The sequence below is a fragment of the Rhodococcus sp. B10 genome (assembly GCF_011770055.1).
Taxonomy (GTDB): Bacteria; Actinomycetota; Actinomycetes; order Mycobacteriales; family Mycobacteriaceae; genus Rhodococcoides; species Rhodococcoides kyotonensis_B.
The window spans coordinates 1-56,426 of sequence record NZ_JAAFYV010000040.1 but is presented as its reverse complement, the minus strand read 5'-3'; the positions used below and the strand labels follow the sequence as shown (position 1 = coordinate 56,426).

Genomic DNA, 56,426 nt, shown 5'->3' with positions numbered 1-56,426 from the left:
GAGGAGCGATTTCTCGTCCACGACGTCCGCGATCGACCGACGTGACCCCTCGTCGCCGTACGCGCCGGCGGCCGTGCGCCAGCCGTCGGGAGTGACGCCCATCTGCTTGCCGAGAAGTGCCAGGAAGATCCGCGCCTTCTGATCGCCGTAGCCGGGTAGCGCCTTCAGTCGCTTCAGCACCTCGGCGCCGTCGGGATTCTCGCGTCGCCAGATCTCGTCGGGCTTGCCGTCGTAGTTCTCCACGATGTACTCCGCCAACCCTTGGATCCGCTTGGCCATCGAGCCCGGAAACCTGTGCACGGCAGGCGTTTCCGCGCACACCGCCGCGAACTCGTCGGGATCGGCGGCAGCGATGGAATCGACCTTCAGATCACCGAGACGGTCGACGAGCTTCTTCGGACCGGCGAAGGCGGACTCCATCGGCACCTGCTGGTCGAGAAGCATGCCGATGAGCAACGCGAACGGATCCTCGGCCAGCAATGCGTCGGCTTCGACATCGCCGGTCAGGTGCAACGTGGGAGACATGGCCCCGATCTTCTCACGCAGCGCTAGGTGATCGAGACCATCTGCGTGATGTCGTCGAACGGCAACGGACCGTCGACGACCGCTCCGACGATCGTGTTGTTCAACGTGATCGCGCCGCCATGGTTGTCGAGGAACGCCGTGTCGGCGGCGTCGCGCCCCGTCGCGATCCGGACCAGCGTCGACCTCGGTGCCAGGCAGGTGGCGTCGACCACCCGCCATGTGCCGTCGACGAACGCTTCCGCGACAGCGTGGAAGTCCATCGGATCACATCCCGGCGCGTAGACCGCGACGAGCCGCGCGGGCACGCCCACCGCGCGCAGCAACGCCACGACGAGATGCGTGTAGTCGCGGCAGACGCCTGCACCCGCCAGCAGCGTGTCGACGGCACCGTCGATCGGGTCACTGCTGCCCGGTACGTAGTTCAGGCGGGCACCGACCCACGACGACACTTCGGCGAGAAGCTTCTCCGACGGCTCGTAGTTACCGAATTCCGTTGCGGCGAAGCCGAAGAACTTGTCGGTCTCGGCATAGCGACTGGGTCGGAGGTAGAGCGACAGATCGTAGTCGGACACCGGCGCCGGCTCGGCGTGGCCGAGAACCGTCGCCGAATACGACACCTCGAGCTTCCCGACGCCCGCGCGCAGCGTGTGGATGCGGGTGCCGTGCGCACCTTCGATCTCGCGGACCCGAACGGGAGCGCCGTCGAGCGTGAAAGACAACTCCTCGGTGACGTCGGCGCCGGGGTGCGGCGCGACGGCGATCTGGAACTCGAGAACGCTGGCCTCGGTGACATCCACGTCGAGGTAGGCGGACACGTCACGTTTCATCGTGCCGATCCTGCCACTGCCGACGGAATTCCGCTGTTCAAGCGTCGTCGGGACGAAGTTCACCGGTGACGAGGAAGGTGACTCGCCTGGCCACTTCGACGGTGTGGTCGGAGTACCGCTCGTAGAACCGGCCCAACAAAGTGATGTCGACGGCAGCAGGGACGCCGTGCGGCCACTCGGGCGACGACGTCAGCTCGAACAGGCTGCGGTGCAGATCGTCCATCGCCTCGTCCTTGACGCGAAGCTGTTTCGCCAGGTCGGCATCACGGGTCAGCAACACCTCACGTGCCGCGTCTGCCTGCTCGACGGCGACGCGTCCCATGTCGGCGAACACGGCCTCCACCTCGTCGGGCAGCACGTGAGCCGGGTGGCGCCTGCGCACGAGTTCCGCGATGTGAATCGCGAGCCCACCCATCCGCTGGAGGTCCGCGACAATGTGGATGCCACTGACCATGATTCGAAGGTCGAGGGCCACCGGCGACTGCAACGCGAGCACCGAGAACGCATCCTGTTCCCACTGCGCGGCGAGCACGTCGATCTGTTCTTTGCTGCTGATGGTCGTCTCGGCCAACCCGAGATCCGCCGTCAGGAGAGCCTTCGTCGCCGACGCCATCGCGTCTTCCGCGAGCGTGCACATCTCGGCGAGATCAGCCGAGAGCGCGTCGAGCCGGCTGTTGTAGTTCTCACGCACCGCGGACCACCGTCCTGTGCCCCGAAATCGAATTCATGCCCCATGTCCTCACCGTCGCGCCGCCGATTACGCCCTCTTCTGGACGGAACGATCCGCCTACAGACTGGCACATCATGGTAAGCGCCGGTTGCGCGACGGTGAGTTCGGCGTCAGCAGTTGGTCGGAGCAGGCACGCCGTAGAAGCGGTCCTTCATCCAGTTCTGCGCTTCGCCGAGGCCCAGGATGTCCGGAATCAGATGTCCCGCACCGGATCCCGGAACGATGGCGGGAAGCTGCGCGCTGCTGAGCTGAACCGTCGCGCCCTTGCCGCACCACGCACCGCCGAGTTCGACGGCCTGGCCATGAGGCACGATGTCGTCGGACGTGCCGGACTGGATGAGAACGGGCGCGTTCGGTGTCCGTTCGCCGATCTTGTTCTTGGCCAGGATCTCCTGCGCGACGGGAAGACGGTCGAGCACCACGGACATCGGTTCACCGGTCGTCGTGTACTCCTGAGTCCGATGCAACCCCACGGTCAGAATCGTCTCTCCGACACATTGATTCGCAACGAGGTTCAGCATCGCCTTGCCCGCGTCGTTGATGTTCTCGTCGATGATCGGACGCAGCCCGGGATCCGATTCGAGCAAGCCGTTCAAGGTGTAGCCGATGACGCCGGTGAGAATCGTGCCGTCGACCTGGTCGAGCGTCTGCTTCAGATCCGCCGGGGGTGCACCCGCGTACGTTCCGGCGATCTCGAGTTCGGGAGCATATTCACCGGCCAGTTCCGCTGCAGCCGCCGTCGCGCCACCTCCCTGCGAGTAGCCGTACAGACCGAGGGGTCCGCCACCGGACACCTTGGTGCCCTGGATCTTTCGCGCCGCGCGCGCCGCGTCGAGCACCGCATGAGCCTCGGCCGCCCTGTTGACGTACGTGTGTGCACCGGGAGTACCGAGGCCTTCGTAGTCGGTGATGACGACGCCGTAGCCCTGCGACAACATCGAGTACGCCGCGAGCACCTCGTACTCGACCATGAAGCCGAGCGGCGGCGTGTACGTGATGACGTTGTTGAGCATCTTCGACGGCGCGCACTGATCACCCTGTCCCTGGGTGCCGGGGGCCAGTACGACGAGCGGACGTTCGCCGGGCCCGGTCCAGTTCGCGGCCGGGTCGATGTAGGTGCCCGTCACCACATTGGCATCGCCGTTGGAATCGGTGCTGCGGTACATGATTCGCGTGGCCTCGCCGGGAAGGGTGCCGCCGATACCCGGGACCGACAACGCGAGGTGCGACGGTTCGGTGCGGATCAGGTCACCCGGGGACCCCGCGGGAAGCGGGTTGGGCGGAACGTAGAAATCGGATTCGACGGTCGACCCGGTCGAGGGCGCCGCCGTCGCCATCGGCGTCAACGCCGTGGCGGCGATGACCGCGAGGCCCACAGCCGATCCGAACACCCGTGACACACGCATGCAACAACCCCCGTCGTCTTCGAGACTCCGCTTTCTTACTCAGCGGTAGCAACACTCTCGACGGACCCTACGTGATGGGAGCCACAAATCGGAAGCGTGTGTTTCACCCACCACGACGACTAGTGAGATCTCACAAGACCCACACGGTTCGACGTCGAGCTCCATCCGACGCTTCTCGTGCCACCTGACAATCAGCGCTTGCGACGGTGCAAAGCCGTCTTGGCGACGAGAATTTCCTCGGACGTGAAAGCGCGGCCAGGAAGGTCGCTCGCAGCTCCCGGTTCGGCGCGCAGGCCGTCGAGCACGAGAGTGAAGTATCGCTTCCAATTCGCCGGCTCGACACTGCACGTGAATTCCGATGCTGCCCCGACCATTCCGATCAACGGAAAGAAATCGTTGACCTCGACGTCGGCGCGGAGCTGACCCGACTCGCGTGCCCGTCGGACGATCTTCTCGACGAACGGATCGATCTTCTCGCGCACCTGGGCGATGCCGTGACACCCCTCGTCGGTACCCATGACGACGTCGTTCAGCCCTCGGTCCGCCGAGATCCCCTGACACAGACTCTCGAGGAACATCACAAGACCGTCCCAGGCGTCGTCGGCCTGCAGGGCCTTCTCCGCGTGGGCGAGCATCTCCTCCAGCCGCTGCTCGAAGACGCCGTCGATCAACTCTTCCTTACAGGAGAACCGTCGATAGACAGTGCCGACTCCGACCTTCGCATGGGCTGCCACGTCGTCGAGGGTGATGTCGATACCGCGCGACGCGAACAGTTCGCGCGCCGCATCCACGATGCGTCTGCGGTTGCGCTCCGCGTCGGCGCGCAACGGCTTTCGGCCTGCGCCTGCGCCGGCTGTGTCGGCTCTCACACTCATTCGATGTCCGTTTCACCCGATAAGCGGAGGAAAGTCCTCCGCTTAGCTGCTACCTTGTCCACTAACCGGAGGATACACCTCCGCATAGTCGATCAGAGGAAACCATGACCGCACTGTCTTCGGACGACGTCACGTCGTCAGGGCCGGCAACGGAGGAACTCGCCGATGCCAGAGCCCATCGCAATCGCTGGCTGATTCTGGCCACGCTGGGGCTTGCCCAGCTCATGGTGGTGCTCGACGCCACCGTCGTGAACATCGCGCTTCCCGCCGCCCAGCTCGACCTCGGCTTCGACAACGCGGATCGCTCGTGGGTCGTCACGTCGTACGCTCTCGCCTTCGGCAGTCTGTTGCTGCTCGGCGGTCGCCTCAGTGACTTGTTCGGACGACGCAACACGTTCCTGATCGGGCTCGTCGGATTCGCCGTCATGTCGGCCGTCGGAGGGGCTGCTGTCAACTTCGGCATGCTGGTCGCCGCACGCGCCGGCCAGGGTGTGTTCGGCGCTCTGCTCGCACCCGCCGCTCTGTCGCTGCTCGCGACCACCTTCACCGACGCGAAGGAACGGGCCAAGGCATTCGGCATCTTCGGTGCGATCGCCGGTGGCGGCGGTGCACTCGGCCTGCTGCTCGGCGGTGTGTTGACCGAGTGGGCAAACTGGCGATGGAGCCTCTACATCAACCTCGTGTTCGCCGCGCTGGCCTTCGTCGCCGGTTTCGTCCTGCTGGCGAAGCACAAGTCCGACCACCGTCCTCGCCTCGACATCCCCGGCACGCTGACTGTGTCGGCTGCGCTGTTCGCCATCGTCTACGGCTTCGCCCACGCCGAGTCCGACGGCTGGGGTAACACCGTCACCATCGCGTTCCTGGTGACAGGCGTCGGCCTGCTCGGTGTGTTCTTCAGCATTCAGCAGCGCGTCGCGCACCCGTTGCTGCCGCTGCGCATCATCCTCGACCGCACACGTGCCGGATCGTTCCTCGCAGTGTTCGTCACCGGTGCCGGCATGTTCGCGGTGTTCCTGTTCCTCACCTACTACCTGCAGAACACGCTGGGATTCACCCCGATCACCACCGGCTTCGCGTTCATGCCGATGATCTTCTCGCTCATCGTCACCGCAACGCTGTCGACGGCCATCGTGCTGCCGCGCTTCGGTCCGCGCGTCCTGATGACGACCGGCCTGTTCGTCGCCGCGCTCGGCATGGGACTGCTGACGCAGATCGACGTCGACTCCAGCTACGTGACGCACATCCTGCCCGGCTTGATCGTCATGGGTCTCGGCCTGGGCGCGACGATGGCTCCGGCGATGCAGGGTGCGATCTCGGGCGTCGACCCCGACGACTCGGGTGTCGCGTCGGCGACGGTCAACACGATGCAGCAGGTCGGCGGTTCGATCGGTACCGCTCTGCTGAGCACCATCGCAGCCAGCGCGGTGACCGCATACGTCACCGACAACATGGCAACCGCGACGGATCCGCTCGCGCTGCAGGCACACGCGGAGATCGCCAGCTACACCACGACGTTCTGGTGGGCCACCGGCATTTTCCTGCTCGGCGCGGTCATCTCGGCGATCGTCGTCAAGCCGGGCCTGCTACCCGCCGCGCCCGAGGGTGCGGTCGTCGTAGGCCACTGACCGGCCCGTGAGTGCGAATACGTAGCGGGCTATGTATTCGCACTCACGAGGTGTGCAGCAGCTTCTCGGCCGCAGCCAACAGAACACAGGTCGCGACGCCGTCCATGGCCTTCTCGAGTTCGTCCAACGACGGGAAACTCGGGGCGAGACGGATGTTGCGGTCCTCGGGATCCTTCTTGTACGGGAACGCGGAGCCGGCCGCGGTCAACGCGATACCGGCGTCCTTCGCCAGCGCGATCGCCCGAGCAGCCGTTCCTTCCAGCACGTCGAGCGAGATGAAGTACCCGCCCTTCGGCTCGGTCCAGGACGCGATCTTCGACGCACCGAGACGGTCCTCGAGAATCCGAAGAACGAGCGCGAACTTCGGCGCCAGGATGTCGCGATGCTTGGCCATGTGCGCCTTGACGCCCTCGGCGTCACCGAAGAAACGCAGATGGCGCAGCTGATTCAGCTTGTCCGGTCCGATGCTCTTGATACCGAGATACTTCTGGTACCACGCGAGGTTCTCGTCGGAGCTGCCGAAGAAGCTGACGCCTGCCCCGGCGAACGTGATCTTCGACGTCGACGCGAACACGAACGGTCGATTCGGGTTGCCGGCTTCCGCTGCCCAGCCGAGGACGTCGTACGCAGGCGCGAATTCTTCCGCGATCGGGTGGACGGCGTACGCGTTGTCCCAGAACAACCGGAAGTCGGGTGCGGCCGTCGGCATCGACGCCAGCGTCCGGACGACTTCCTCGGAGTAGACCGCACCGGTCGGGTTGGCGTAGTTCGGAACGACCCACATGCCCTTGATCTGCGGGTCCGACGCGACCAGCCGTGAGATCTCGGCGACGTCCGGGCCGTCGTGCAGCATCGGAATCGGGATCATGTCGATGCCGAGCGATTCGGTGATCGCGAAGTGGCGGTCGTAGCCCGGAGCCGGGCACAGGAACCGGATGTTCGGCTCGGCGGACCAGGGCCGCGGCGAGTCGGGAAGACCGTGCAGCAGGGACCACACGACGAGGTCCTGCATGATTTCCAGGCTGGCGTTGTTGCCGGCCAGGAGGTTCCCGACGGGGATGTTCAGCAGTTCACCGAAGATCGCACGCAGCTCGGGCAGTCCGGTGAGGCCGCCGTAGTTGCGGCAGTCGGTTCCGTTGCAGTCACGAAAGTCGTCTCCGGGAAGCGTCAGCAATTCCGCGGACAGATCCAGCTGCTCGGGCGACGGCTTTCCGCGGGTCAGATCCAGGACGAGCTTCTCTGCCTTCAGCTGCTCGTACCTGGCGCTCTGCCGGTCGTGCTCGGAAACGAGCTCCTCATGGTTCATCAACCCGTACTGGGTCTGCGCTGACATGCGGAGCGGCCTTTCGCAGAAGCTGGTCCTCGAACAAAGGGGACCCCGCGCACCCGGCAGAGCCCGTTGACCCTTGCTGCCTTCCGGCCCTGGGGGAGTTCACAGGATGCGCGCCGCGCGGGATCCACCAGAGAGTGTAGCTGTCCCCGTCGCGGGGACGCATCACCGCCCCGATTTGGGATCTGGAGGGGGTGACCCGGTATGCTTCCCCACGGAGGATTCGCCTAGTGGCCTATGGCGCTCGCCTGGAACGCGGGTTGGGTTAACGCCCTCAGGGGTTCAAATCCCCTATCCTCCGCCAACGGGCAAAGCCCCCTTGCATCACGCAAGGGGGCTTTTCTCGTCTTCAGCTGTTCGCCAGCATCACCACTCCGAGTGGGCCGCTTCCGATGCACACCTCACCGGTGGTCGACGCCGTCACCGCACTTCCGGCGCCGGTCAGCCGCACGTACACGGTGTTCAACCCGCTCCGCAGCGGCACCGACACCGCGTCCCCGGTATCGAGTTCCAGGTCGACGACGCTGTCACCGTCGGAGAAGTAGTTGAGCTGTACCGTCCAGTCCCAGTTCGGAACTGCCGCGTCGAGCGGCATCCGGGTGCGATTCCCGACGCGATATCCGCACCCCGCCTCCGGACCCTGCGTGATGCTGCGCGACGGGCTCACGACAGCAGGCACGACGTGACCGGAGTCGTCCAGATACTGCAGCACGGGCGTCGACGACGCGAAGTTCGGGTCGAGACTGCCGAAAATCCTCGCTGCGGAGTTCTCGGGATACGCCAGCGGCGTCAGCACCCACGGTGACACGGCCTGGTCCAGCAAGGGAATGTCTCGATGGTCCGCGAGCGAGTGCTTCGCGGTGGCCAGGTAGTCGCCTGCGGGATCGTCCTGCCACTTCGATACGAAGGTGTACGACGACACGAGACTGCTGATCACGAAGACTGCGGCGACGACGATCCATCCGCGGCGCACCGGCCCGCCGGCTCGCGACCTGAGCATCAACGCGGCGCCGACGGTGATGACGACGGAACTGTCGGCGACATATCGAAGCGTCTGCGCCAGTTCGTTCGCGGTGTCGGGGCCGGAGCGCGACAGCACCATCACCGCGACGGACACGGCGACATAACCCACCACGGCCGCCCAGACCGACCAATGACGTCGAAGCGAAAAGACCACTGCGACAACGACTGCCACCCACGCCGCCACGACGAGCACGAGCGGCGGCGACGCCCACGGCCCCGCGGGTGGCCAGCGCTCCCACATCCAGGGCCCACCCACCAGTGTCGGCACCAATCCGAGCGATGTTCCGTGATGCACGAGTTCGGCTGTCGTTCGCCACCCGTGGAACGCGAGGCCGGCCCGGACGACGATCAGAAACAGAACGGCCCACACGGCCACGACGACACCGCACGAACACCACAGCGGTGCAGCACGTTTCCACGCCGCCCTCACTCCGAACACGAACGCGACGACACCGAACGCGAACAGCGGCACCACCACCGACTTCTCGAAGAACAGCAGCGACACCGCCGTGACGACCGCACCCGTCACCACATATCGCCGACGCCTCGTCCTCACGTAGTCGAGCGCGTCACCTGCGACCCAGGCCAGCGCGAACTGCAGAGGGAGCGCGTTGAGCGCCGCAGCCCACCACGCGAACGACGGTAGCGTCAGCGGGGCGAACAGGTAGAACGTCAACGGCAACAACAGAATCGGAGTATCACCGAGGATCTTGCGCAGCAATCGAAGAACCGCGTACGACGCGGCCGCCTGCATGATCAGCGACGTCGCAGCGGGCAGGAACCAGTCGAGCGGAGCGATTCTCGCCTGCAGGCCGGCGACGACGAATGCCGCGGGCATGAAGTGTCCGTCGTGGCCGTACAGCAGCAGGTCGGTCGAGAAGAGCGGGAAGGCGCTCCCGCGTCCGGTCAGGATCAGGTCGTCCCAGTAGAAATTTCCCGACGCCACCACGTACGCCCGGACGACCAGTTGGGCGGCGATCAGCACCAGCGCGATCGTCATCACTCGGTGCGTCGTCGTACGGACGGGCGGCGCCTCGCGCGCCGCCGTGCTCACGGTCATGGTGGCCCTCCCCCGCCGGACAGTACGACGCCCGAGCGTAGACGACGAGCCGTTTTCGAACTCGATCACTCGATGTCGGGAATTTCCAATCCGTCGGCAACCTCGATGTCGGAGAATCGGCACCATGACTTCCACCGAAACGGTTGCCGACCGCTACCGTCGCCTCGCCGACATCCTCACCCGCCGCATCGACGCCGTGCCGTCGGAGAAGTGGGACACGCCGTCGACCTGCGAGGGGTGGACGGTCCGCGACGTCGTCCAACACATCGTCGACACCGAGAAGGGTGCGCTCGAACCCGTCGGCCTGTCCATTGCCGACGGCCCGTCCGCAGGCGACGATCCCGTCGCGGCCTGGGTTCACACGCGTGACGCCATGCAGGAGATTCTCGACGACCCGTCCCGCGCGAACCGAGAGTACGAGGGCCACTTCGGCAAGACCGACCTCGCGTCGTCGATCGGCTCGTTCTACAGCCTCGACCTGATCGTGCATGCGTGGGACATCGCGCATTCCGTCGGCGTCGAGGACTCCATCGCCGACGAGGATCTCGATTTCGTCGAGGCGTTCATCGCGCAGATGGGCGACAACATCCGCATGGACGGGGTGTGCGGGCCTGCCGTGGACGTGCCGGAGTCGGCCGATCGACAGACGAAGGTGCTCGGGCAGCTCGGTCGCGACGTGCGCTGACGCACCCGTGCGTGCGTGGTTGCCCTATGGTCCGACCATGCACGCACGGGCGCGGAGCGCATTACCGCGCCGACCACCCACCATCCATCGTGTAGGACGCACCGGTGACCATGCCTGCGTCCTCGGACGCCAGCCACCCGACGAGCGATCCGACCTCCGCAGGTTCGACGAGCCGCTTGATCGCGCTCTCGGTCAACATGACCTTCTCGAGCACCTCGTCCTCGGCGATTCCGTGCGCTGCCGCCTGGTCCGCGATCTGCTTCTCCACCAACGGGGTTCGCACGTAACCGGGGTTCACGCAGTTGCTCGTGACGCCGTGCGCACCGCCCTCGAGTGCCGTCACCTTCGACATGCCTTCGAGTGCATGCTTGGCGGTGACGTAGGCGACCTTGTACTCCGATGCCCGCAGACCGTGCACCGACGAGACGTTCACGATACGACCGAACTCGCGAGAGTACATGCCGGGCAACGCAGCTCGAATCAGCAGGAACGGCGCCTCCACCATCAGCGTCTGAATCCGCCGGAACGCAGCGGGGTCGAACTCGACGATGGGAGCGACGGTTTGGATTCCCGCGTTGTTGACGAGGATGTCGACGTCGAGCTTCAGGGTCTCGAGCGCGGCGACGTCGAGCAGATCGACGGTCCACGCGTCGCCCTGCAGTTCCGACGCCAACTCCTTCGCAGCGACCTCGTCGACGTCGGCGATCGTGACTTTTGCACCGCGCGTTGCCAATTCACGCGCACACGCGGCGCCGATCCCGGACGCACCACCCGTGACGAGGGCGGTGCGACCGGTCAAGTCAATCACTTCAGACCCGCCTTGGAAAGCTCCGCCTCCGTCGCGAGGTTCTTCGCGTCGGCGATGTCGATGGACTCGAGAGCGAGGCCCTTCGTCTCGCGAGCCGCGATCACGGCGACGAGCGTCACGGCACAGGCCGCGGCGAGGTACCACGCGATCGGGACACCGGAGCCGAAGCGGTCCAGCAGCGCGACGGCGATGATCGGCGCGAGCGAGCCGGCGACGATCGACGTGACCTGGTAGCCGAGCGACACACCGGAGTAGCGCATACGCGTCGGGAACATCTCTGCCATGATCGCCGGCTGCGTCGCGTACATGAAGGCGTGGAACACGAGACCGATGATGATCGCCAACATGATCACGGCGTTGTGGCCGCTGTTGAACATAGGGAAGGCGAAGAAGCCCCATGTGCCCGCGGTGACGGCGCCGATCAGGTAGACCGGTCGACGGCCGATGCGGTCGGCGAGCTTGCCCACCAGCGGGATGACGCAGAAGTGCACGGCGTGCGCTGCGAGCATCCACCACAGGATGGTCTGGGTGTCGGTGCCGACCTCGACCTTGAGGTACGTGATGGTGAACGTGACGACGAGGTAGTACATGACGTTCTCACCGAAGCGCAGGCCCATGGCGGTGAAGACGCCACGCGGGTAACGCTTGAGGACCTCGAACACGCCGTACGATGCTGCCTTGATGACCTCGGCCTGCTTCTGCGCCTCGACGAAGATCGGGGCGTCGGTGACCTTGGTACGGATGTAGTAGCCGACGAACACGATCACGGCGGAGAGCCAGAAGGCGACACGCCAGCCCCAGCTCAGGAACGCATCCTCGGACAGGACGGTCGTCAGGATCAGCAGCACGACGGTCGCGAGGAGGTTACCTGCGGGCACGCCCGCCTGCGGCCAGCTGGCCCAGAAGCCGCGGCTCTTGTTGGGGCTGTGTTCTGCGACGAGCAGGACCGCGCCTCCCCATTCGCCACCGACCGCGAAGCCCTGGATGAAGCGCAGCGTGACGAGCAGCGCGGGAGCCCAGTACCCGATCTGGTCGAACGTCGGCAGGCAGCCCATCAGGAACGTCGCGCCGCCGACGAGTACGAGGCTGAACTGCAGCAGCTTCTTACGTCCGTACTTGTCACCGAAGTGGCCGAACACGATGCCGCCGAGCGGGCGTGCGACGAAGCCGACGGCGTAGGTGACGAACGCGGCGAGGATGGCGTCGAGCTCGCTCGTTCCCGCGGCGAAGAAGATCTTCGAGAACACCAGTGTCGCGGCGGTTCCGTAGAGGAAGAACTCGTACCACTCGACGATGGTGCCTGCCATCGACGCGCCGACGACCTTTTTGAGGCCGCTCGGGGTGGCGTCCGGGTCCTTCCCGGACGGGTCTGTGCGTTCTTCGACGCTCATTGCAACTCCTCATGTGAGACGGCATGCGAGGGAGCGGCAATTGTGACCGCTCCCACACATACTGGGTACGGCTGAGTATCGATGCAGAAAGTTGCGCCCGCAATGACCAAGCGTGCAACTGCGATCTGCAAGAATGCACATGTGCCACTCGGTCATCCCGATCACGGTCGGCTGCCCAGCGCGGACGACCTTCTGATCCTTCTCGCAGTCGGCCGGACCGGCAGATACAACACCGCAGCCGACGATCTGGGCGTCAACCACACCACCATCTCGAGGCGAATCGCCGCGCTGGAGGCGACGCTCGGAGGTCGCGTCCTGACCAAGTCGGGCAGCGGGTGGGAGCTCACCGCACGCGGCAGGGACGCGCTGGCCGCCGCCGAGAACATCGAGGCCGCAGTACGGTCCCTGATCGGACCCGACGACGAAGCGGAAGGCGTCGTCCGAATCTCCGCCACCGACGGGTTCAGCGCTTACGTCATCGCACCTGCAGTCGCGCAGGTGAGGCGTCGGCACCCGGGCATTGCCGTCGAGATCGTTGCGACCACGCGCCGGGCGTCGCAGCAGCGGTCGGGCATGGACGTCGAAATCGTCGTCGGCAAACCGCAGGTGCATCGCGCCGAGGCGATCAAACTCAGCGACTACCACCTCGGCCTGTACGCCTCACGCTCCTACCTGCACGAACACGGAGAACCGACCACTGTCGCCGATCTGCAGGCCCATCCGCTCGTCTACTTCATCGACTCGATGCTGCAGGTCGACGACCTGGACATCGCAGCTGGCTTCGCACCACTGATGCGCGAGTCCGTGACGTCGACCAACGTGTTCGTGCACGTCGAAGCCACCCGCGCCCACGCAGGCATCGGACTGCTGCCGTGCTTCATGGCCGACCGTCACGACGACCTGGTCCGCCTCCTGCCCGACGACGTCTCGATCCGACTCGACTACTGGCTGGTCTCCCGCGCCGAAACGTTGCGACGCCCCGAGGTGGCGCGTCTCGTCGACGCCCTCCGCACGTGCGTCACAGAACAACGGGATGCGCTTCTCGGCAAACGGTGATTCACTCGGGCTGGCACGACGGACACCACCACGTTCGACGACGGGCCGGGTCTCCCGAGACCTCGGCCACCACCTTCACGACGGTTCCGCAGCGCAGGCACGGTTTGCCCGCCCGCCCGGCGACCCAGTGCTGCCGACCGCGACGGGTGTCCCCGGTGGTGACCTGCATGGCTTCCCGAACGGTCGCCGAATGCGTCATCGCGCGATGCAACAGCGCAACCAGTGATGGCGCGTCGACCTCTCCCGCCGGTCGCCACGGCCACAGACCCCTGAGGAAGCACAGTTCGTTGGCCCAGAGATTGCCCGGACCGGCCACGACCCGCTGATCGAGCAGCGCGGAGATGATCGGCGTCCGGCCTTGCGCGACGATGTTGGTCGCGGCGAGGGTGGCGTCGAAGTCGGGGCGCAACGGATCCGGTCCGAGATGGGCGACGAGCTGGTCCATGTCACGGGTGGTGCCGTAGTCCACGACCGGCAGTGTCAGACCGTACGCGGTGGGACCGTCACGAACCCCCAGTTCGACGCGTACATCCGGCCGGACCCGGGCGGGCAGGTATCTGCCGGGACGTGTCACGGTCCACGAGCCGGTCATCAACAGGTGCGTGTGCAGCGTCGAACCGTCGTCGAAGTCGGTCAAGAGGTGCTTGCCGTGGGTCCGATGCCCCAGCACGGTTCGACCTGCCAAGTTCTCGGTCGCGTGCTTCGGGACGTTCAGCCGTCCTCTGCGTAACTGCGTGCCGTCGAGTGCCGCGCGCAGTCTGATCGCGAGACGGTAGACGGTGTCGCCTTCGGGCACGTCAGAACGCGTATCGGACGGTGAGCCAGGGCGTTTTCCGACCGATGAGGTCGGTCAGCTCGGCGACGGCCCGCGCTTTGACGGCATTGCGGTAGCGCACGTTCATACCGCCGCTCTGCGACCGCTTGGGCTGTTGGATTTCCGGCGTCCACAACACGCGTTCGGCGCGAGGATGCCAGCCGAGGTTGGTCTCGTGCAGGCCTTCGTTGTGGGTCAGCATGATGACCTCGACGGCAGCTTGCCGTTTGAAGGCGTCGCCGGTGGCGTCGTCGAGCAGGCCCAGGAGTTCGCTCCACCGGTCCTGCCATCCATCGGAGATGACGACGGGTGAGAAGTTGAGGTGCACTTCGTAGCCGGCGTCGACGAAGTCGTCTATCGCCGCGAGCCGTTCGTCGATCGACGACGTTCGGATGTCCAGCAACCGGGCCTCGGGTTTGGGCATGAGCGAGAACCGGATTCGTGTACCGCCGCGCGGATTCAGTTCGAGCAGTTCACGGTTGACGAACTTCGTCGCGAACGACGCCTTCGCGCCGTCCCACCCCGCGAAGGCATTGATCAGGTCGGCGACGTTGTCGCTGACGGTGGCGTCGACACTGCAGTCGCTGTTCTCGCCGATGTCGTACACCCAGTCGACCGGATCGCATTGATTGGCTTCGGGTTTGGGGCCCTGCCGCCGAATGTGACGACCGAGGTAGCCGACGATCTGGTCGATGTTGGTGAACACGGTGATGGGATTGGCGTACCCCTTACGCCGGGGAACGTAGCAATACGCGCACGCCATGGCGCATCCGTTCGCCGTGGACGGCCCGATCCAGTCGGCCGATCTGCCGTTCGGCCTGGCCGAGAGCGACTTCTTGACGCCCAGGACCAGATCCTCGGTCTTCACGCGCACCCAGCGGTCGATGTTGCCCTCGTTGCCGTGCAGCTCCGGAATCTGCCAATGCGACGCGACCTCGATGACCTCGGCGTCGGGAAACCGGGCGAGGACTTGCTGACCGCGCAGATCGGCGATGGCGTCGGGCTCGGCCCAGATGCGTTGGACCTGCAGCAAGGGTGCGTGAGGTCGTGGCGTCTCGATGGGCATCACTCGTGTCTATCAGGCCTCACCGACAATCAGTGGGTCAGCAGTTCGTCGACGAGGAGATCCTCGGCGTCGAGAGCCTGGAAGATCATCTTCACCGGTCGCGTCGTCGCCATGACCCGCAGGCGGCCGTCGGCACGTGCCGCGGCAGCGATGACGGCGTTGGCCGCACCCGAGTACATGAACGCCACCGCCGACAGATCCACGTCGACGACCACGCCGGGACGTACGAACCGGTCCAGCGTGGCCACCAGCTCGGAACGCGACGACATGTCCAGCTCGCCTGAAGCCCGGACCACCGCGTACTCGGCGGAGTACAACTCGACTTCGATTGTGTACGAGTACTTCTCACGGATGGATTCGATCACCGTGTCCAGATTCGACGACATTCCCGGGCCTTTCGTTGCTCCGACACAGAGAACTCTGTCAGCGCGAGATCTCCGATCGGCCGACGCATCCATCACGGATAGGACTCCATGAGATCACGGTTCGATAACGCAGCACGGGCGCCATCGGGGGTCCTACAACACCCCCGCTCGGTTAACAGGTGCGGGCGTTGTGAACGAGCGGAGCGGTTGTGAAAGTCGAATGTCCCCCGAACCCGTCACCGAGGCTTGAACCGTCTGCGTTCGGCTTCCGAAGTCCCGCCCCATACGCCGTGCCGCTCGGTGGCATCGAATGCGTGAGTCCTGCAGCATGTGGCGACTGGGCACTCTCTGCATATGGACTTTGCCATAGCTTCTCGCCTCAGCCGATCTCCCAGATTTTCGCCGTCCGGTCCGTAGAACAAGTACGCGAACCCACGGCATCGAGCACGCGCCCACCAGTGCCGTTCCACGACACTCCTTCCGAGACACCGCTGCCGCGGAGAGTCGCTCTCCGCGGCAGTGAACCAGAACCATTCGTCAGTCCGTGGTGGTGATGACCTTCCCGCGTGTCTCCGGCACAAGGAGGCACCCGAGCATTCCGACAATTGCGCCGGCCACACCGAAACCCATTGCCTTGTGGACGTTTCCGCCTGCCAACATGAGGGCGAACAGAGGGAACAGGCCCGAGCCGATCCCTCGGGCCACGTAATACGTTGCGCCGGAGCCGAATGCCCGGTAGCGGGTGGGATAGAACTCGGAAATCCAGGTTCCGATGACGCCGAATCCTGCGTAGCCGATTGCGGTACCCGCCAATGCAACCGTCGCGGCGGAAACGATCGTGCCAGACCCCGTCGCCGTTTCCGTATCCGAGCCGACCCACAGAAACAGGCCGAAGCCGACGACGCCGACTGCGCATGACCAGAACGTCGAACCACGACGCCCGATCTTGTCGGAGAGCGCACCGAACGTGATGTACGACGCGATGCCGAGGATCGTTCCAATGGTGAGCACCAACGTCGCCCAGCCGAGAGACAACCCCGCGTATTCACGTAGATAGGTCGGCCCGAACGTGATGTAACAGTAACTGGCAGCGAAGATTCCGGTCGTCGCGAGCGTCAGGAAGATCCCACCGACGATTGTGCGTCGACGCTCCTGCGGATCCATCGGTTCGCGGTCGGGCTTTTCGACCTCCGAATGGGCCACGACATCACGAGCGGCTCGCCACACTCTCGACTCCGGCAGCATCTTGAATGCAACAAGCCCCACGACGACACTCATGGCGCCGATGATGACGAACCCGATTCGCCAGCCCGATTCCGAACCGAGTGTCGTGATGGTCGAGAACAAAATCGCCTGCGTGATCAACGTTCCGCAGATGAACATGCCCTGCAGGACGCTGCCCATCAGACCGCGGTTCTTGGCCTTCCATGTCTCCGTGAACATCGCGAAGATGACACCGAAGGCACCGCCCATAGCGACGCCGGCGAGAATTCTTGTGACGGTGAACAGTTCGAAGTTCGTCAGGAACGCACCGAGAACTGCGAGGATTCCGTAGATCGATGTGAACGCCACGTACGTCGGGCGTCTGCCCCACCGATCTGCGATCCAGCCGAACACGAAGCCACCGGCGATCGAGGCGATGCTCTGCATCGTGATCACGCCGACGACGGCCTGGGTCGACACGGAGAACGAATCGGACAGGTCGCGCAGTGGGTAGCTCAACAGGTTGAGCTCCATGCTCTCGATGAGGGCACCGATGATCGCGAACGTCAGCACCACTTTTCGTTCACGCGGCGTATACGCGTTCTCGGCGTTGAGTTGCTTCGCTCCGACGGCGGTTCGGGCTGCATCGGGCGCGGTCATCGCGCACTCGCATGTTCGACCGGCCGCGCGGCGGGAACACCTGGAGCGGTGAACTTGTTCGTCATCGTTCCGATGCCCGAGATCTCGCTGGTGACGACGTCACCGTCGGCAAGATACCGCTGCGGCGTCCGACCGAGGCCGACGCCTGCCGGTGTACCCGTGAAGATCAGGTCACCGGGAAACAGCGTGACTTTCCTCGAGATGTAATCGATGAGTTGCGCGATCGAGAACACGAGATCCGACGACGTGCCATCCTGCATCAGTTCATCGCCGACCCAGCACTTGAGGGTCAGCGCGTCGGGGTCGTCGAACTCGTCGGGTGTGACGAGGACCGGGCCGATGGGAGCGAAGTTCGCGAACGACTTACCGAAGCTGAATTGAGCTGTGGCGCCATGCAACTGGACGTCCCGGTCGGACACGTCCTGCCCGATCGTGAGGCCGGCAACGTGGTCCCACGCATCGGCGGCAGGAACCTCGACGCACTCCCTGCCGATGACGACCACGAGCTCGACCTCCCAGTCGACACTCGGACCGGACAGTTCGATCTCCGTGTTCGGACCAGCTATGGCCGACGGGAACTTCGTGAACAGCAGCGGCACCGTCGGCAACGGCGACCCGGCTTCACGAGCATGGTCCACGTAGTTGAGCCCGACTCCGAAGATCTGACGGGGCCGCGGATTCACAGGTCCGACCGACGCGTTGCCCGTGGGATTCGTTGACCGTGCGTCGGGCGTTCGACTCCAAGCGATGAACTCGTCCCACCGGTCGTAAATTGCCTCGATACGGTGGTCGAAGCGCCCTGCGCTGGCGTCGGCGACATCGACGGCGCCGTTTCCGGTCAGGAGCGTCAGCCGGCCGTCATGATTTGCGATACGCATGTTTCTTCAGTCCTGTTCTGTGCTGACGGAACGGGGGGCGGCCTGTTCGCTGACCAACCGGTATGTCGACCAACGAACTGTTGCGCCGGTTCCCTCCACCGCCGTACGGAGAGTATGCACAGTAGGCGGCTGTACCGACCCGTGCTGGTCGACGATCAGGAATATCGTGCCGGGCGCGTCGTCGGTGAGACCCGGACTACCTGCAGCTCTTCCTTCTGCCGTGTTGTTCTTCGCAGACGCGGCGACCGCGTCTGCCTCGTACACCGCGACGCCTTCCGCAGATCCGTCGACGACGGCCGATGCGGCGATCTCGCAGATGCGACGGCTAAGTGCGGTTCGGTCTCGACCGTCGCACGTGATGCGGCCGAGAAGAACCTGACCGGTCCGTCCGATTCCGTTGCGATAACGCAAATTTCCGACGGTACGCTCGTTCTCACGGAAGAGCCCGACTGCCTGCGTGGTGCGAACAGTCGGCGAATCGAGAGCGGCGAGGTACTCCTCGCTGGTCAACACGTCCACCGAGTCGGTCACGTAGATCGAGAAGTATTCGACGAGATCGTTCCCGCGATCGGGGTGTTCGACGAACCGCCGCGCATTCCTGAATCCGGTGACCGACAATCGTTCCGGGAAATGTTCCCGCGAGTACCAATCGTCGAACTCGGAAACGTCGTCGCGATCGACGGCGATGACGTTCATCAGCGCGCCTTCCGCTACGGCAGTATCGACCGTGCCGTCGGCAACGCTCGGCGCGAACGTTGTCATCAGAACTGGCCCTGACGCTGTTGGAACTTGGTGGGCTTGCCGAGGAGAGCCCCGCCCTCGGCGACCCACGCTGCGACCGAGTCGATCATCGTGGACAGTGTCGTGGACGGAAAACCGAACTCGGACTGTATCGACGAACCGTCCATGACGTAGGACGTCCCGGTCTCGGAGCCGGTGAAACGTGGTTCCTTGCCGAGGATTTCACCGAACCTGTGCGCGAGCCAACGAATCGAGACGATCTCGGGCCCGGTGATATTGAGTCGACGCGGCGGCGAACTCGCCAACGTGAGCGAGCGGATGGCGTAGTCCGCGACGTCTCGCTGCCAGATGACGCTCGCGTGACCCATCTCCAGTGGAATCTCGGTCCCGTCCTTGACCGCCTGCGCGATCTCCTGCAGGACGCCGTACCGCGTCTCGATCGAATAGCCCAGCCGGAAGATCAGCAATGGCGTACCGAATTTCAGTGAGTGATGCTCGAATACGCGTTCGCGACCGACGCACGAGGCGGCGTACTCACCGATGGGCCCGACCGGGTCCGATTCACGGGAGCCACCGGTGGCGACGTCGGCAAGCGGATAGGCGACGAGCGTCGAGAATGCGACGATTCGACTGTCGCGGTAGCGGTTTGCGACACGCCCTGGCAGGTACGAATTCATGGCCCACGTGAACGACTCGTTGCCGGTGGTGCCGAACTTGTTGCCTGCCATGAAGATGACATTCGACGCGTCCGGCAGCGCCGACAGCTGGTCGTCGTCCGTCAAATCTGCGGCGACGCACTCGACTCCGTTGTTCTCGAGGAATTCGCGACTGTGCGGATCGCTGAAGCGTGCTACGCCGTAGATTCGCTTGTCTATTCCTGCAGCCTCCGCGGCACGCTTGGCCATGACGGCGACACTGGGTCCGACTTTGCCTCCCACCCCCAAGACGACGATGTCGCCGTCGATCGATGGCATCGCCTCGATCAGCCCCCGGGTCGGTTCGGCAAGTGCGTTCTCGATCGCATCGACGCCGTCGTACGACGCAGTCTGCTGGGGCGTGTCCTGCACGATGCTCACATCATGTCCTCTCGTTGTGACCTACGCCATACATCGTGATACACATTCGAGCGATGCAAAACCAGGCCATTCCCTAGCGATGCCAGCAGAATACTGTGTGATTCCCACAGTATGCTGTACGAATGGCCACCACGGAACGATCTGTCGACGACCTGGTCGACGAGGCCGTCCAGCTCATCTGGAACACCTATCGCGGCTACACGAGCAACGTGTTCGATCGGGTCGAGCTCGACCACTTCGTTCGAATGAATGTCGTCGTGGTCCTCGACTGCGTGCGACGACGTACGCCTCTGCGCCCGGACGAATTGGTGCACGCGCGTGAGTTGGGCGAGCAACGCGCACACCAAGGAGTGCCGCTGGAGTCGGTCATCCAGGCGTTCCGGTCCACAGAACGCGTCATGTTGCTGCACGTGCTGCGCACGCACCGGGACGGCTCGAGCGACACTCCTACGGAACTCGCGCTGTCATGTTTCGATGCTCTTACGAACGCGATGATCGACGCGTATCGCGAGGCGTCGTCGGCCATCGATGCCGTCAGTCGACGCGCAGAAACCGAATTGGCGACTGCTCTGACCAACGGGTGGGAGCTCGATCCCGCGGAGGCGGAACGCTGGACAGGCGTGCTGGGTGTCGATCAGGGTAGAGCACACACCTGCGTGGTGTTCACACTGTCGAAGCATTCCGAACCCCTTCTCGCGCAACGATTTCGGCGTCGTATGGTAACGAAACTGAGTGCTGCCCGAATCGAGCCCGTCCTCTGCTGGGAAGGCGACGGAAGTTTGATCGCTTTCGCTCCCGTCGACTCCGATTCGACATCCCGGTTCGACGCGTGCCTGACGACACTGCTCAACGACCCGAGCGGCGACTGCACCGGAATCTTCGTAGGGGATACGGCGCCCACGCTACGGGCCGGCCATCGCTCCTATCTTCAGGCGCGCGCCGTGCAGGACGTGGCATCACGGAAGCAAATGACCGGAAAGATGTTGCTTTACAACGATGTTCTGCTGGACGTATTGCTCGGCCATGACGTCCCGGCACGGGAGCGATTCGTCGCCGACAGACTCGGACCGATCGAGGACGCGACTCACCTGCTCGAGACGATAGCCGCACTGGCGAACTGCAACATGTCGCAGGCGAGAGCAGCCAAGCAGATGTACGTGCACGTCAACACCGTTGCGCTGCGCGCCAGAAAGATCCACGAATTGACCGGCCGCAATCCGCTCGTCTTCACCGATCTCGTCGAACTGTACCTCGCGACACGGTGAAACTACCCCACACTCCCCGTCGACGGATCGGTCATTTCCTCGGTCTTGGAACGCAATTCGTCGATGAGAGCCTTGACCGCCGGGCGACGCGTGGCGTCGGGGCGCGTGACGAGCCAGTAGTCGAGCGGTACTCCGACTTCGTCGGGCAGGAGTCGAATCAAGTCGTCGTGCTGCTGGGCCATGAATGTCGGTAGGAGGCCGAGCCCCGCTCCCGCTTTCGTGGCCTGGACGTGCGCGAAGACGTTGGTGGACGTCACCGCGTCGCGCATCTCGGGAACGTAGCGCCGGCCCACGTCGAGTTCGTCGACCTGCAGCATCGACGGGATGAAGTAGACGAGTCCGTGCCGGGTCACTTCGTCGAGGGTGCGCGGCGTGCCCATGCGCTGGAGGTAGTCGACGGATCCGTACAGGCCGAGCGTGTACGCACCCAGCCGCGAGGCGTCGGCACGCAGGACCTTGGGTTCGCCGACGACGATTTCGATGTCCAGGCCGGACCGTTGCAGCGCAGCCCTTCTCGTCGCCGAGACGATCTCGACGGTCAACTCCGGATGCTTCACGCGTAGACGCGCCGCCGACGGCGCCGCGATGTAAGCGGTGAACGCGTCGGTCGCAGACATGCGCACGACGTCGCGAAGCACCGGCTCTGCGCCGGGTTCCTTCTGCAACTCGGCGAGCACGGCGTGCAACTTCTCGGCCGCCGCCAGCGCTCGGTGCCCCAACGCGGTCAGCTCCCAGCCGTCGGTCGCTCGAACCAGCACACGGCCGCCGAGCGAGACCTCGACCGCCTTGATGCGTCGGGAAATGGTGGTGTGGTTGAGCCCCAGCGTCTCGGCCGCACGCGTGAACCTGCCCGTGCGAGCCACTTCCATCAGCACCAACAGGTCGTCTGCACTGGTCGTCGACACACTGCATATTTTCGCACACCAATTCTGCCCAACTGGTCATTGCATGTCTGTTCACGCAGATCCAAGCTGGTGAGCACCAGCGAACGAGGAGACAAGGATGCGTACCTTCACCGAGGTCTGGAACGCCGCCGTGCGTGACCACCCCGACAACACGTTCCTCGTCTTCCGCGGCGACGACGGCAGGGTGACGGAGTGGAACTACCGCGACTTCGACGCCATCGTCGCCCGCGTGGCCGGGACCCTGGTCGAGTCCGGAGTTGAGCCGGGTTCGACGATTCATCTTGCACTGAGGAATTCCCCCGCCTTCATCGCCCTGTGGTTGGCGGCGGCTCGAATCGACGCGACGATGGTCCCCGTCGATCCGGCATCGGCTGCGCGGGACATCGCGAACCAGGTATCACGTGTGCGCCCCGTCGTCGGCGTCTGCGCCACAACACGTTCCGACGTCTATCGCGCCGGTGCGGACGAGTCGATTCCTGTCGTCTTCGACCTCGCCGAGGACGCGACCGACGTCTCCGGCGGCTCGCCGTTGCTCGGTGATGCCGTTCCTTCGGCCGCCCCGACTCCGGACCGGACGCTTGCCGTCATGTTCACCTCCGGCACCACCTCGACGCCGAAAGGCGTTGTGTTGACGCAAGCCTGCTACGCGAACGTCGCACAGCGCATGGCCGAGGCGTCGACACTCCAGGCCGGGCACCGCTGGTACGTGACGCTTCCGCTGTTCCACGCGAACGCCCAGTACTACTGCTTCGCTCCCGCGATTCACGTCGGCGCGAGCGTGGCTCTGACGCAGTCGTTCTCGGCATCTAAATGGGTCGATGTCGCCGCGGAACTGAACGTCACGCATGCCAGCCTCTTCGCTGCGCCGATTCGAATGATCCTGGCGCGCAACGACTCGCACCGGGCTCTGGGCCTGACGCATGTCTGGTTCGCACAGAGCCTCGGGGCCGAGCACTACGACGACTTCGCAACCCTGGTCGGAACGCGTCCCCGTCAGCTCTACGGAATGACGGAGACCGTCGCGATAGTCTGCTGCGACAGCGCCGAGAAACCGACACACGACGTCATCGGCCTGCCGATCCCCGGCCGGGAGGTGAGGATCGACGCAGAAGACGGTCAGCCCGGGCAACTGTCGGTCCGAGGCACGCCCGGCGTCGACTTGTTCGCGGGCTACCTCGACGACGAGGCGACGACGAACAAGTCCTTCCGCACCGAAGGCGACGAAACATGGTTCGCGACGGGCGATCTCGTCCGATCGGAAGACGGAGTTCTCCGCTTCGTCGGACGGGTCGACGACGTCATCAAGGTGGCGGGCGAGAACGTCAGCCTCACCGAGGTCGAAGCAGCCGTCGCACAAGCACCGGGCGTACTCGAGGCCGCCGTCGTCGCGAAGGACGATCCGATCAGGGACAAGGTTCCGGTGGCCTACGTCGTCCCGAAGGATGCGGCGCACGCACCGGAACTGTGCGACCTCGATCAGTGGGCCACGAAGAACCTTGCACCGGCGGCACGTCCCCGTGCGTGGCACATCATCGCCGAGCTTCCCAGAACGAGTGTCGGCAAAGTTCGACGCTTCCGCATCGCAGAGTAGAGGACCCGTCGTGACCACACCTGTAGCAATCGTCACCGGTGCAGCCCAGGGTATCGGCCGCAGCATCGCCACCCGCCTGATCTCAGACGGTTATTCCGTTGTGCTGCTCGATATTTCGGACGCAGTCGGCGACACCGCCCGCGACATCGCGGCCGCGGGAGCGAAGATCGTCGACGTGCGCGACATCGAAGGACTGCAGAAATCCATACGCGGCGTCGGCGACGACTTCGGTCGGCTGGACGTTCTCGTAAATTGCGCCGGCACGTGCGGGCGCGAGTCGTTCGAGAACCTGTCCGTCGACACGTGGCACCGCGACATCGACACCAACCTGACCGCAACGGCCTTTGCGTGCCAGGCAGCGGTGTTCCCCCACATGAAGACTGCGGGGTACGGCCGTCTCGTGAACATCGCGTCGGTGTCGGGCAAGGTGGGCGGCGTCGGGCCGGTGGATGCAGACGGCTCCGGCGGCCGGTCGGGTGCCGCATACGCGTCGGCGAAGGCGGGGACGATCAACCTGAGCAGGTGGATCGCCCGTCAGGTCGGGTCGTGGGGCATCACGTGCAACGTCGTCGCGCCCGGACCGATCGCGTCGCCGATGGCCGCGGGAGCCGAGTACGGGGTCGAGAACATTCCGATTCCGCGGATGGGCCGGCCGGAGGAGGTTGCGGCAGCGGTGTCGTACCTCGTCTCCGAGGGCTCGGATTACGTCACCGGAGTGACGATGCACGTCGACGGCGGCATGGTCCCTGCCTGAGGGTGGGCAGACAACGCTTCCGCGGTAGCAAGACTGGTACCTCATGCCCATCTAGAGTGGAGAAAATGAGCACAGGAGCCGGCCGATTCGCACCGAGCCCGTCGGGCGACCTGCATCTCGGCAACCTGCGCACCGCATTGCTCGCCTGGCTGTTCGCGCGATCCACCGACCGCGATTTCTTGATGCGCATCGAGGACCTGGACCGTGTCCGCGAGGGCGCCGAAGCCCGGCAGCTCGCTGACCTGCAGGCCATCGGCCTCGACTGGGACGGTCCCCTCACCAGGCAGTCCGAGCGCACGGCCCTCTACGACGACGCCATCGCCCGACTCACCGCATCCGGGATGACCTACGAGTGTTTCTGCACGCGTCGGGAAATTCTCGAGGCTGCATCCGCCCCGCACGCACCCGATGGCGCCTACCCCGGCACCTGCCGCACCCTGACGGCGGAGGAGAGGGCGTCGAAGACTCGTCCGCCTGCGTTGCGACTGCGCGCCGACGTGACCGATTTCTCGATCGACGACGTCGTGCTCGGGCGGTTCCACGGCCAGGTCGACGATTTCGTGCTGCGCCGCGTCGACGGCGTGGCCGCGTACAACCTGGCGGTCGTCGTCGACGACGGGGAGCAGGGAATCGACCAGGTGGTTCGCGGTGACGACCTGTTGACGTCGTCGCCACGTCAGGCGTATCTCGCGACGCTGCTCGAATTGCCAACGCCCACATACGCACATGTGCCACTCGCGCTGAATGCGCAGGGCAAGAGGCTCGCCAAACGCGACGGTGCCGTGACACTCGAGGACCAGGCTGCGATGGGGCTCGGGCCGTTCGATGTGCTCGCGCTGTTGGCTCAGTCGTTGGAGCTCGCGAAGCCGGGTGAGGCCGTCACCGTCGCGGACCTGCTGGCGCGCTGGGACCCGTCGAAGCTTCCCACGACGCCGTGGATATTCGAGACATAGAGGACAGCGATTCGGACCTGGGGATTTCCCGTGTTTGGATGAAGCACGTGACAGCTCAGAATTCCGAAGACAGACCCGACGCCGTAGCGCAGTTCGCGCACGTCAGCCGTGGTTACTATCCGACAATCGTGGCCCTCTTCGCGGCAACCCTGATCATCTCGAATGTGACGGCGAGCAAGGGCGTCGCCTTCTTCGGTGGGAGCGATTTCTTCATCGGCCCGTTCCAGGTCCTGCCGATCAACACCGACGGCGCATTCTTCCTGTTTCCGCTCGCCTACATTCTCGGCGACGTGCTCAGCGAGGTGTACGGCTTCAAGGCCACCAGGCGCGCCATCTACCTCGGGTTCGGTTCCATCTTCCTCGCGGCCCTGTGCTTCTGGATCGCGATCGAACTGCCTGCAGCGAGCTTCTACGAGAACCAGGAGGCGCTCGAGTCCGTCGTCGGTGTCGTGCCACGCCTGGTACTCGCAGGTCTGGCGGGCTACTTCGTCGGACAGATGCTCAACTCGCTCGTCCTCGTCGCCATCAAGGAGCGCACGAAGGAGAAGCACCTGTGGGCGCGTCTGATCGGCTCGACGATCGTCGGTGAATTCTTCGACACCCTGATCTTCTGCTCGATCGCCGCGGGCGTCATCGGTATCTCGACGTGGGAGGACTTCATCAACTACGTGATCGTCGGCTTCGTCTGGAAGACGCTCGTCGAGGTGCTCGTCATGCCCATCACCTACCGGGTCATCGCGTTCATCAAGAAGCGCGAGCCCACCTACCAGGAACCCGTTTCCGTCTAGATCTCTCGCGACGAAGCCCCGGCCCGATGGCCGGGGCTTTTCGTGTCACCGCCATGTCGTGACCGCCGCCGGGATCGGTGCGACGTAGGTTTTCCCCATGGTGACTGCTCAGGACAGCCGAACTCCGGTCGCGACCGAACGCGTGGTGGCTACGGTGATCACGGTCTGTGCTGCGCTGGCGTTCGTTCTCCGGGGAGTACCGCGGATCCGAGATGCCGCTCTCTTCGCCGAGGACGGACAGATCTTCCTGGCCGACGCGCACAACGACGGACTCGGCGCCGTCGTCGCGCCGTACGCCGGCTACCTGCATGTCGTCCCCAGGATCGTCGCGGCGGTGTTCGAGCCACTCGACGTGACCGCCGCGCCCACCGCGTACGTCTGGGCGGCCATCGTGGTGCATCTGATGATGCTGTTGCCTGCGCTGTCAGCTCGGCTCGAGTGGCTCCTACCGTCGCCGATTCTGCGTGCAGGACTGTTCGCATCGCTGGCGTTGATGCCGCCGCTCTGGGAGCCGTACGGCAACATCGCCAACCTGATCTTCGTCGTGGGTATCTCGCTGTTGCTGCTGACCCTCTCCGCCGATCCCCGGAGTCGCTGGGGTCGCGTCGCCGAGTTTGTCGCCGTCGGGGTGATCGGGCTCAGCGGTCCCCTGATCGTTCTGTTCACACCGTTCTTCGTCTGGCGCTGGTGGAGAAACGGTCGAACCACGGCGTCGGCGGGCGTCGTGGCCGTCGCGGTCGTCGCCGCCGTAGTCCAGCTGTCGGTCTATCTCACGTCGAGCCGTTCGACGCCTGGCGGCGGAACTCTGGTTCTGCTGGTCAAGGCAGCAGGTGAAAAAGTCGGTGGGGGTTGGATCGCCGGCGACGCGAACGTGTTCGTGGGAACGCCGCACCCGTGGCTGACGGTGGCCGCGTATCTCTGGCTCGGCACTGTCGCGGTGCTGTCGATCGTGTGCATTCCGCGGACGGCCGTCGTCCTGTGGGTTCTGTTCGGCGTCCTGCTCTATTCGGCGGTGAACGCGTACGGGCCGTCTCTGGTCGGCTCGGCGACCGCATTCCAACGCCACGTCCTCGTCCCGACGGCCATCTGCATCACGCTGCTGTGGGCAGTACTCGGATCGCGCGGTCACCTGTTCGCGAAAGTCGTCGCGACGATCTGTCTGGTCGCAGGCGCAGTCGGCGTCGTGCACGATTTCACTCCCGCGCCCTACCCGCTGAGGCCGGACCTGTCGTCGGTGCAGGAGTGCCTCGACGCAGGCACACAGGTGTGCCACCAGGACATCTTCGACGACGGCTGGTCGATCGACCTCGACCCGGCCTAGTAGAAGCGGCCCAGAAATTCTTTCTTGAACTCCTCGAACCGACCCTGCTCGATCGATGCACGGATGTCGTCGACGAGTTTCACGGTGAATCGCTCGTTGTGGATGGTGCACAACGTCGACGCCAGCATCTCCTTCGCCTTGAAGAGGTGATGGATGTACGCCTTGGTGTAGTGGGCGCACGTGTAGCAATCGCAGTTCTCGTCGATCGGCGTGAAGTCACGCTTGAAGCGTGCGGTGTTGATGTTGAACCGTCCTGTCGGAACATAGATCGCCGCATTCCGAGCCACGCGTGAGGGATTGACGCAATCGAAGGTGTCGGCGCCGTTCTCGATGGCGGTGAAGAAGTCGTCGGGCTCGCTGATTCCGAGCATGTGACGCGGCTTGTGCTCGGGCAGTTCCTCGTTCACCCACCGAGTGATGGTGCCGAGGTTCTGCTTCTCGAGCGCGCCGCCGATGCCGTAGCCGTCGAATCCGCGTCCCGTCTCGCCCTCGATGGTCTCGAGCCCGCTGGCCGCCTTGCGTCGAAGATCCTCGTACTGCGCGCCCTGCACGACACCGAACAGAGCTTGATAAGGCTTCCCGACGCGTTCTGCCGTCAACCGTTCATGTTCGGCGACACACCTTTTCGCCCATTCGTGCGTGCGGTCCACCGACAGTTCCTGGTATCCACGGGTATTCATCAACGTGGTCAGTTCGTCGAAGGCGAACATGATGTCGGCACCCAGCTGATGCTGGATCTGCATCGACACCTCGGGAGTGAACCGGTGCCGGGACCCGTCGAGATGCGATTTGAAGGTGACGCCGTCGTCGTCGACATGCGCGAGACGTTCCTTGCCCTCGGCGATGACGTCGTCGGATTCGACGCGACTCGCATCCATCGAGATGACCTTCTTGAATCCGACGCCGAGCGACATGACCTGGAATCCGCCGCTGTCGGTGAACGTCGGGCCGTCCCAGTTCATGAACTTGCCGAGACCACCTGCTTCGTCGACGATGTCCGGGCCCGGCTGCAGATACAGGTGATACGCGTTGGCGAGTACGGCCTGCGCGCCGAGTTCCTTCATCGCCTCCGGCAGCACAGCTTTGACCGTCGCCTTGGTTCCGACGGCGATGAACGCGGGCGTCGCGATGTCACCGTGCGGCGTGTGGATGGTGCCCGTCCGGCCCAGACGATCCTCGATCCGGGTGCCGATGCTGAAGAAGGGGTCGTTCGGAGCGCTCACCGGCACAACCTTAGGCGCTACGCGCATGTGAGCAGAAATGTGTAGCGGGCTACACATTTCTGCTCACGTGCGGCGAAGCCGCCTAACTGAACTGCGACGCATACAACCGGTGGTACGCACCGCCTGCCGAGACGAGCGAATCGTGATCGCCCTGCTCGACGATGTGACCGTCCTCCATGACGACGATGAGGTCTGCATCGCGGATGGTCGAGAGTCGGTGAGCGATGACGAAACTCGTGCGGTCGTTGCGCAGCGCCGCGGTGGCCTGCTGCACGAGCAGCTCGGTGCGGGTGTCGACGGAACTGGTGGCCTCGTCGAGAATCAGGATCATCGGCTTCGCGAGGAACGCCCGCGCGATCGTGATGAGCTGCTTCTCACCGGCGCTGACGTTGTTGCCTTCTTCGTCGATGATCGTGTCGTACCCGTCGGGCAGCGAATGCACGAACTTGTCGACGTAGCTGACGCGGGCGGCCTCGAGAATTTCTTCCTCGGTGGCATCCGGATCGCCGTACGCGATGTTGTCCCGAATGGTGCCGCCGAACAGCCAGGTGTCCTGCAGCACCATGCCCGTGCGTTCGCGTAGTTCGTCGCGCGACATGTCTCGAGTATCGACGTGGTCGATGGTGATGCGTCCTGAGTCGATGTCGTAGAACCGCATGATCAGGTTCACGAGCGTCGTCTTGCCTGCGCCGGTGGGTCCGACGATCGCGACGAGATGGCCCGGCTGGGCCACCAGCGACAGGTTCTCGATGAGCGGCTGATCCTCGCGGTAGCGGAACGAGACGTTCTCGAACTCGACGCGTCCGCAGTTGGCGACGGGCACGATAGTCTTGGCCGGATCCGGCTCCTCGTCGTCGGCATCGAGCAGGTCGAATATCCGCTCGGCCGACGCGACGCCGGACTGCACGAGGTTCACCATCGACCCGATCTGCGTCAGCGGCTGAGTGAACTGACGCGAATACTGGATGAACGCCTGCACCTCACCGAGACTCAGCGTGCCCGACGCCACCCGCAGGCCACCGACGACGGCGATGATCACGTAGTTGACGTTCCCGAGAAACATGATGGTCGGCATGATCATTCCGGAGATGAACTGCGCCCGGAAGCTCGACTCGAAGAGGCTGTCGTTTCGTTCGCCGAACTCGCGCTCGACCTCGGCCTGACGTCCGAATGCCTTGACGATCTCGTGCCCGGTGTAGGTCTCCTCGATCTGCCCGTTGAGCCGTCCGGTGTGCTTCCACTGGTTGATGAAGTGTGGCTGCGACCTCTTGGCGATCATGGCGGTGACGACCAGCGACGCCGGAACCGTCAGTACCGCAACCAGAGCGAGCAGCGGCGAGATCCAGATCATCATGCCGAGAATTCCGAACACCGTCAGAACGCCGGTGACGAGCTGACTCAACGTCTGCTGAAGACTCGTCGAGACATTGTCGACGTCGTTGGTGACGCGGCTCAGCAACTCACCACGGGTACGCGAGTCGAAGTAGGACAACGGAAGTCGATGCACCTTGCGTTCGATCTCACCGCGAAGGCGTCGAATGGTCCTCTGCAGCGCGATGTTCAGAATGTACGCCTGCGCCCAGGCGAGCAGCGACGACAGCACATACAACCCGAGGACGAGCAACAGAACGTTTCCGACGGCCGAGAAGTCGATTCCGACGCCGGGGGTGACGTCCATTCCGGCGACCATGTCGGCGAAGGTGTTCTGACCGTCGGCGCGAAGACTGTCGACGGCTTGTTCTTTCGAAACACCCGGCGGCAGTTGATTCCCGACGACGCCGTTGAAGATCAAGTTCGTCGCATGGCCGAGGATGCTCGGTGCCGCGACCGAGAGAACCACGCTCGCGATGGCGAACAGCAACACGGCGACGAGTCGAACACGTTCGGGTGCGAGCTTCTTCAACAGCCGGACGAACGACGCCTTGAAGTGAAGCGCCCTGGTGCCGGGCGCGTTCCCCGCAGGTCTGCCCGCAGGGGCGGGGGCGGCCGGCGCGGCGGGAGCTTCCGACGGCTTGGTAGCGGGCCTGGTCATGACGCCGCCACCGCGTGCTGGGAGTCGACGATCTCGGCGTACGTCGGGCACGTCGCGAGCAGATGTTCGTGCGTCCCGAGTCCGACGGGTTTGCCGTCGTCGAGAACGAGAATCTGATCGGCGTCGACGATGGTCGAGACACGTTGGGCGACAACGATCATGCAGGCGTCGGCGATGACGGGTTTCAACGCCGCGCGAAGCTTCGAGTCGGTGGTCAGGTCGAGCGCGGAGAACGAGTCGTCGAACAGATAGATGCTGGGGCGCCGCACGAGAGCCCTGGCGATGGCCAGACGCTGGCGTTGACCACCGGACACTGTCGTACCTCCCTGCGAGACGGCCGTTTCCAGGCCTTCCGGCATCTTGCGGACGAAGTCGGCGGCCTGAGCGATCTCCAGCGCCTCCCACAGTTCGTCGTCGGTGGCGTCGGGTTTTCCGTAGCGCAGATTCGACGCGATGGTTCCGGAGAACAGATACGGTTTCTGCGGGATGAGCCCGATGTGGCTGCGCAGTTCGTCGACGTCCAGGTCTCGAATGTCGGTGCCCCCGACCAGGACCTGGCCCGCGGTGACGTCGATCAGACGCGGAATCAGATTGATCAGTGTCGACTTGCCCGATCCGGTGCCGCCGATGACGGCGGTCACCTTGCCCGGCTCGGCAACGAAGTCGACGCCGCACAGGACCGGGAATTCGGCGCCGGGGAAAGAGAACTCGGCATGCCGGAGTTCGACGAGGCCCGGCGTCGTCACGAACGGCTTGGGTGACGACGGCAGCACCACAGACGACTCGGTGGACAGCACCTCGCTGATACGGTCAGCGCACACCGACGCGCGCGGAACCATCATCGCGATGAACGACGCCATCATGACCGACATCAGAATCAGCATGATGTAGCTGAGAAGTGCGGTGAGCGAACCGATTTCCATCGTGCCGTTGTTTATCGCGTGGCCACCGAACCAGATCACGGCGACGCTGGTGACGTTGCTGATGAGCATGACCGTCGGGAACATCAACGCCATCAGGCGTCCGACCCGCAGAGCCGCCTGCGTCAGATCGTCGTTGGCAACTCCGAAGCGGTCGATCTCGAAGCGTTCGCGTACGAATGCACGGACGACGCGGATGCCGGTGATCTGTTCGCGCAGAACGCGGTTGACGGCGTCGATGCGCACCTGCATCGCACGGAAACCCGGCACCATGCGGACGATGATGAGACCCATGGAGAGTGCGAGGCCGGGGACTGCGACGAGCAGGACCCAGGACAGGCCCAGGTCTTCACGCAACGCCATCACGACGCCGCCGACACACATGATCGGGGCCATGACGACGATGGTGAATCCCATGACGATCAGCAGCTGCACCTGCTGCACGTCGTTGGTGTTCCGAGTGATCAGCGACGGCGCACCGAACTGGCCGACCTCGCGAGCCGAGAAGGTTCCGACGCGATGCAGAATCGCCTTGCGCAGATCGCGTCCGGCGCCCATCGCAGATTTCGCGCCGATCAGGACGGCGGAGACCGAGCAGACGATCTGCACGAGCGACACCACGAGCATCCATCCACCGGTGGAGAGGATGTAGTTGGTGTCGCCGCGCGTCACACCGTTGTCGATGATGTCGGCGTTGAGGCTCGGCAGATACAGCGCGGCCGCCGTGGCCACGAACTGCAGAGCGATCAATGCTGCGATCGCCCGCTTGTACGGAGCCAGATACGTCTTGAGCAGGGGGATCAGCATGATGGCCGAAGATTACTCGTACACATGTCAAACAGTCTCCACGTTTTCGCGGGTGAACGAGAATCTCCGGCCGTCTGCACGTCAGGCCCTGACCGTCTCTTCCTCGTCCCGCTTCGGTTCTGCCTTGGCGAGCTTCGCGCCTTCGATGTCGACGTCGGGCAGGATCTTGTCCAGCCACTTCGGCAGCCACCACGCCTTGTCGCCCATGAGCGCCATGACCGACGGGATGATGACCATACGCACGACGAACGCGTCGAAGAAGACAGCCGCCGCGAGGGCGAAACCGATCGACTTGATGAACGAGTCGGGTTCGGCCATGAACGCCGCGAAGACGGAGATCATGATGACCGCGGCCGACGTCACCACGCGGGCGCCGTACTTGAAACCGTTGACGACGGCCTCCTTCGCCGGCGTGCCGTGGACGTAGTCCTCACGCATGCGCGAGACCAGGAAAACCTGGTAGTCCATCGCAAGTCCGAAGACGACACCGATCAGGAAGATCGGCATGAAGCTGACGATCGGCTGCGGATTGCTGATCAGACCCAATCCGCCTTCCTGGAAGATGAACACCGTCGCACCGAACGTGGCGAGCACGCTGAGCAGGAAGCCGAGAGTCGCCGTCAACGGAACCAGGATCGAGCGGAACACCAGCATCAGCAGCAGGAACGCGAGACCGACGACGACCGCAAGGTACGGCGCGAGAGCATCCTGCAGTCTCTCCGACACGTCGAGTTCGAGCGCGGTCTGACCCGTGACGCCGTACGACACGTTGTTCGCCTCGGCGAAACCGGATTCGGCATCGCGAAGGTTGGCGACGAGATTCTTGGTCGCGTCGCTGTTCGGCTCACTCGACGGTGTCACGAGGATCTGTGCGGTGTCCCCCGCCTCGTTGACCGCGATGATCTGCGCGTTGGTGACGTCGTCCTCGGCGGAGATCGACTCGACCAGCTTGGCGAAGCCTGCCGTCCGATCGGCTTCCGGCGCTTCGCTGCCGTCGGCGATGACGAGCAGTGGGCCGTTCTTGCCGGGACCGAAGCCTTCTTCGACGAGGTCGTAGGCCTTGCGGACCGACGTCGACGGGTCGGAGGTGGCGATGCTCGGCAGTGCGAGCGACAGGCCGGTGGTCGGACCCGCGATGACGGCGAGGAGAACAACGCCGCCGATGAGTCCGATCGCAGGACGCTTGACGAGTGCTCGGGCCCACCGGAGGCCGTTCGTGGCGGGAGCCTTCGGATCCTCGGGATCGGCGGTGTTGACGAACTTGATCTTGCCGCCGAACGCCTTGCCCTTGAACAGGCCGAGGAGTGCGGGCAGGAACGTCAGTGCGATGAGAACGGCGATGAACACCGCGAAGCCGGCCGCGTAACCCATCTGGGACAGGAACGGAATGCCGACGACGCGCAACGCGACGAGTGCGATGAGCACGGTCGCACCGGCGAAGACGACGGCCGAACCTGCCGTTCCCACCGAGCGTCCGACGGCTTCCTCGCGGTCGTCGGTGAGCGTCAGCTCGTGCCGGTATCGGGCGAGGATGAACAGCGAGTAGTCGATGGCGACGGCCAGGCCGATCATGATCGCGAGGATCGGCGTGAAGGTCGACAGATCCGCGAAACCGGACGCGGTCGTGATGGCGAGGCTGCTGATGCCGATACCGACGATCGCGGTGATGAGCGGCAGTGCTGCGGCGACGGCGGATCCGAACATGATGAGCAGTACGACGGCAGCGACGGCGAGGCCGACGAGTTCCGACGTCCCGCCCGGCGGCGACGCGTTCTGCGCGACGGTACCGCCGAGCTCGACGGTCAATCCGGCGTCGCGGGCGGGCTGGGCAGCTTCGTCGAGCTGGGTGCGCAGTTCGTCGGTGACGTCGGCCAGCTCGACCGAGATCGGGACGTCGAGCGTGCCGATCTGCCCGTTCGGGCTGAGCGGCGACAACGCTGCGGCATTGGCGGCCGCCACGTCGGGAGGGGTTCCGTCCTGCTGCGCGAGCTGGTTGTACTGCTCGACGATCCCCGTGTTGCCGACGACGGGGTTGACCAAAGGCTGCTGGCCACCGGGCTTCGCGGAGGCGTCGACGTCACCGATCTTGTCGATCTCAGCGATCGTCGCGTCCATGGCCGCGGTGTACTCGGGAGTGTCGAGCGACTGGCCGTCGGGAGCGCCGAAGACGTACTGGGCGGAGACGGCGCTCAGCGGATCCTCGACCTGTCCGAAGCGCTCGCTCTGCAGGTCGAGCGCCTCCTGAGCAGGTGTGCCCGGGATGTTGAACGAGTTGGCGGTGGGTCCGGACAACGTGCTCGCGCCGACGCCCGCGAGCACGAGAATCGCGAGCCACAGACCCAGGACGATGCCTTTTCGCCGGTAGGCGAACTTTCCGATTCGATAGAGATAGGTGGCCACGTGACGGCTCCTCAGTTGGTTTTCGGTTCGCGCGGGTCCGGGAGTCCGGCCTGCAGTTGGTCGAATGCGTCCTCGACTAGCTGTTGGGGCGACAGAGCTCCTGTGGGGTCGTTGGTCCAGATGGTCAGAGCTGCCGCGACGGCTCCACCTACCGACATTTGCACCAGGTTCGGATAGAGGTCGTGGTCGACGTCGGTGCCGGTGCGTTCGGCAATCGCTTCTCCGAGTACCCGGGTCAGCGAGCGATGAACTTCCAACTTGCGTGCCATGACGCTGGGGTTGGATTCGATGAGCTGTGCGACGGCGAAGGTCTCGGCCAGGTCTTTGTCCGGGTCGGTCACCATCGCGACGCCGACGTGCCGTAGCGAGTCCCAGAGCGGCTCGTCCGACGGCCGTGCACGCAGCATCTCGAACCATTCCAGCGCAGAAGCCTCGACGTGATGCAGAACGGCTTCTTCTTTGTTGGCGAAATAGTTGTGGAACGTACGCGTGGACACCCCCGCCTCGGCGGCGATGGCATCCGCGGTGACCGCATCCAGGCCTCGAACCTTGGCGAGGTTCAAGGCCGCGAGACCGAGAGCGTCTCTCGTGGCTGCCTTCTTCTGATCACGAAGGCCGGGGGGATGATTGGTCACGCATTCTAAAGTACGGAAAGTGCAGAGTTCTGCAATATTGCACGAACGTGCAGTTCTGTCGGGTGCGACACAGTGGGGTGAACACTGTGTCACCGGTCACCGTCGAGCCCACGCCCCCGGATCGCTGGTCAGGTCGTGAACGAAGGACGGAAGATGCTCGTCGACGATGTCGGCCAGCGACACTTCCTCCAGCACAGCACGCAGATTCGCCCGGACCGCAAGCCAGACAAGCCGCAGCGGCTCGGCAGGCCCGGGATATTCGACATCCTCCGGACGCTGACCGCGTACCGACGCGAGCGGACCCTCCACGGCCCGGACGACATCGGCGACGGAAATCTCTGCGGGTGGGCGGGCCAGCCAGTATCCGCCGTCGGGGCCGCGTCGGCTGCGGACGAGATCGGCTCGACGCAGATCCGACAGCACCGATTCCAGGAACTTGTGCGGAATGTTCTGCGCACCCGCCAGCGCCTCGGCCTTGCCGGGGGCGCCCTCGTTGGCCGCAAGCTCGAGCAGAGTGCGTACGGCATAGTCCGCCTTGGCGGTAATGTGCACGGCAATCTCCTTCGACGGGCTTTCCTTAATTCCTACCACTTCGGTAGGGAATAGGCCAATTCCTCGCCGCCCCTCCCCCTCCCCGGACCGACCGAATGTCACCTGTGGTCACTCAGAGTGACCGGAAAGCCACATTCGGTCCGGCCCGCCGCGCGCTCCGACCCGCGCCCCAGCCCGAGCCCACCCAGCCCAGCCTATGGCCTAGCTCACAACGAAGCGTTACACTGAGACCTCAAGTGTTACGCAAGAGGGGTGCGGTCGGATGTTCGAGTGGATCAGTTCAGCATGGAACTCGTTACCCGAGCCGCTGCGTGACCCCGTCGCTCTGGCGATCCCCGCGTTCGTCGTGCTGCTGGCCATCGAATGGTTCGCGGCGGCCAAACTCGAGGAAGGCGAACGCGGCAGCTACAAGGGTTCGGACGCACGCGCCAGCGTCAGCATGGGTCTCGTGTCGATTGCCACGACGACTGGCTGGAAGACGCTCGCCCTCGTCGCATATTCGGCGCTGTACGCCTACGTCGCTCCGTGGCATCTGCCTGCCGACGCCTGGTACACGTGGGTGATTCTGATCGTCGGCGTCGACGTGCTGTTCTACACGTACCACCGCATCGCGCACCGAACCCGGATCATCTGGGCGACGCATCAAGCTCATCATTCGAGCGAATACTTCAACTTCAGTACTGCTCTGCGTCAGAAGTGGAACAACAGCGGCGAGATCGTCATGTGGCTTCCGTTGCCGCTCTTGGGAATTCCGCCGTGGATGGTGTTCGTCGGCTTTTCGATCAACCTGGTCTATCAGTTCTGGGTGCACACCGAGCGGATCGACAAGCTTCCGCGCGCAATCGAATTCGTCTTCAACACACCGTCGCATCACCGCGTGCATCACGGACGCGACCCGCAGTACCTCGACAAGAACTACGCCGGCATCTTCATCATCTGGGACCGGATGTTCGGGACGTACGCCGACGAGATCGAACGCCCCCACTACGGCCTGACGAAACCGGTGGACACGTACAACATCTGGACGCTCCAGACACACGAATACCGCTCCATCGCAAGGGATGTAGCGGCATCGCGGTCGTGGCGTGAACGGTTCGGTTTCGTCCTCGGCCCGCCGGGGTGGACTCCGAGCAGGCCGAGACGGAAGGAAACTAGTTCGAGTTCAGGTTGATCAGGAAGTCCACGGTTCCCGAATCCTCGACGGTGACGAATCCCAGTGATGGTGGCTGGATTCCGTAGTCGGCCCACGTCGTCGGAATGCTTCCCGACGCGATCAGCATGTCACCGGACTGCAGCACCTCGATATCGACGGACACCGGACGCGTCTGGTCCTTCAGCGTCAGGGTGCCGTCGGCCTTCACCGTCGTCACGGTGCCGTCCTTCGGAACCGACGACAGGTCGACCGGCGAGGTGAACGTGAACGTCGCCGTCGGGTACGTCGCGGTGTCGAAGATGTTGCCGCGGAACTGATTGTCCCGTCGGTCGCTGTCGGTGGTGATCGAGTCGGTCTGCACGACGACTTCACCCTCGGTCAACTCGTTGTCGGCGATGGTCACGTCACCGCTGACCTCGGTCGTCGAACCGACCACGGTCACGTCGGATCCGTTCAGAACCTCGTCGACGGTATAGCCCGCCGCTGTCGTGTTCGACGCGTCGCCGGGCACGATGGTCCATGATCCATTCAGATCGTCCGTCGTCGCCGCTTGCGCACCCGACGTGGAGACGGTCGCCGCAGGGGCGTCGTCACCCTGGAAGGACGCGTAGATCTTCGGTCCGAAAAACGCAGCGAGTGCGATCACGACGACCGCTGCGCCTGCTATCCACCATTTCTTCGTCATGGCCGCCAATGCTAGTTGCACCTTCAAGTCAAAGGGAGGGTCAACAGCTGTCAACTTCCTGAGAAAGCGTGCGGCTGCGCGGCGCCGCCGCACTAAGGTGAAACAGTGCCGGACGACGTCCATCTCGTGTCCCTGGCCGTGGGAACGGTGGCGGTGGCGGCCGACGCCACCCGCGGGGCCGTTCGCGCTCTCGGCCGACTGCCGGTGATCGGCGCTCGCCTTCGGACGGTCTCGGCCCGCGGCGAGCGCACGGTCGTGGCCGCCACCGCCCTCGCCGACGCCGTTCTGCGGGCTGTCGTCGTCAAGGTCGTCGCCACTGCGCTCGAGGAGATCGATCTGACGCAGCTGATTCGCGACAACGTCGACATCGATGCCGTCATCGAAGGCGTCGACCTGGACAAGGCCGCCGCGCAGGTGGATCTCGACGCGGCAATCCGACGCGTCGACGTCGACGCCGTCATCGATCGGATAGATCTGGACGCCGTCGTCGACACCGTCGATCTGGATCGACAGGTTGCCCGCGTCGACCTCGACGGTGCCATTGCGCGCGTCGATCTGATCGCGCTCGCCAACTTCGTCATCGACGGAGTCGACCTGCCCGAGATCATGCGTGAGTCGACGGGCTCGCTGTCGGCAGAAGCTGTGCGAGGCGTCCGCAGCACCGGAATGCAGGCCGACGACGCGGTATCTCACTTCGTCGGCAAGCTCTTCGGTCGCGAGCCAGGGCGTGAGGTGACCACGTGACACTCCCGCGCGCCGAGGACATGCGTCCGGCCGGCGTCGTGACCCGCGGGGTGGCTGCCGTCGTCGATCTGGCCGTGGTCGCCGTGCTGATGGGGTCGGTGTACGTCGGAGCGGTGTTCGTGCAGTTGCTGTTCGATCCGCAATCGCTCAGTTTCAGATCGCCCGCCGTACTCATGTCGGTGACACTCTTCGTCTGCATCGCCATCGGATACCTGACGCTGTGCTGGGCGACGACGGGTCGCACGGTCGGAGCGACCATGATGGGGGTTCGGTTGATCAGCCGACGTCACGGCCTGCTGCGATGGCCCGCGGCCGCACTCCGTGCGTTCCTGTGCGTCGTCTTCGGCTTCGGCCTGCTGTGGGTGGCGGTGGACCGACGCCGACGCTCCCTGCAGGACATCGTGTTGCGCACATCGGTCGTCTACGACTGGCAACCGAACACCGGCATGGTCGATCCGCACACCGCTACTGGACAATAGAGACATGGACCCGATCGAAGCCCTCCGCGAGATCGCCTACTGGCTCGAACGCTCACGCGCGGACACGCATCGCGTCAAGGCATACCGGCGAGCGGCCGACGTCGTCGAAAACCTGAGTGCTGCACAACGTTCCGAGCGCGCGAAGTCCGATTCGTGGTCGGCGCTACCGGGCATCGGAGCCAAGACGTCCCTGATCATCAGGCAGGCGCTGGCGGGCGACGTTCCGGACTACCTGGCCGAGAAGCGCGCAGAGGCCGAGCCGATCGGCGAGAACGATCTGCGGGCGGCACTGAGGGGTGATCTGCACACACATTCGAACTGGTCCGACGGCGGCAGCCCGATCGACGAGATGATGCGCACGGCCAAGGAGCTCGGGCACGAATACTGTGCTCTCACAGACCATTCACCGCGGCTCACCGTCGCCAACGGACTCAGCGCCGAGCGACTCAGGGAACAGCTGGACGTCATCGCCGAACTGAACGAGCAACTCGCGCCGTTCCGGATACTGACCGGGATCGAGGTCGACATCCTCGACGACGGCAGTCTCGATCAGGACGAGGGCCTGCTCGCCGAGCTGGATATCGTTGTGGCGAGCGTGCATTCGAAGCTACGCGCGGACTCGGACACGATGACGCGACGGATGGTGAATGCCGTCGCGAATCCTCATGTCGACGTGCTCGGACACTGCACAGGCAGGCTCGTCACCGGTGGACGCGGTACGCGACCCGAATCGACATTCGACGCGGACGTGGTCTTCGAGGGCTGCAGGCAATATGGAACGGCCGTCGAGATCAATGCGCGGCCCGAGCGTCAGGACCCGCCGGAACGCCTCATCGATCTCGCGCTCGAGCGCGGTTGTCTGTTCTCCATCGACACCGATGCCCACGCCCCAGGCCAGCTCGATTGGCAGGGCTACGGCTGCGTCCGCGCCGAGGACAGAGGTGTGCCCGCTGACCGAATCGTCAACACGTGGCCCGTCGAGAAACTGCTCGAGTGGACAGGTGACCGTTGACGGCGCGAAAACTTCTCATTGCCCTCGTCGTTCTTGCCTCCGGCTGCGCGTCGCCCGCAGCACCGACGCCCACCCACACGCCCGCGCCCTCCCCCGCGCTCGTTCCGGCCGAGTCCGGTCCCGCGATGCGGCTGCTCTACGGACCGGACGCGGACAACGTCGGCGATCTCTACCTGCCGGACAACGATGCCGACTCGCTTCCCGTCGTCGTGATGGTGCACGGCGGCGGGTGGCAGAAGGCCTTGGGCTCGTCGTACTTCGCACCGATCTCGCAGGCCGTCGCCGATCAGGGAATTGCGGTGTGGAACATCGAATATCGGCGCGGAACCGGTAATTGGGCCGACACACTCGCCGACGTCGACAACGCCACCGAAGCATTGGCGACGACCGTCCAGGAGGCCGCAGGTGGCCGCCTCGATCTCGACCGAGTGCATGTCGCCGGTCATTCCGCGGGCGGTCAGCTGGCGGCGTGGCTCGCGGGTCGGCACACGCTTCCGGCGTCGGCTCCGGGAGCACAGCCACGCGTGACGCCGAAGAGCGCGACGATCATGGCAGGCGTGTACGACATGGCGCGCGCGGCGACCATCGGCGGCGACAGATTCGTGCCCGCGTTCCTCGGTGGCATGCCGGACCAGGTGCCCGATCGCTACCGCGTCGCGTCGCCTATCGACCATCTGCCCATCGACGTCCGCGTGTCCGCGCTGCACGGTGACAGCGACAAAACGGTGTCGGTGAACCAGAGCACGGTGTACGTCGATGCGGCCCGGGCCGCAGGCGACCCCGCCGAGCTGACGGTTCTGCCGGGCGTCGGTCACGACGACTTCGTGCATTCGGGGTCCGTTGCCTGGACGACGGCCGTCGACACCATCACCGAACACGCCGCGACGCTCGGTTGACCTGTCTGGTACACACGTCCGCATGAAGAGAGTGGTCTGGGTGGTCGCTGCCGCCGTCCTCGTGCTTGCCGGGTGTGGGCAGGAGACGACCGATTCCGGAGCCCAGCCATCCACCTCGGCGACTGCGGCCGCCGCGTCGACGACGACTGCGCAGCCGACCACGGCTGCCGAACCGTCGGCCGAGCTGCCGGATGCGTCTGAGGAGCCGGTCGATTCCGACCAGGCCGAGACGCTGCCGGTTCCCGTGCCCGCCCCGGAACTCCCCGCAGATCCCACGTCCGAAAACATGCCTCACGGCGAACAGCTCTATCTGGAGACGTGCGCGCGCTTCAAGACCGCCATCGACGCGGTTGCCCTCACCGGGGCCGCGTCGCGCGACCAGTCCGTCACCGGCCTGCGCGACAAGCTGCAGGAAGGACCGAACTGGTCGACGCTGTCCGCCGACGATCAGCAACAGATCCTGCGGGGACTCGACGCGGCCGGCCGCGGCACCTGCTGAGCGTCAGGTGTAGAGGCGTCCGATGAATGCGTCGACGTTCTCGCGCACCCGTGAGGTCCGCTCTTCCGGCGTCAAGTTCTCGCGGTACCTGTTGCCGAGTGCGGGCGTCTTCTTCCCGCGCGCATACAGCGAGCACAGCAGGTCGGTGCACATGTAGGTGCCGACGGAATTGCCCTTGCGCCCGGACTCGCCGATCTTGCGTGCCGTCATCAGCGACACGTAGCCGCGCGAATGCATCGTCATGCAGACGGTGCACATCTGGGCACGATCCGAGCCACCGGTTTCGTGCCGCAGTGCGACGCCCACGAGCCCGCCGGACTGCGGCACGACGATGTAACTGCGCCCGGCGTACGACGGGTCGGACCAACCGAGGAAATCGAGTTGCTCCCAATCCTTGTCGGCCAGATCGGCCGGAATGCCCATCCGTTTGGTGTCGCCCTTCGAACAGTTCACGAACGACGATCGAATCTCTTTCTCGTCGACAGGTTCCATCTCGGTTCTCCCTAGGTCTTGTTCGGCCAGTTCGCGAGGGCGTGGTGCAGCACGTCGAGCATCTGCACCCACGACTCTTCGGTCGGCCGTGGCGTGTGGCTGAATCCGCCCGCGGACTCCAAGGCGATGAAGCCGTGAAAGAAGCTGCCCAGCAACCGAACAGCATCGGTTTCCGCCGGCTCACCCAAGTCGTACGCGCGAAGCACCGCACGGGACATCTGCGAGTGCCGATGCGCGTCGCTCTTGGCCACCGCATCCGAGTCCAGCTCGAAATTCGTTGCCGCATAACGGCCCGGATGCTCCCGCGCATAGTCGCGATACGCACCGGCGAACGCGACGAGCGCGTCCTTGCCCGCACGCCCGGCCAACGCGTCGGCAACCCGGTCGGCGAGTTCGGCCAACGACGCCACGGCGACGCGCTGTCGCAGATCCCGCAGATTCTTGATGTGCGAGTACAGGCTGGCGTCCTTGACGCCGAACGAGCGCGCCAACGCCAGCACCGTCAGGTTGTCGAAGCCGATGTCGTCGGCCATCTCCGATGCCACCTCGACCAGACGCGTCGCGGTGATCCCTGCCCGTGCCATGCCGACCTCGCCTCGTCCCTAGCCTTTGTGGTCTATTTCCTAGCCACCCTAGGAAGGGTACAGACACGACCGTCCCGCCGCCAACCCAATTACGACGGGGCTACTTCCAGTACGCCTGCGCCTTGATGGACTCCTTGGCCAGGCCACGTTCCTGAACGTCTTGACGATCGACCGGGTCGATCGGGCATCACACGCCACCCAGGCGAAAGTGCCCGGCGTCGGCGTCAGCGACTCGGCCGCCTCCCGAAGCAGACGGCCGTCGTTGACGCGTTCCAGCCAGGTCACCTGATGCGCGTCGCCCGCGTGGACGGGAAGCGTCGTGTCCGACTCGAACTGCCACTCCAGCCACACCCTGGCCGGGGTGTCGCCGATGGCGTCGAGGATGGAGTTGATCGCGGGTAGCGACGCCGTGTCACCGAACAGGACGAACTCCTGCGGCATCGGATTCGGGATCGAGAAGTTCGACGACCCCGCACTCTTCCCGATCACGCTCGCGTCGAGGATGTCCCCGACTTGCGCATTCTCGGCCCACTTCGACGCAGGGCCGTAGTGCAGAGCGAACTCCACAGCGAAGGTGTCGGCCGCGGGATCCTGCCGAACGAGGGTGTACCCGCGTTGACGCTCCTTGCCGGTGCCGTCGTCGAACCAGAGGCGGATCCACTGCGTGGGATGAACCGGATGCGCGGCCAGAACGCCGTCGCCGGAGAACCCGATCCGGATGTACTTGTCCGTGACCGGTTCGACGTACGTGACGGTGAGCTTGTAGTTCTCGGCCCGCCACGCCTTCATGATGATGCCCTCGACCCCTTTACTCATGAGGGCAGGGTAACCTAAGCAGCGACGTAGATGCGTTCCATCGGCCTGGTCCCGTCGGCCATGATCCAGCCGGCCGGCCTCCGGTCGACGAGCGACCATCCCGTGCGTTCGTACAGAGCAATGGCCGCACCGGAGTGCTCGATGACGTCGAGCATCAGCGTCCGTCCGTCGGCATGGTCGCGTATCCGATTCAGCAGCGAGGCCCCGACGGCCAACCCTCGCCCTGATGGCCGCACGAACAGCCGAGACACCCACAGCGCGTCATCGCGTCGAACCAGAAGGGCATGTCCCACAATGTAATTCGCGTCATCGGCCACCCACGCCGCATCGGCCTCGGTCGGCGTCAGCCAGGCGTCGGGATCATCGGGCCACCGGTCGGGATAGCCGTCGGACTCGTGGACCTCGCGTAGAGCGCGGACACACTCGGGGAGATCGGAGTTCTCGCGGGGCCGCACCTGCACCGATACGACGGTACTGGGTCTCGCAGCTCGGACCGAATGTCACCCTCGCTCACTCAGGAAGACCGAATGTCACCCTCGCTCACACAGGTGGACCGAAAAGCCACATTCGGTCCATGACGGGCGCACAAAAAAACTCCCCACCTGCGCGGGGCAGGTGGGGAGCTTTGGCGGTGGCGGAGGGATTTGAACCCTCGGACGGGGGTTACCCGTCACACGCTTTCGAGGCGTGCTCCTTAGGCCGCTCGGACACGCCACCGCGGAAAACTGTACCGCAGTGACGCCCAGACGTTAAATCGCCTGGTCAGACCGGAAATCAGTGTCCGGTCAGCTTGTCCTTGACGGTGGAGGCTGCGTCCTTGATCTTCTCGCCGGCGTCCTTGATGGCAGACGACGCCTGGTCGCCCTTGCCTTCTGCTTCGAGGTCACGGTCGCCGGTAGCCGATCCAGCTGCTTCCTTGGCCTTGCCGCCCAGATCCTCGGCCTTGTTCGAGATCTTGTCGTCGAGTCCCATGATGCCTCCCTGAGGATGTCGATTGCAGAACACGGTGTGTTCCTTGTCGACGGGCTTACCCCCGACCTGGCGCCCGAAACATAAGAGTTTCATGAGCGTCGGCCCTCGAAGAAGTCCAGCAGCAGGCGGGCGCATTCGGTTTCCAGAACTCCGCCCCGAACCTGTGGCCGATGAGTGAGCCGCTGATCACGCACCACATCCCACAGCGAGCCCACCGCGCCCGTCTTGGGTTCCCACGCCCCGAAGACGACCTTGCCGACGCGAGCGAGCACCAGCGCCCCAGCGCACATCGTGCACGGCTCCAGCGTCACCGCGAGCGTGCAGCCTTCGAGTCGCCATCCGTCGCCGTGGACTTTCGCCGCAGCGCGCAGCGCGAGGATCTCGGCGTGCGCGGTCGGGTCACCCGTGCATTCCCGCTCGTTGGCTGCGCGCGCGAGTTCCCGGCCGTCGGCGTCGAAGACCACCGCGCCGATCGGGATGTCGAGTTCGGACGCCTGTTCCGCCGCCGACAGAGCGGCACGAACGTAGTCCTCGTCGGTCACCGAGGTAGCTTGTCCAGGACGGTCGAGAGCTCGTCGGAAAAACCGAGACGCTGCGCGATGGATCCGAGTTGCTCGTCCGGATACAGATCCGTCTCGGCGACGATGATGCCCAGCACCGGTTCCGGCAGCCCCAGATCCGCCAGAAGCGACAGATCACCCTCTTCCCAGGGTTCGATGTCGTCGAGCTCGTCCGGATCGATGTCCGGGATCTCGATGTTCAACGCATCGAGGACGTCGGCGGCGATGTCGTAGTCGATGGCAGCCGTCGCGTCGGAGACGAGCAACCGCGTTCCCGACGGCGCGGGCCGCAGAACGACGAAGAACTCGTCGTCGACGTCGAGTAGCCCGAAGATGGCTCCCGAGCTTCGCATCTCCCGCAGCTCCGTCTCGGCGACCGACAGGGACCCCAACGCCCGCGGGGACAACGGCGTCACCTTCCACTTGCCGTCCTCGCGGACGACGGCGACACCGAAGCCCTCCAGATCGTCGTACGCGCTCGTCTCGGGACCGTCGAACTTCTTCGCCTTGGCGGAGTTGTTCCCGCGCTGTGCAGCCATGCGGGCAACGGTAGTCGCCGAGAGCCCCTGAAATGAAGTCCACCGCGAGAGAACAGGTCGTACCCGTATGCCAACCTGGTGGCGTGACTTCAGCTCCCGTGTGTGTGCTCGGCCTCGGACTCATCGGCGGATCGGTTCTGCAGGCAGCGGTTCGTGCTGGTCGTGACGCGTGGGGCTACAACCGATCGGCCGACGCCATCGCCGGCGCGGCGGAGGCTGGATACGACGTCGGCACCGACCTGGTGGCCGCGCTGGCCCGGGCGGCCGAGAGCGGCGCTCTCATCGTCGTCGGAGTTCCGATGCCCGCCGTCGATTCGATCCTGGCTGCGGTGGCCGAGCATGCGCCGAGCAATCCCGTCACCGACGTCGTCAGCGTCAAGGCGGAGGTGGCCGCCGCCGTCGCGCGACACGGCCTCGCACGCAACTACGTGGGCGGTCATCCCATGGCAGGCACCAACGAGTCGGGATGGCAAGCGGCCGATCCGACTCTGTTCGCCGACGCGGTGTGGGTCGTCGGCGTGGACGACGTCGCCGACCCGGACGTGTGGCGTCAGGTGGCGTCGCTGGCCCTGGATTGCGGATCGGTCGTCGTGCCGGTCGAGAGCACCGAGCACGACCGGGCCGTCGCCCGAATTTCCCATCTGCCGCACCTACTCGCCGAGACGTTGGCGCAAGCCGGGGCGTCGGGAGGCGCGCTGGCCCTGGGCCTGGCCGCCGGGTCGTTTCGCGACGGCACCAGGGTGGCCGCGTCGGCACCCGGTCTCGTGCGAGCCATGTGCGAAGGCAACGCGACGGCGCTGACCGACGTGCTCGACGAGGCGCTCGCGGTCCTCACCCGGGCACGTGCAGAGCTGGCCGACCACCGTTCGACGGAAGCACTGGTGACGGCAGGCCATGCCGCACGAACCGCCTACGAGCAGCACCGACGGTTCGACATCACCGACATCGAACCGGGTGACGACGGCTGGATCGAACGGCTGCGCGAGGCCGGCCGCAAGGGAGGCGTCGTGCGTCAGATGCGCTCGGCGAGCCCGGGGTAGTCGAGTACGAATCCGTCTCCGTCGACGGTGACCGACGAGCTGGACACCGGTGAGAGCACGTGGATGCCGTCGGCGCCGCTGCTGTAGGTCAGGGCTGCTTCCTGGATGCTCAGGTCCAACAGGTTGACGTAGACGACCGGCACCTGCGCCTCGATCGAGTCGGTGCCGAGACCGAGCCGTCGGATGGGCAACGTGTTGAAGAACGGGCTGAAGACGACATCGACGTCGACCGCGCCGTTGTAGGTCGAACGCTGGTGATTCGCAGCGCCCTCGACCATCCAGTAGCCCTCGTTGTCGCGGCTGACCGACGCCTGCTTCTCACCGCCTGCCACGGCTGTGCGCAGAGAAAGCCTGCGGGTCACGCCGTGCTCGTCGGTCACCAGGTCGTATGACGCGCTGAACGCGGGATGATCCGAGCAGGCGCCTCCGATGATGCGACCGGACGCCTTGATGCGGTTACCGCTGAGCTGGACACGCACCGATTCCATGCGGGGCGCTTCGTGCGCTCGCCAGGTCAGGATCGCCGGCCAGGACTGCGTCGACGGTGCGGCCTCGGAATCAACGGTGGCGTCTTCTACACCCGATGTTGGAGTGGTCACTCGACTACGGTAAGCGACGAAGGTACCTCCATACCAAGCGGTGGTGACTTTTCTGGGCGTCCACTCACTAGTGTGGGCTTCGTGACATCCGGCGACTTCGACTTCGCGCACTCCGAGCAGGCCGCCAAGAGCCGACAGGACAAGGCGACGGCCCTCGCCCGGTACATCTGGGAGCGCGGGATCGGCAGCGCGGAACTCCTCGGCGTCGACGACGCGGTACGACGCAAACTGGCCCGCGCAGCCGGGCTGTCTCCTCCGAGCACGATGGAGACCTGGACCATCGCCGCGGACCTACTCGACCGCAAGGACCGGTGGGCGGCACAGAATCCGACGCATCCCGCGGCGACGCCGTCGCACACGGACGAGAAGATCATGTGGGTGAAGCCGCCGATCACTCCCTGGTAGTGCGCCTTCGGCGCGCACGCATGGGCCACCAGAACGCGCGTCCTTCCAGCGCAGACAGACTCGGCACGAGCAGTGGGGCCATCAACAGCGCAGCGATGCACACGCCGATCGCGACACCGAGACCGAGCTCGGCGAGGTTGGCCAGACCCGTCAACGTCAGCGACGCGAACGTCAGCGCCAGAATGATTCCCGACGCAGCCACGGTGGGTGCGTCGTTCACGACGGCCTCCCTCGCCGCATCGCGGGGTTCGCGACCGTTCTGGAACTCCTCGCGAAGGCGGGACGCGATCAAGATGTTGTAATCCGTGCCGATCGCGACGACGAACAGATACAGCACGATGGGGATGGTGAAGTCGATACCGTCGTAGTCGAGGATCTTCAAGAACACCAGGACGACGGCACCCAGCGTCGCCGCAAACGTAAGCGCCACGCAGACAAGTAGATTCAGTGGCGCGAGCACCGCCGTCAGCAACGCCCCGAGGATGATCGCGATGATGACGGCCGCGACCGGGAACACGGTTCGCGTGTCGGCCCGGAGTTGGTCTCGAACATCGACGAACGTCGACGTCTGACCCCCGACCAACACCTCGGTTCCGGGGATCGCTGCACTGTGGGCCGCGTCGCGCACCGGTCCTCGCACCAGATCGAGTGCGGCGTTCGAGTACGGATCCTCGTTCAACACAACGGATATCACTGCTGCCGTGCCGTCCTGACTGATTCGCGGCGGTGCCACCGAGGAGACGCCGTCGACTCCGGTGACGTCGGCAGCCACCGCAGCGAGCACCTGCTGCGAGACAGGACCGCTACCGGTCACGTAGATCTGCGTGGGACTCAGCGCGCCGGCCGGAAACGATTGTCCCAGTGTGTCGAACGCCTCTTGCGACGGGGTGTCGGAGGGTAGTTCACCGAGCGTGTCGTAGGTCGAGGTGTATCCGGACGAGAACACCGCGAGCACGACGAGTACGACACCCACAGCGCCGGCGACGACGGCGGGCCTGCGTGCGATGGTCGTGCCGACGGCCGCGAACGGTGTTGCGTCCCTGGTCTTTCCCGGCCCCCGGGGCCAGAAGAGATGACGCCCGAGCACGGTGAACAACGCCGGGACGAGCGTCAGCGCGGTCACGAGCATGACGGCAACCGCGATGATCAACCCGGGCGCGAGCGTGCTGAGCGACCCTAGCTTGGCGAGCAGCAGCGCCGCGAAGGCGCCGATCACGGTCAACGCCGACGACGCGACGACCTTGCCCACGACGGTCACGGCGAATCGCAATGCCTCTTCGTTCGTTTCACCGCTGCGCAGTCGTTCGCGGTAACGGAACAACAGGAACACCACATAGTCGGTGCCGATCCCGAACAGCACCACGACGAGGATCGATCCCAGCGTCGTGCTCACGTCGAAACCGAACAGGGCAGCGACGTCGGCGGTCAGCGCGGTGACGACCAGAAGCACGACTCCGATGACGAGCACAGGAATGACCGCGATGATCGGGCTTCGGAAGATCGCACCGAGCAACACGAGAATGACGACGACCGTCGCGACGGTGATGATGCGATCCGCACGGTCGTAGGCCGCCGTGGTGTCGACGCCGATCGCCGCGTTACCGGTCAAGCCGCTGACGAGGTCCGTTCCCTGCAGGGCAGTCGACGCGTTGTCACGGACGATCGGGACGGCCGCGTCGACCAGATCGTCGCCGGGCTGACCCGCGAACGACACCTGCAACGCCATGGCCGTGCCGTCCTGCGACAGCGACTGAGGCGTCGCCGTCACACCGACGACGCCCGGAATGTTCTCGCCCTGCAGCGTCGACGCGAGGCCCGACGCGGTCTGCTGGTCGCTCGGCGACAGGGCCGCGCCGTCCGATCGGGTGACGACGAGGCTGCCCGTGGCGCCCGCGACCGTCGGGAAGTACTCGTTTCCTGCCGCCTGCGCCTGAGACGATTCGAACGAACTCGGCAGGAATGTCTGCTGGTTACCCGTCGTGTAATCGCCGAGGCTCGGAGACAGCACGATCGCGGCGAACGCGAGGACAAGCCACACGACGATGACTTTCCACGGGTTCGCGACCACTGTTCTGGCGACGTAGGCGAACATGATTCCCCGCTTTGAGGAGAACACGACCGGCCTGTCCAGGGTAGTGCGGCGGCGCCACCCGTGTGAGCGTAACCGCCGCAGGTCGCGGTCACACCAGACTGTGTTCCCATGCGTCGTGCAGTTCGGCGAAACGCCCGTGTCCGGCGATGAGGTCGGCGGGAGGCCCGTCCTCGACGACGACACCGCCGTCCATGACCAGTACCCGGTCCGCGATCGCGACGGTCGACAACCGGTGCGCGATGATCAGCGCCGTCCGATCACGGAGGACGGTCTCGAGCGCCCGTTGGACGAGCCGTTCGCTGGGGATGTCGAGACTGGACGTTGCCTCGTCGAGCACGATGACCGCGGGTGCTGCCAGGAACACCCGCGCGAACGCGACGAGCTGACGCTGCCCCGCGCTGAGCCTGCCGCCCCTCTTGCGCACGTCGGTGCCGAGGCCGTCCGGCAGAGTGTCGACGAACTCGGTCAGTCCGACGGCGTCGGCCGCGGCGGCCACCTCGGCGTCCGTCGCCGACGGCTTGCCGAGACGGATGTTGTCGGCGATGGTTCCGGAGAACAGGAACGACTCCTGCGTCACCATGACGACGTGTCGACGCAATGTCTCCTCGTCGAGGTTTCGCACGTCGACGCCGTCGAGCATGACGGTGCCTGCGGTCGGATCGTAGAAGCGCGCCAACAGCTTCGCGAGCGTCGACTTCCCGGCGCCGGTGGCACCGACCATCGCGACCACCTGACCCGCGGGCACGTGCAGCGAGAACGTCGGCAGCACGACGCGGCCGGCGTCGTAGGCGAAGTGGACGTCGTCGAAGTCGATCTTCCCCGCGGCCTCGTCGAGCTGCACCGGGTTCGTCGGCGCCTGCACCGACGGCTGTTCCTCGAGCACGCCCGAGATCTTCTCGAGCGCGGCAGCAGCGGACTGGTAGGCGTTGAACACCATGGCGAGTTCGTCCAGCGGCCCGTAGAACCGGCGAAGGTACAGCACGTACGCGGCGAGAATGCCGATGTCCATGTGCCCGTTGATGACTCGATAGCTACCGAACACCAGGATGATGGCCAGCGTGACGTTGCCGATCCATCGCACGATGCCGGTGTAGCTCGCCATGCCACGCAGCGCAGCCGTCGTCGCGTCGCGGTATTCGGTGTCCTCGGCTTTCAGGATCGCGTTGTTGCGTCCCTGACGCCGAAACACCTGCACCGCACGGATTCCGCCCATCGACTCGACGAAGTGCACGACGACCTTCGCGATCGCCACCCGCGTGCGTCGGTAACCGGTGCGTTGCCGTCGTTGCGACCATCGCGTCACCCACACGAGCGGTACGAAACCGGCGAGGACGATCAACCCCAGCGGCACATCGAGATACACGAGGATGATCGCGATGCTGACGATCGACAGGATGGCGGTCAACGCGTCGTTCAACGCACTTTCGAGCAGCGTCTGCAGCGACTCGACATCGCTCGTCAGTCGCGAGATCAAGCGTCCCGACGTGTACTTCTCGTGGAACGACAGGCTCAGCTTCTGGGCATGGTCGAACACCCGCTTGCGCAGGTCGAACAGGATGGCCTGGCTGAGTCGACCCGACACCATGAGGAACGTGTAGGTCGTGATCGAGCCGAGGATTCCGAATGCGATGTATCCGAACACCGTCCACGCCAACGGGACCCAGTTTCCATCGGTCGCCGACGAGATCCCGTGGTCCAACGCGTAGGCGATGAACAGCGGCCCCGCAACGAACACGAGGTTGTCGACGAGGATGATCGCGATCGCCAGCAGCGCCTGCGTGCGGTACGGGCGCATTAGCGACATCAGCAGTCGCCGAGACCGTCCGGCCAGGATCAGGTTACCGGTGGAATCGACGTCGGAATCCTCGTTTCCTACTCCGCGCCAGTCCTTGTCGTCCGTAGCCTTCTGCTCAGCCATCGATCGACCCCATCACGTGGCGGTACTTCGACGACGTCGCCAGAAGGCGCTCGTGCGTACCCTGCTCCACGATTCTCCCGTTCTCCAGATGAAGCACTCGGTCCGCCAGTGCGGCGGTGGACGGCCGGTGTGCGACCAGCATCGTCGTCGAGTGCGTCAGGACGCGTCGCAAATTCTCTTGCACCCGTTCCTCGGTCGAGACGTCGAGAGCCGACAGCGGATCGTCGAGCACCAGAATCCGAGGCCGGCCGAGCACCGCACGCGCAAGCGCCAGGCGTTGACGCTGTCCGCCGGACAGACTCATGCCCTGTTCGCCGATGCGCGTATCGAGGCCCCACGGCAACGTCTCGACGAAATCCCGTGCGTGCGCGACGGTCAACGCCTCCTCGACGTCCGCATCCGATGCATCCGGTCGACCCAGCGTGACGTTCTCGCGCACACTCGCCGAGAACAACACCGGCTCTTCGAACGCCACCGACACCACCGACCGCAGGCCTGCCAAAGACAGTGTGCGAATGTCGATCCCGTCGATCGTCACCGCGCCGCCCGTGACATCGAACAAGCGCGGCACCAGGTTGGTCAGTGCCGTCTTCCCGCTGCCGGTCACGCCGACGAGCGCAACGGTCTCCCCCGGCTCGACGCGGAAATCGACACCCGACAGCAGTGGGGCCTGCGCGTCGGGGAACGTGAAATCGACGTCGTGAAAGGCGAGTTCACCGCGGAGCGGGCTCGGTAATGTCGTCGGCGCGATCGGCTCCTGGATCGTCTCGGGAGTGTCCATGATCTCCCAGTACCGATCCGCGGCGGTGCGCGCATTGTTGAGCTCGGCCAGCAGGTATCCGAACGCTTCGATCGGCCACAGCAGGAACGCGACGATGGCCATGGCCGCGATCAGCGTTCCTGCCGTCATCGTGCCCTGTACGACGGAATACGTTCCGAAACCCAGCATCACGCCGATTCCGACCGGCGGCAGACCCACGATGAGCGACCACAGAATTGCGAGGTACCAGACCTTCTTCAACTCGGTGCCGCGCAGTGTGGTCGCCTCACGCAGAAACCGTCGACCCAGATGTGCGCTGCGGCCGAACGCTTTCAGGACACGGATGCCCTGAATGGATTCCTCCACGGTCGTCGTGACGTCGCCCGCCTGGTCCTGCGAATCACGCGCGGCGACGCGGTAGAGCGACTCGAAACGGGTGCAGATGATCATGAGCGGCACGGCCGTCACCAGCATGATGACGCCGAGTTGCCACGCTGCCGCGAACAGAACACCGAGTCCGACGACGAGGGTGACCGCGTTGATGATGATGAACGGACCGACGAATGCCACGAATCGTCGCAACAGCGACAGGTCCGCGATGGCGCGCGACAGCAACTGTCCCGATTCCCACCCTTCGTGGGCCGATACCGAGAGGCGCTGCAGTTTCTCGAATACCGTTGCCCGAGCATCGATCTCGAATTGACTGGACGGACCCGAGACCAGGTACCGTCGCACCCAGATACCGACTGCGTCGATCGTTCCGAGCAGCAGGACGAGAGTCGCAGGCCACCAGACGCCGCCGAAGTCGCCGTCGGTGATCGGCCCGTCGATGACGGACTGCATCACGAGCGGGATAGCGAGGCCGGTCAGCGTCGCGATGAGGGACACCACGACCGACCCGACGTAGTACCACTTGAACGGGGCGATGAACGGGTGGAAGCGCGCCAGGGAGCTACGTTCGTTCTGCCGCGAGTTCGGCCGTCCCACGATGGTCGTCTGCTCTTCGAGTACACCGGTGGACACGTCGATTCCCCTTACTGCTCGCCCGAAGAATGCTGTCACTCGGCGGCCTTGAAGCCAACCGATTTTTCGGCCGCCGCATTCCATCCTGGAACCTGAAGCAATGTCGAGGTCAAGGGCTCGTACCGTGTGTCGGCAAAACCTGTCGGAGTTCTCGAGTAACGTTCTCACCGAGTTTCGGGTGTTCTAGAGAAGGGTGCGGCGTGGGTTCGCGATCGATGGTCGGGCTGTTCGCCGGGATCGGCGGGCTCGAGTTGGGCCTCTCGGAGCAGGGCTGGTCGACGGAACTGCTGTGTGAGATCGATCCGGGCGCCGGCGCCGTACTCGGAACACACTTCCCCGACGTTCCGCTGCATCGCGACGTCACCAAGCTGCGCGCTCTCCCGTCGGGCACCGAACTGGTCGCAGCCGGTTTTCCGTGCCAGGACCTGTCGCAGGCCGGCCGCACGGCCGGCATCACCGGTGAGCGATCGGGACTCGTCGACGAGGTGTTTCGGCTCGTCAAGCGTCGTAGCGGCCCGCGCTGGCTGCTCATCGAGAACGTTCCGTTCATGCTGCAACTCGGCCGCGGCGCCGCCATGCGCCACATCACCGACGCCCTGTCCCAGCTCGGCTACATGTGGGCATATCGCGTCGTCGACGCACGGTCGTTCGGTCTGCCGCAGCGTCGTCAGCGGGTCATCATGCTGGCGTCCCGTACCGAGGATCCGCGCGGTGTGCTCTTCTCCCAGGACGAGGGCCCGATGCCGGAGGGCGATCCCAGCGAGCAACCATGTGGCTTCTACTGGACCGAGGGCACCCGCGGCCTGGGATGGGCGATCAACGCCGTTCCGACGCTCAAGGGCGGGTCGTCGCTCGGCATCGCGAGTCCCCCCGCGGTGCGCCTGCCGTCCGGCGAGATCGTCACGCCGGGCATCGTCGGCGCCGAGAGGTTGCAAGGGTTCGATCCCGACTGGACTGCGCCTGCTCTGAACTTGCCCGGGGTTCGCGCCGGACATCGATGGAAGCTCGTCGGCAACGCGGTGTCCGTGCGTATGGCGTCGTGGGTCGCCGCGCAGCTCGAGCATCCCCTGGGGCACGACGAGTCCGACGACCTCGAAATTCTTCCCGGCCAGGCCTGGCCGACGGCTGCCTGGGGCCGTGGCGGGTCGGCCTACCGCGTCGAGCGGTCCACGTGGCCGGTCCACGAGCCGTACGAGAACTTGAGCGAGTTTCTCGACGACTCGCAACTGCTGTCCGCACGCGCGACGGCCGGGTTCCTCAAACGCGCCCGCATGGGCAATCTGCGCTTCGTCCCCGGCTTTCTCGACGACGTCGAATCCCACCTCGACCGCATGGGCGGCTTCCCCAGCCCGCGAGCCGCATGACCGACCATCTGTTCCCCGATCCACCCGCACTGCTGCGGCCGTTGGCGTTGGCAGGCGACAAGCCCGCGCCCGACGCCGACCGCAGCGACAAGAAGAACTACGCGCAGCGACTGTCGAACCACCTCGCGCAGACGGTCGCCGACGCGTTGCGGCCGCACTACCCGAACATCACGCCCGATGCGATGGGCGTCGGGCAGGAGGCGCAGGTCGACGTCGCCAAGGGGCGCAAGCGACTCGACGTCAAGGCGCTCGACCCGACGCTCGGTCTGATCCTGTGCGTGTCGATCAAGACGTACAGTTTCCGCGATTTCAGTCCTCGCACCGGCAAGTTCGGTCGCTGGACCAAGAACATCGTGCGCAACGATCACGAGCTGCGTGGCGAGGCGATGGTGTTGCATCAGCGTCAGCCGTACAGCGTGCTCGTCGCCGTCATGTTCGAGCCGTTCGCCACGTGCGACGACGGCGACCCGTCGAAGGCCAGCGACATCGGCAAGTCGTCGTTCGCGCATCACGTGACGACGCTGTCCAAACGATCGGGCCGCGGTAAGCGTGCCGTCGTCGGCGGGACGAGTCGGATGTGGGTGGACCTGGGCGCCGAGGACACGCGATACGACCTGTTCGAGAAGGTGTTCGTGGGGTTGTACGAGACCGACGGCCCCGACCGCGGCGAGGTCCGGTTCTTCGACGTCGACGAATCACCTCCACGCAACGGACGGCCCACCGAGGCGCAGACACTGTCGTTCGACGAGTTCGTCGCCGTCGTGCACGGGGAGGTCGAGCGGCGGAACAAGTTCGCGCCCACCTGGTCCGAGCCGGAGGACAGTGAGGACGGCTAGCTCCTTCGGCATCGATGGACCATTCATACGAATAGATAGCTTGGGTGCGCCATTCATGCAGCGCCAGTAGGCTCGATGAGGTGTCCAAGCCGCTGACCGATGCCGCGACGTCCGCGCGTCTCAGCAAGCAGCGTCGACGCGACACGAAGCCGGAGATCGCGCTGCGTCGCGAACTGCACCGTCGCGGGCTGCGATATTTCGTCGACCGCGCACCGGTGAAAGGCATGAGGCGTCGGGCAGATGTGGTGTTTCCGCGTCGCAAGCTCGCGGTGTACGTCGACGGCTGCTTCTGGCACAGCTGCCCGGTGCACGCGACGAAGCCCCGCAACAATGCGCAGTGGTGGGCCGACAAATTGGCCGCCAACGTCGCTCGCGACCGCAACACCGACGAGCGTCTCGACGCCGAGGGCTGGACGGTCGTGCGGGTGTGGGAGCACGAATCGGCCGTCGACGCGGCAGACAAGGTGGAGTCGGCGTTGCGGGATGGTGATTCCTGACGTGCGGCATCCGGGCTTTGGGCGCACCCGGCTTTCGGAGCGAAGGTGACATCCGGTCACTCTGAGTGACCAAAGGACGCCCTCGGTCGGCCCGGGCGGCCCCCGGGCTTTCGGACCGAAGGTGACATCCAGTCACTCTGAGTGAGCACGGGACGCCCTCGGTCGATCCCC

Annotated in this window: 56 protein-coding genes, 2 tRNA genes and 1 other RNA gene (1 of these 59 running past the window's edge); 21 read left to right on the top strand and 38 right to left on the bottom strand. The window is 64.9% G+C overall.

The genetic code is table 11. The features are described from left to right. From RhoFasB10_RS22245 to RhoFasB10_RS22225, 5 genes are all read right to left on the bottom strand, one after another. Positions 1-525: the 5' portion of an HhH-GPD-type base excision DNA repair protein gene (locus RhoFasB10_RS22245; RefSeq protein ID WP_114330403.1), read on the bottom strand. It extends 51 nt beyond the left edge of the window; 525 of the gene's 576 nt are visible here — the first part of the coding sequence; its start codon is at positions 523-525; the stop codon falls past the left edge of the window. A 23-nt stretch (positions 526-548) separates the two neighbouring features. Continuing rightward, on the bottom strand, positions 549-1,352 hold the full coding sequence (locus tag RhoFasB10_RS22240) for a transglutaminase family protein (RefSeq protein WP_167678583.1): 804 nt from the start codon (positions 1,350-1,352) through the stop codon (positions 549-551). A 37-nt stretch (positions 1,353-1,389) separates the two neighbouring features. Beyond that, positions 1,390-2,043 (bottom strand): phosphate signaling complex protein PhoU, encoded by a 654-nt coding sequence (gene phoU / locus RhoFasB10_RS22235; protein ID WP_068423561.1) that lies wholly within the window; start codon positions 2,041-2,043, stop codon positions 1,390-1,392. Positions 2,044-2,192: 149 nt separating this feature from the next. Next, positions 2,193-3,488, bottom strand: coding sequence for a lipase family protein (locus RhoFasB10_RS22230; protein WP_206031219.1), 1,296 nt, complete (start codon positions 3,486-3,488; stop codon positions 2,193-2,195). Between the two features lie 191 nt (positions 3,489-3,679). Further along, the gene (locus RhoFasB10_RS22225; RefSeq protein ID WP_068423562.1) at positions 3,680-4,363 is read right to left on the bottom strand and encodes a TetR/AcrR family transcriptional regulator; all 684 of its coding nucleotides are present in this window, start codon (positions 4,361-4,363) and stop codon (positions 3,680-3,682) included. A 104-nt stretch (positions 4,364-4,467) separates the two neighbouring features. Between RhoFasB10_RS22225 and RhoFasB10_RS22220 the strand changes: the two genes are divergently transcribed. Continuing rightward, positions 4,468-5,988, top strand: a complete 1,521-nt coding sequence (locus RhoFasB10_RS22220; RefSeq protein WP_167678581.1) for an MFS transporter — start codon at positions 4,468-4,470, stop codon at positions 5,986-5,988. A 43-nt stretch (positions 5,989-6,031) separates the two neighbouring features. Here the strand turns inward: RhoFasB10_RS22220 and RhoFasB10_RS22215 are convergent, their stop codons facing one another. Both RhoFasB10_RS22215 and ffs read right to left on the bottom strand, forming a co-directional pair. Beyond that, complete coding sequence (locus tag RhoFasB10_RS22215) at positions 6,032-7,321, bottom strand: aminotransferase class I/II-fold pyridoxal phosphate-dependent enzyme (RefSeq protein WP_167678579.1); 1,290 nt, start codon at positions 7,319-7,321, stop codon at positions 6,032-6,034. Positions 7,322-7,355: 34 nt separating this feature from the next. Further along, positions 7,356-7,450: signal recognition particle sRNA small type (ffs, locus tag RhoFasB10_RS22210), an RNA gene on the bottom strand. Between the two features lie 84 nt (positions 7,451-7,534). On the opposite strand from ffs, the gene RhoFasB10_RS22205 reads away from it, so the two are divergent. After that, a tRNA-Ser gene (locus RhoFasB10_RS22205) sits at positions 7,535-7,622 on the top strand. Positions 7,623-7,667: 45 nt separating this feature from the next. Here the strand turns inward: RhoFasB10_RS22205 and RhoFasB10_RS22200 are convergent. Further along, positions 7,668-9,401 carry a hypothetical protein gene (locus RhoFasB10_RS22200; RefSeq protein WP_167678577.1) on the bottom strand — a complete coding sequence of 578 codons (1,734 nt, stop codon included), beginning with the start codon at positions 9,399-9,401 and terminating at the stop codon, positions 7,668-7,670. 124 nt (positions 9,402-9,525) lie between these two features. Here RhoFasB10_RS22200 and RhoFasB10_RS22195 point away from each other — a divergent pair, with 124 nt between their 5' ends. Then, positions 9,526-10,086 carry a TIGR03086 family metal-binding protein gene (locus RhoFasB10_RS22195; protein ID WP_167678576.1) on the top strand — a complete coding sequence of 187 codons (561 nt, stop codon included), beginning with the start codon at positions 9,526-9,528 and terminating at the stop codon, positions 10,084-10,086. A 61-nt stretch (positions 10,087-10,147) separates the two neighbouring features. On the opposite strand, the gene RhoFasB10_RS22190 is transcribed toward RhoFasB10_RS22195, so the two are convergent. Both RhoFasB10_RS22190 and RhoFasB10_RS22185 read right to left on the bottom strand, forming a co-directional pair. Beyond that, on the bottom strand, positions 10,148-10,894 hold the full coding sequence (locus RhoFasB10_RS22190; protein ID WP_167678574.1) for a 3-hydroxybutyrate dehydrogenase: 747 nt from the start codon (positions 10,892-10,894) through the stop codon (positions 10,148-10,150). Beyond that, the gene (locus RhoFasB10_RS22185) at positions 10,891-12,285 is read right to left on the bottom strand and encodes an MFS transporter (protein ID WP_167678572.1); all 1,395 of its coding nucleotides are present in this window, start codon (positions 12,283-12,285) and stop codon (positions 10,891-10,893) included. The genes RhoFasB10_RS22190 and RhoFasB10_RS22185 overlap by 4 nt, the downstream gene beginning before the upstream one ends. 102 nt (positions 12,286-12,387) lie before the next feature. Here RhoFasB10_RS22185 and RhoFasB10_RS22180 point away from each other — a divergent pair, with 102 nt between their 5' ends. Then, positions 12,388-13,341 (top strand): LysR family transcriptional regulator, encoded by a 954-nt coding sequence (locus RhoFasB10_RS22180; RefSeq protein ID WP_114330393.1) that lies wholly within the window; start codon positions 12,388-12,390, stop codon positions 13,339-13,341. A 1-nt stretch (position 13,342) separates the two neighbouring features. On the opposite strand, the gene RhoFasB10_RS26835 is transcribed toward RhoFasB10_RS22180, so the two are convergent. The 8 genes from RhoFasB10_RS26835 to RhoFasB10_RS22140 all read right to left on the bottom strand — a co-directional run bounded on the left by RhoFasB10_RS26835 (position 13,343) and on the right by RhoFasB10_RS22140 (position 20,144). Further along, positions 13,343-14,137 (bottom strand): DNA-formamidopyrimidine glycosylase family protein, encoded by a 795-nt coding sequence (locus RhoFasB10_RS26835; RefSeq protein WP_167678570.1) that lies wholly within the window; start codon positions 14,135-14,137, stop codon positions 13,343-13,345. Between the two features lies 1 nt (position 14,138). Beyond that, complete coding sequence (locus RhoFasB10_RS22170) at positions 14,139-15,221, bottom strand: spore photoproduct lyase family protein (RefSeq protein ID WP_167678568.1); 1,083 nt, start codon at positions 15,219-15,221, stop codon at positions 14,139-14,141. A gap of 29 nt (positions 15,222-15,250) precedes the next feature. Continuing rightward, positions 15,251-15,607, bottom strand: a complete 357-nt coding sequence (locus tag RhoFasB10_RS22165; protein ID WP_068423582.1) for an STAS domain-containing protein — start codon at positions 15,605-15,607, stop codon at positions 15,251-15,253. 215 nt (positions 15,608-15,822) lie between these two features. Then, positions 15,823-16,056: a WhiB family transcriptional regulator gene (locus RhoFasB10_RS26720; RefSeq protein WP_084423633.1), complete on the bottom strand. Its 234-nt coding sequence runs from the start codon at positions 16,054-16,056 to the stop codon at positions 15,823-15,825. Between the two features lie 67 nt (positions 16,057-16,123). After that, positions 16,124-17,449 carry an MFS transporter gene (locus RhoFasB10_RS22155; protein WP_084423634.1) on the bottom strand — a complete coding sequence of 442 codons (1,326 nt, stop codon included), beginning with the start codon at positions 17,447-17,449 and terminating at the stop codon, positions 16,124-16,126. Then, on the bottom strand, positions 17,446-18,327 hold the full coding sequence (locus RhoFasB10_RS22150) for a fumarylacetoacetate hydrolase family protein (protein ID WP_068423584.1): 882 nt from the start codon (positions 18,325-18,327) through the stop codon (positions 17,446-17,448). Before RhoFasB10_RS22150 ends, RhoFasB10_RS22155 begins: the two co-directional genes overlap by 4 nt. A gap of 6 nt (positions 18,328-18,333) precedes the next feature. After that, positions 18,334-19,089: a hypothetical protein gene (locus RhoFasB10_RS22145; protein WP_167678566.1), complete on the bottom strand. Its 756-nt coding sequence runs from the start codon at positions 19,087-19,089 to the stop codon at positions 18,334-18,336. Further along, on the bottom strand, positions 19,089-20,144 hold the full coding sequence (locus RhoFasB10_RS22140) for an NAD(P)-dependent oxidoreductase (RefSeq protein WP_206031217.1): 1,056 nt from the start codon (positions 20,142-20,144) through the stop codon (positions 19,089-19,091). The genes RhoFasB10_RS22145 and RhoFasB10_RS22140 overlap by 1 nt, the downstream gene beginning before the upstream one ends. Positions 20,145-20,266: 122 nt before the next feature. Between RhoFasB10_RS22140 and RhoFasB10_RS22135 the strand changes: the two genes are divergently transcribed. After that, the gene (locus tag RhoFasB10_RS22135) at positions 20,267-21,409 is read left to right on the top strand and encodes a helix-turn-helix domain-containing protein (protein ID WP_068423588.1); all 1,143 of its coding nucleotides are present in this window, start codon (positions 20,267-20,269) and stop codon (positions 21,407-21,409) included. Positions 21,410-21,411: 2 nt separating this feature from the next. On the opposite strand, the gene RhoFasB10_RS22130 is transcribed toward RhoFasB10_RS22135, so the two are convergent. Continuing rightward, positions 21,412-22,314, bottom strand: coding sequence for a LysR family transcriptional regulator (locus RhoFasB10_RS22130; protein ID WP_279387076.1), 903 nt, complete (start codon positions 22,312-22,314; stop codon positions 21,412-21,414). A 97-nt stretch (positions 22,315-22,411) separates the two neighbouring features. On the opposite strand from RhoFasB10_RS22130, the gene RhoFasB10_RS22125 reads away from it, so the two are divergent. The 5 genes from RhoFasB10_RS22125 (at position 22,412) to RhoFasB10_RS22105 (ending at position 27,721) form a co-directional block, all read left to right on the top strand. Beyond that, positions 22,412-23,905 carry a class I adenylate-forming enzyme family protein gene (locus RhoFasB10_RS22125; RefSeq protein WP_068423589.1) on the top strand — a complete coding sequence of 498 codons (1,494 nt, stop codon included), beginning with the start codon at positions 22,412-22,414 and terminating at the stop codon, positions 23,903-23,905. Between the two features lie 10 nt (positions 23,906-23,915). Further along, complete coding sequence (locus RhoFasB10_RS22120) at positions 23,916-24,659, top strand: SDR family NAD(P)-dependent oxidoreductase (RefSeq protein WP_167678564.1); 744 nt, start codon at positions 23,916-23,918, stop codon at positions 24,657-24,659. Positions 24,660-24,724: 65 nt separating this feature from the next. Beyond that, the gene (gene gluQRS, locus RhoFasB10_RS22115) at positions 24,725-25,612 is read left to right on the top strand and encodes a tRNA glutamyl-Q(34) synthetase GluQRS (protein ID WP_167678562.1); all 888 of its coding nucleotides are present in this window, start codon (positions 24,725-24,727) and stop codon (positions 25,610-25,612) included. Between the two features lie 47 nt (positions 25,613-25,659). Beyond that, positions 25,660-26,400, top strand: coding sequence for a queuosine precursor transporter (locus RhoFasB10_RS22110; protein ID WP_068423668.1), 741 nt, complete (start codon positions 25,660-25,662; stop codon positions 26,398-26,400). A 97-nt stretch (positions 26,401-26,497) separates the two neighbouring features. Next, a complete protein-coding gene (locus RhoFasB10_RS22105) occupies positions 26,498-27,721 on the top strand; it encodes a hypothetical protein (protein WP_167678560.1) in 1,224 nt (407 codons plus the stop codon). On the opposite strand, the gene tgt is transcribed toward RhoFasB10_RS22105, so the two are convergent. From tgt to RhoFasB10_RS22075, 6 genes are all read right to left on the bottom strand, one after another. Next, positions 27,718-28,944, bottom strand: coding sequence for a tRNA guanosine(34) transglycosylase Tgt (gene tgt / locus RhoFasB10_RS22100; RefSeq protein WP_114330385.1), 1,227 nt, complete (start codon positions 28,942-28,944; stop codon positions 27,718-27,720). The genes RhoFasB10_RS22105 and tgt overlap by 4 nt on opposite strands. 82 nt (positions 28,945-29,026) lie before the next feature. Beyond that, entirely contained in the window at positions 29,027-30,976 is a 1,950-nt protein-coding gene (locus RhoFasB10_RS22095) for an ABC transporter ATP-binding protein (RefSeq protein ID WP_167678558.1), read from the bottom strand. Beyond that, positions 30,973-32,703, bottom strand: coding sequence for an ABC transporter ATP-binding protein (locus tag RhoFasB10_RS22090; RefSeq protein ID WP_068423601.1), 1,731 nt, complete (start codon positions 32,701-32,703; stop codon positions 30,973-30,975). The genes RhoFasB10_RS22095 and RhoFasB10_RS22090 overlap by 4 nt, the downstream gene beginning before the upstream one ends. An 81-nt stretch (positions 32,704-32,784) precedes the next feature. Further along, positions 32,785-35,103 (bottom strand): MMPL family transporter, encoded by a 2,319-nt coding sequence (locus RhoFasB10_RS22085; RefSeq protein WP_167678556.1) that lies wholly within the window; start codon positions 35,101-35,103, stop codon positions 32,785-32,787. An 11-nt stretch (positions 35,104-35,114) separates the two neighbouring features. Then, on the bottom strand, positions 35,115-35,738 hold the full coding sequence (locus RhoFasB10_RS22080; RefSeq protein WP_167678554.1) for a TetR family transcriptional regulator: 624 nt from the start codon (positions 35,736-35,738) through the stop codon (positions 35,115-35,117). Positions 35,739-35,834: 96 nt separating this feature from the next. Next, entirely contained in the window at positions 35,835-36,290 is a 456-nt protein-coding gene (locus tag RhoFasB10_RS22075) for an Rrf2 family transcriptional regulator (protein WP_068423607.1), read from the bottom strand. A 262-nt stretch (positions 36,291-36,552) separates the two neighbouring features. Here RhoFasB10_RS22075 and RhoFasB10_RS22070 point away from each other — a divergent pair, with 262 nt between their 5' ends. After that, positions 36,553-37,461: a sterol desaturase family protein gene (locus RhoFasB10_RS22070; protein WP_068423608.1), complete on the top strand. Its 909-nt coding sequence runs from the start codon at positions 36,553-36,555 to the stop codon at positions 37,459-37,461. Here the strand turns inward: RhoFasB10_RS22070 and RhoFasB10_RS22065 are convergent. Then, the gene (locus RhoFasB10_RS22065) at positions 37,442-38,128 is read right to left on the bottom strand and encodes a YceI family protein (protein WP_167678552.1); all 687 of its coding nucleotides are present in this window, start codon (positions 38,126-38,128) and stop codon (positions 37,442-37,444) included. The genes RhoFasB10_RS22070 and RhoFasB10_RS22065 overlap by 20 nt on opposite strands. Positions 38,129-38,233: 105 nt before the next feature. Between RhoFasB10_RS22065 and RhoFasB10_RS22060 the strand changes: the two genes are divergently transcribed. The 5 genes from RhoFasB10_RS22060 to RhoFasB10_RS22040 are packed head-to-tail and all read left to right on the top strand — an operon-like array spanning position 38,234 to position 41,758. After that, entirely contained in the window at positions 38,234-38,872 is a 639-nt protein-coding gene (locus RhoFasB10_RS22060; RefSeq protein ID WP_167678550.1) for a hypothetical protein, read from the top strand. Between the two features lie 20 nt (positions 38,873-38,892). After that, on the top strand, positions 38,893-39,351 hold the full coding sequence (locus RhoFasB10_RS22055) for an RDD family protein (protein WP_068423669.1): 459 nt from the start codon (positions 38,893-38,895) through the stop codon (positions 39,349-39,351). Positions 39,352-39,355: 4 nt separating this feature from the next. Further along, positions 39,356-40,363: a PHP domain-containing protein gene (locus tag RhoFasB10_RS22050; RefSeq protein WP_167678549.1), complete on the top strand. Its 1,008-nt coding sequence runs from the start codon at positions 39,356-39,358 to the stop codon at positions 40,361-40,363. Continuing rightward, the gene (locus tag RhoFasB10_RS22045) at positions 40,360-41,259 is read left to right on the top strand and encodes an alpha/beta fold hydrolase (RefSeq protein WP_068423613.1); all 900 of its coding nucleotides are present in this window, start codon (positions 40,360-40,362) and stop codon (positions 41,257-41,259) included. Before RhoFasB10_RS22050 ends, RhoFasB10_RS22045 begins: the two co-directional genes overlap by 4 nt. Positions 41,260-41,281: 22 nt before the next feature. After that, positions 41,282-41,758, top strand: coding sequence for a hypothetical protein (locus RhoFasB10_RS22040; RefSeq protein ID WP_167678547.1), 477 nt, complete (start codon positions 41,282-41,284; stop codon positions 41,756-41,758). A 3-nt stretch (positions 41,759-41,761) separates the two neighbouring features. Here the strand turns inward: RhoFasB10_RS22040 and RhoFasB10_RS22035 are convergent, their stop codons facing one another. The 8 genes from RhoFasB10_RS22035 to RhoFasB10_RS22000 all read right to left on the bottom strand — a co-directional run bounded on the left by RhoFasB10_RS22035 (position 41,762) and on the right by RhoFasB10_RS22000 (position 45,721). Continuing rightward, entirely contained in the window at positions 41,762-42,250 is a 489-nt protein-coding gene (locus tag RhoFasB10_RS22035; protein ID WP_068423616.1) for an FBP domain-containing protein, read from the bottom strand. An 11-nt stretch (positions 42,251-42,261) separates the two neighbouring features. Next, positions 42,262-42,834: a TetR/AcrR family transcriptional regulator gene (locus RhoFasB10_RS22030; protein WP_167678545.1), complete on the bottom strand. Its 573-nt coding sequence runs from the start codon at positions 42,832-42,834 to the stop codon at positions 42,262-42,264. Between the two features lie 48 nt (positions 42,835-42,882). Next, the gene (locus tag RhoFasB10_RS22025; RefSeq protein WP_346764461.1) at positions 42,883-43,650 is read right to left on the bottom strand and encodes a siderophore-interacting protein; all 768 of its coding nucleotides are present in this window, start codon (positions 43,648-43,650) and stop codon (positions 42,883-42,885) included. Between the two features lie 14 nt (positions 43,651-43,664). Further along, entirely contained in the window at positions 43,665-44,111 is a 447-nt protein-coding gene (locus RhoFasB10_RS22020) for a GNAT family N-acetyltransferase (protein ID WP_167678543.1), read from the bottom strand. A gap of 165 nt (positions 44,112-44,276) precedes the next feature. Then, positions 44,277-44,367: transfer RNA gene (locus RhoFasB10_RS22015), tRNA-Ser, on the bottom strand. A gap of 57 nt (positions 44,368-44,424) precedes the next feature. After that, entirely contained in the window at positions 44,425-44,622 is a 198-nt protein-coding gene (locus RhoFasB10_RS22010) for a CsbD family protein (protein WP_068423671.1), read from the bottom strand. Between the two features lie 89 nt (positions 44,623-44,711). After that, the gene (locus tag RhoFasB10_RS22005; RefSeq protein ID WP_167678541.1) at positions 44,712-45,164 is read right to left on the bottom strand and encodes a nucleoside deaminase; all 453 of its coding nucleotides are present in this window, start codon (positions 45,162-45,164) and stop codon (positions 44,712-44,714) included. Continuing rightward, entirely contained in the window at positions 45,161-45,721 is a 561-nt protein-coding gene (locus RhoFasB10_RS22000) for a tRNA adenosine deaminase-associated protein (RefSeq protein WP_068423627.1), read from the bottom strand. Before RhoFasB10_RS22000 ends, RhoFasB10_RS22005 begins: the two co-directional genes overlap by 4 nt. Positions 45,722-45,753: 32 nt before the next feature. Here RhoFasB10_RS22000 and RhoFasB10_RS21995 point away from each other — a divergent pair, with 32 nt between their 5' ends. Beyond that, entirely contained in the window at positions 45,754-46,761 is a 1,008-nt protein-coding gene (locus tag RhoFasB10_RS21995) for a prephenate dehydrogenase (RefSeq protein ID WP_167678539.1), read from the top strand. On the opposite strand, the gene RhoFasB10_RS21990 is transcribed toward RhoFasB10_RS21995, so the two are convergent. After that, a complete protein-coding gene (locus RhoFasB10_RS21990) occupies positions 46,734-47,249 on the bottom strand; it encodes a putative glycolipid-binding domain-containing protein (RefSeq protein WP_068423632.1) in 516 nt (171 codons plus the stop codon). The genes RhoFasB10_RS21995 and RhoFasB10_RS21990 overlap by 28 nt on opposite strands. 192 nt (positions 47,250-47,441) lie before the next feature. Here RhoFasB10_RS21990 and RhoFasB10_RS21985 point away from each other — a divergent pair, with 192 nt between their 5' ends. Continuing rightward, entirely contained in the window at positions 47,442-47,765 is a 324-nt protein-coding gene (locus RhoFasB10_RS21985) for a hypothetical protein (RefSeq protein WP_346764460.1), read from the top strand. On the opposite strand, the gene RhoFasB10_RS21980 is transcribed toward RhoFasB10_RS21985, so the two are convergent. The 3 genes from RhoFasB10_RS21980 to RhoFasB10_RS21970 all read right to left on the bottom strand — a co-directional run bounded on the left by RhoFasB10_RS21980 (position 47,752) and on the right by RhoFasB10_RS21970 (position 53,558). Next, a complete protein-coding gene (locus RhoFasB10_RS21980) occupies positions 47,752-49,857 on the bottom strand; it encodes an MMPL family transporter (protein WP_206031221.1) in 2,106 nt (701 codons plus the stop codon). The genes RhoFasB10_RS21985 and RhoFasB10_RS21980 overlap by 14 nt on opposite strands. A gap of 88 nt (positions 49,858-49,945) precedes the next feature. Further along, positions 49,946-51,775, bottom strand: a complete 1,830-nt coding sequence (locus RhoFasB10_RS21975; protein ID WP_167678535.1) for an ABC transporter ATP-binding protein — start codon at positions 51,773-51,775, stop codon at positions 49,946-49,948. Beyond that, positions 51,768-53,558 (bottom strand): ABC transporter ATP-binding protein, encoded by a 1,791-nt coding sequence (locus RhoFasB10_RS21970; protein WP_167678534.1) that lies wholly within the window; start codon positions 53,556-53,558, stop codon positions 51,768-51,770. Before RhoFasB10_RS21970 ends, RhoFasB10_RS21975 begins: the two co-directional genes overlap by 8 nt. Before the next feature lie 215 nt (positions 53,559-53,773). On the opposite strand from RhoFasB10_RS21970, the gene dcm reads away from it, so the two are divergent. The 3 genes from dcm to RhoFasB10_RS21955 all read left to right on the top strand — a co-directional run bounded on the left by dcm (position 53,774) and on the right by RhoFasB10_RS21955 (position 56,255). Then, positions 53,774-54,922: a DNA (cytosine-5-)-methyltransferase gene (gene dcm, locus RhoFasB10_RS21965; RefSeq protein ID WP_167678587.1), complete on the top strand. Its 1,149-nt coding sequence runs from the start codon at positions 53,774-53,776 to the stop codon at positions 54,920-54,922. Continuing rightward, positions 54,919-55,758 carry a hypothetical protein gene (locus RhoFasB10_RS21960; protein ID WP_068423637.1) on the top strand — a complete coding sequence of 280 codons (840 nt, stop codon included), beginning with the start codon at positions 54,919-54,921 and terminating at the stop codon, positions 55,756-55,758. Before dcm ends, RhoFasB10_RS21960 begins: the two co-directional genes overlap by 4 nt. A gap of 80 nt (positions 55,759-55,838) precedes the next feature. After that, entirely contained in the window at positions 55,839-56,255 is a 417-nt protein-coding gene (locus tag RhoFasB10_RS21955) for a very short patch repair endonuclease (protein ID WP_167678533.1), read from the top strand. Positions 56,256-56,426 lie beyond the last annotated feature (171 nt).

What these genes read in the sequence shown, in the direction of transcription:
- RhoFasB10_RS22240 (WP_167678583.1), bottom strand. Translation starts at nt 1,352, where the DNA reads ATGAAACGTGACGTGTCCGCCTACCTCGACGTGGATGTCACCGAGGCC.
- RhoFasB10_RS22230 (WP_206031219.1), bottom strand. Translation starts at nt 3,488, where the DNA reads ATGCGTGTGTCACGGGTGTTCGGATCGGCTGTGGGCCTCGCGGTCATC.
- RhoFasB10_RS22225 (WP_068423562.1), bottom strand. Translation starts at nt 4,363, where the DNA reads ATGAGTGTGAGAGCCGACACAGCCGGCGCAGGCGCAGGCCGAAAGCCG.
- RhoFasB10_RS22220 (WP_167678581.1), top strand. Translation starts at nt 4,468, where the DNA reads ATGACCGCACTGTCTTCGGACGACGTCACGTCGTCAGGGCCGGCAACG.
- RhoFasB10_RS22215 (WP_167678579.1), bottom strand. Translation starts at nt 7,321, where the DNA reads ATGTCAGCGCAGACCCAGTACGGGTTGATGAACCATGAGGAGCTCGTT.
- RhoFasB10_RS22200 (WP_167678577.1), bottom strand. Translation starts at nt 9,401, where the DNA reads ATGACCGTGAGCACGGCGGCGCGCGAGGCGCCGCCCGTCCGTACGACG.
- RhoFasB10_RS22195 (WP_167678576.1), top strand. Translation starts at nt 9,526, where the DNA reads ATGACTTCCACCGAAACGGTTGCCGACCGCTACCGTCGCCTCGCCGAC.
- RhoFasB10_RS22185 (WP_167678572.1), bottom strand. Translation starts at nt 12,285, where the DNA reads ATGAGCGTCGAAGAACGCACAGACCCGTCCGGGAAGGACCCGGACGCC.
- RhoFasB10_RS22180 (WP_114330393.1), top strand. Translation starts at nt 12,388, where the DNA reads ATGACCAAGCGTGCAACTGCGATCTGCAAGAATGCACATGTGCCACTC.
- RhoFasB10_RS22170 (WP_167678568.1), bottom strand. Translation starts at nt 15,221, where the DNA reads ATGCCCATCGAGACGCCACGACCTCACGCACCCTTGCTGCAGGTCCAA.
- RhoFasB10_RS22165 (WP_068423582.1), bottom strand. Translation starts at nt 15,607, where the DNA reads ATGTCGTCGAATCTGGACACGGTGATCGAATCCATCCGTGAGAAGTAC.
- RhoFasB10_RS22155 (WP_084423634.1), bottom strand. Translation starts at nt 17,449, where the DNA reads ATGACCGCGCCCGATGCAGCCCGAACCGCCGTCGGAGCGAAGCAACTC.
- RhoFasB10_RS22150 (WP_068423584.1), bottom strand. Translation starts at nt 18,327, where the DNA reads ATGCGTATCGCAAATCATGACGGCCGGCTGACGCTCCTGACCGGAAAC.
- RhoFasB10_RS22145 (WP_167678566.1), bottom strand. Translation starts at nt 19,089, where the DNA reads ATGACAACGTTCGCGCCGAGCGTTGCCGACGGCACGGTCGATACTGCC.
- RhoFasB10_RS22135 (WP_068423588.1), top strand. Translation starts at nt 20,267, where the DNA reads ATGGCCACCACGGAACGATCTGTCGACGACCTGGTCGACGAGGCCGTC.
- RhoFasB10_RS22125 (WP_068423589.1), top strand. Translation starts at nt 22,412, where the DNA reads ATGCGTACCTTCACCGAGGTCTGGAACGCCGCCGTGCGTGACCACCCC.
- gluQRS (WP_167678562.1), top strand. Translation starts at nt 24,725, where the DNA reads ATGAGCACAGGAGCCGGCCGATTCGCACCGAGCCCGTCGGGCGACCTG.
- RhoFasB10_RS22105 (WP_167678560.1), top strand. Translation starts at nt 26,498, where the DNA reads ATGGTGACTGCTCAGGACAGCCGAACTCCGGTCGCGACCGAACGCGTG.
- RhoFasB10_RS22095 (WP_167678558.1), bottom strand. Translation starts at nt 30,976, where the DNA reads ATGACCAGGCCCGCTACCAAGCCGTCGGAAGCTCCCGCCGCGCCGGCC.
- RhoFasB10_RS22090 (WP_068423601.1), bottom strand. Translation starts at nt 32,703, where the DNA reads ATGCTGATCCCCCTGCTCAAGACGTATCTGGCTCCGTACAAGCGGGCG.
- RhoFasB10_RS22070 (WP_068423608.1), top strand. Translation starts at nt 36,553, where the DNA reads ATGTTCGAGTGGATCAGTTCAGCATGGAACTCGTTACCCGAGCCGCTG.
- RhoFasB10_RS22065 (WP_167678552.1), bottom strand. Translation starts at nt 38,128, where the DNA reads ATGACGAAGAAATGGTGGATAGCAGGCGCAGCGGTCGTCGTGATCGCA.
- RhoFasB10_RS22055 (WP_068423669.1), top strand. Translation starts at nt 38,893, where the DNA reads ATGCGTCCGGCCGGCGTCGTGACCCGCGGGGTGGCTGCCGTCGTCGAT.
- RhoFasB10_RS22050 (WP_167678549.1), top strand. Translation starts at nt 39,356, where the DNA reads ATGGACCCGATCGAAGCCCTCCGCGAGATCGCCTACTGGCTCGAACGC.
- RhoFasB10_RS22040 (WP_167678547.1), top strand. Translation starts at nt 41,282, where the DNA reads ATGAAGAGAGTGGTCTGGGTGGTCGCTGCCGCCGTCCTCGTGCTTGCC.
- RhoFasB10_RS22035 (WP_068423616.1), bottom strand. Translation starts at nt 42,250, where the DNA reads ATGGAACCTGTCGACGAGAAAGAGATTCGATCGTCGTTCGTGAACTGT.
- RhoFasB10_RS22030 (WP_167678545.1), bottom strand. Translation starts at nt 42,834, where the DNA reads ATGGCACGGGCAGGGATCACCGCGACGCGTCTGGTCGAGGTGGCATCG.
- RhoFasB10_RS22025 (WP_346764461.1), bottom strand. Translation starts at nt 43,650, where the DNA reads ATGAGTAAAGGGGTCGAGGGCATCATCATGAAGGCGTGGCGGGCCGAG.
- RhoFasB10_RS22010 (WP_068423671.1), bottom strand. Translation starts at nt 44,622, where the DNA reads ATGGGACTCGACGACAAGATCTCGAACAAGGCCGAGGATCTGGGCGGC.
- RhoFasB10_RS22000 (WP_068423627.1), bottom strand. Translation starts at nt 45,721, where the DNA reads ATGGCTGCACAGCGCGGGAACAACTCCGCCAAGGCGAAGAAGTTCGAC.
- RhoFasB10_RS21995 (WP_167678539.1), top strand. Translation starts at nt 45,754, where the DNA reads ATGAAGTCCACCGCGAGAGAACAGGTCGTACCCGTATGCCAACCTGGT.
- RhoFasB10_RS21990 (WP_068423632.1), bottom strand. Translation starts at nt 47,249, where the DNA reads ATGGAATCGGTGCGTGTCCAGCTCAGCGGTAACCGCATCAAGGCGTCC.
- RhoFasB10_RS21980 (WP_206031221.1), bottom strand. Translation starts at nt 49,857, where the DNA reads ATGTTCGCCTACGTCGCCAGAACAGTGGTCGCGAACCCGTGGAAAGTC.
- RhoFasB10_RS21975 (WP_167678535.1), bottom strand. Translation starts at nt 51,775, where the DNA reads ATGGCTGAGCAGAAGGCTACGGACGACAAGGACTGGCGCGGAGTAGGA.
- dcm (WP_167678587.1), top strand. Translation starts at nt 53,774, where the DNA reads ATGGTCGGGCTGTTCGCCGGGATCGGCGGGCTCGAGTTGGGCCTCTCG.
- RhoFasB10_RS21960 (WP_068423637.1), top strand. Translation starts at nt 54,919, where the DNA reads ATGACCGACCATCTGTTCCCCGATCCACCCGCACTGCTGCGGCCGTTG.